Source organism: Alteromonas sp. PRIM-21, from assembly GCF_027563165.1.
GTDB lineage: Bacteria > Pseudomonadota > Gammaproteobacteria > Enterobacterales > Alteromonadaceae > Alteromonas > Alteromonas macleodii_A.
This window is the reverse complement of the sequence record NZ_JADOEK010000001.1, coordinates 922,745-980,415: the sequence shown is the minus strand read 5'-3', so window position 1 is coordinate 980,415 and position 57,671 is coordinate 922,745. Positions and strand designations below refer to the sequence as shown.

49 protein-coding genes, 1 other RNA gene and 1 pseudogene (2 of these 51 running past the window's edge) are annotated in these 57,671 nt (G+C 43.3%); 36 read left to right on the top strand and 15 right to left on the bottom strand.

Annotated features, from left to right (window positions below; translation table 11 throughout):
• Together sppA and IW644_RS04180 are read left to right on the top strand one after the other, a co-directional pair.
• On the top strand, window positions 1–1,507 hold the 3' portion of the coding sequence (gene sppA / locus IW644_RS04185) for a signal peptide peptidase SppA (RefSeq protein ID WP_269916514.1). 359 nt of this gene lie to the left of the window's left edge; only the last 1,507 of its 1,866 coding nucleotides appear in the window; the start codon falls outside the window, past its left edge; its stop codon occupies window positions 1,505–1,507.
• Between the two features lie 66 nt (window positions 1,508–1,573).
• Window positions 1,574–2,065, top strand: a complete 492-nt coding sequence (locus IW644_RS04180) for a SprT family zinc-dependent metalloprotease (protein WP_333473839.1) — start codon at window positions 1,574–1,576, stop codon at window positions 2,063–2,065.
• A 123-nt stretch (window positions 2,066–2,188) separates the two neighbouring features.
• Here IW644_RS04180 and yfbV read toward each other — a convergent pair whose 3' ends face one another.
• On the bottom strand, window positions 2,189–2,638 hold the full coding sequence (gene yfbV, locus IW644_RS04175) for a terminus macrodomain insulation protein YfbV (protein ID WP_269916513.1): 450 nt from the start codon (window positions 2,636–2,638) through the stop codon (window positions 2,189–2,191).
• 585 nt (window positions 2,639–3,223) lie between these two features.
• Between yfbV and trxB the strand changes: the two genes are divergently transcribed.
• From trxB to infA, 4 genes are all read left to right on the top strand, one after another.
• On the top strand, window positions 3,224–4,189 hold the full coding sequence (trxB, locus tag IW644_RS04170) for a thioredoxin-disulfide reductase (protein WP_118495102.1): 966 nt from the start codon (window positions 3,224–3,226) through the stop codon (window positions 4,187–4,189).
• Between the two features lie 51 nt (window positions 4,190–4,240).
• Complete coding sequence (gene aat, locus IW644_RS04165; protein ID WP_269916512.1) at window positions 4,241–4,987, top strand: leucyl/phenylalanyl-tRNA--protein transferase; 747 nt, start codon at window positions 4,241–4,243, stop codon at window positions 4,985–4,987.
• Window positions 4,984–5,706: an arginyltransferase gene (locus IW644_RS04160; RefSeq protein ID WP_179983303.1), complete on the top strand. Its 723-nt coding sequence runs from the start codon at window positions 4,984–4,986 to the stop codon at window positions 5,704–5,706. Before aat ends, IW644_RS04160 begins: the two co-directional genes overlap by 4 nt.
• A 75-nt stretch (window positions 5,707–5,781) precedes the next feature.
• Complete coding sequence (gene infA / locus IW644_RS04155) at window positions 5,782–6,000, top strand: translation initiation factor IF-1 (RefSeq protein ID WP_008844395.1); 219 nt, start codon at window positions 5,782–5,784, stop codon at window positions 5,998–6,000.
• Between the two features lie 162 nt (window positions 6,001–6,162).
• On the opposite strand, the gene clpA is transcribed toward infA, so the two are convergent.
• Both clpA and clpS read right to left on the bottom strand, forming a co-directional pair.
• On the bottom strand, window positions 6,163–8,439 hold the full coding sequence (gene clpA / locus IW644_RS04150; RefSeq protein WP_269916511.1) for an ATP-dependent Clp protease ATP-binding subunit ClpA: 2,277 nt from the start codon (window positions 8,437–8,439) through the stop codon (window positions 6,163–6,165).
• Between the two features lie 24 nt (window positions 8,440–8,463).
• Complete coding sequence (clpS, locus tag IW644_RS04145; protein WP_118495106.1) at window positions 8,464–8,784, bottom strand: ATP-dependent Clp protease adapter ClpS; 321 nt, start codon at window positions 8,782–8,784, stop codon at window positions 8,464–8,466.
• A gap of 245 nt (window positions 8,785–9,029) precedes the next feature.
• On the opposite strand from clpS, the gene cspD reads away from it, so the two are divergent.
• Window positions 9,030–9,248 (top strand): cold shock domain-containing protein CspD, encoded by a 219-nt coding sequence (cspD, locus tag IW644_RS04140; RefSeq protein WP_014949330.1) that lies wholly within the window; start codon window positions 9,030–9,032, stop codon window positions 9,246–9,248.
• 571 nt (window positions 9,249–9,819) lie between these two features.
• On the opposite strand, the gene IW644_RS04135 is transcribed toward cspD, so the two are convergent.
• Entirely contained in the window at window positions 9,820–12,039 is a 2,220-nt protein-coding gene (locus IW644_RS04135) for an NADP-dependent isocitrate dehydrogenase (RefSeq protein ID WP_269916510.1), read from the bottom strand.
• A gap of 514 nt (window positions 12,040–12,553) precedes the next feature.
• Between IW644_RS04135 and IW644_RS04130 the strand changes: the two genes are divergently transcribed.
• The 7 genes from IW644_RS04130 to IW644_RS04100 all read left to right on the top strand — a co-directional run bounded on the left by IW644_RS04130 (window position 12,554) and on the right by IW644_RS04100 (window position 19,538).
• Window positions 12,554–13,096, top strand: a complete 543-nt coding sequence (locus tag IW644_RS04130; protein WP_269916509.1) for a pseudouridine synthase — start codon at window positions 12,554–12,556, stop codon at window positions 13,094–13,096.
• Window positions 13,097–13,481: 385 nt separating this feature from the next.
• Window positions 13,482–14,609 (top strand): tRNA 2-thiouridine(34) synthase MnmA, encoded by a 1,128-nt coding sequence (mnmA, locus tag IW644_RS04125; RefSeq protein ID WP_179983299.1) that lies wholly within the window; start codon window positions 13,482–13,484, stop codon window positions 14,607–14,609.
• Window positions 14,609–15,235, top strand: coding sequence for a high frequency lysogenization protein HflD (gene hflD / locus IW644_RS04120; protein WP_179983298.1), 627 nt, complete (start codon window positions 14,609–14,611; stop codon window positions 15,233–15,235). The genes mnmA and hflD overlap by 1 nt, the downstream gene beginning before the upstream one ends.
• A 13-nt stretch (window positions 15,236–15,248) precedes the next feature.
• The gene (gene purB / locus IW644_RS04115) at window positions 15,249–16,616 is read left to right on the top strand and encodes an adenylosuccinate lyase (protein ID WP_179983297.1); all 1,368 of its coding nucleotides are present in this window, start codon (window positions 15,249–15,251) and stop codon (window positions 16,614–16,616) included.
• 104 nt (window positions 16,617–16,720) lie between these two features.
• Window positions 16,721–17,563 (top strand): adenylate/guanylate cyclase domain-containing protein, encoded by an 843-nt coding sequence (locus IW644_RS04110; protein WP_269916508.1) that lies wholly within the window; start codon window positions 16,721–16,723, stop codon window positions 17,561–17,563.
• Between the two features lie 340 nt (window positions 17,564–17,903).
• The gene (locus tag IW644_RS04105) at window positions 17,904–19,070 is read left to right on the top strand and encodes a cupin domain-containing protein (RefSeq protein WP_269916507.1); all 1,167 of its coding nucleotides are present in this window, start codon (window positions 17,904–17,906) and stop codon (window positions 19,068–19,070) included.
• Window positions 19,071–19,079: 9 nt separating this feature from the next.
• The gene (locus IW644_RS04100) at window positions 19,080–19,538 is read left to right on the top strand and encodes a GNAT family N-acetyltransferase (RefSeq protein ID WP_269916506.1); all 459 of its coding nucleotides are present in this window, start codon (window positions 19,080–19,082) and stop codon (window positions 19,536–19,538) included.
• Between the two features lie 46 nt (window positions 19,539–19,584).
• On the opposite strand, the gene IW644_RS04095 is transcribed toward IW644_RS04100, so the two are convergent.
• Complete coding sequence (locus IW644_RS04095) at window positions 19,585–20,001, bottom strand: DUF4826 family protein (protein WP_179983294.1); 417 nt, start codon at window positions 19,999–20,001, stop codon at window positions 19,585–19,587.
• 417 nt (window positions 20,002–20,418) lie between these two features.
• Here IW644_RS04095 and IW644_RS04090 point away from each other — a divergent pair, with 417 nt between their 5' ends.
• The 3 genes from IW644_RS04090 to IW644_RS04080 all read left to right on the top strand — a co-directional run bounded on the left by IW644_RS04090 (window position 20,419) and on the right by IW644_RS04080 (window position 23,753).
• Complete coding sequence (locus tag IW644_RS04090; protein ID WP_179983293.1) at window positions 20,419–20,634, top strand: PGPGW domain-containing protein; 216 nt, start codon at window positions 20,419–20,421, stop codon at window positions 20,632–20,634.
• Between the two features lie 354 nt (window positions 20,635–20,988).
• Window positions 20,989–21,495, top strand: a complete 507-nt coding sequence (locus IW644_RS04085; protein WP_179983292.1) for a (2Fe-2S)-binding protein — start codon at window positions 20,989–20,991, stop codon at window positions 21,493–21,495.
• Window positions 21,492–23,753, top strand: coding sequence for a molybdopterin cofactor-binding domain-containing protein (locus IW644_RS04080; RefSeq protein ID WP_269916505.1), 2,262 nt, complete (start codon window positions 21,492–21,494; stop codon window positions 23,751–23,753). Before IW644_RS04085 ends, IW644_RS04080 begins: the two co-directional genes overlap by 4 nt.
• A 412-nt stretch (window positions 23,754–24,165) precedes the next feature.
• Here IW644_RS04080 and IW644_RS04075 read toward each other — a convergent pair whose 3' ends face one another.
• Together IW644_RS04075 and ppsA are read right to left on the bottom strand one after the other, a co-directional pair.
• Window positions 24,166–24,315 carry a hypothetical protein gene (locus IW644_RS04075; RefSeq protein ID WP_179981858.1) on the bottom strand — a complete coding sequence of 50 codons (150 nt, stop codon included), beginning with the start codon at window positions 24,313–24,315 and terminating at the stop codon, window positions 24,166–24,168.
• Window positions 24,316–24,610: 295 nt separating this feature from the next.
• Window positions 24,611–26,983 carry a phosphoenolpyruvate synthase gene (ppsA, locus tag IW644_RS04070; RefSeq protein ID WP_269916504.1) on the bottom strand — a complete coding sequence of 791 codons (2,373 nt, stop codon included), beginning with the start codon at window positions 26,981–26,983 and terminating at the stop codon, window positions 24,611–24,613.
• 271 nt (window positions 26,984–27,254) lie between these two features.
• Here ppsA and ppsR point away from each other — a divergent pair, with 271 nt between their 5' ends.
• On the top strand, window positions 27,255–28,067 hold the full coding sequence (gene ppsR, locus IW644_RS04065) for a posphoenolpyruvate synthetase regulatory kinase/phosphorylase PpsR (protein ID WP_049586695.1): 813 nt from the start codon (window positions 27,255–27,257) through the stop codon (window positions 28,065–28,067).
• A 214-nt stretch (window positions 28,068–28,281) separates the two neighbouring features.
• On the opposite strand, the gene IW644_RS04060 is transcribed toward ppsR, so the two are convergent.
• Window positions 28,282–28,995, bottom strand: a complete 714-nt coding sequence (locus IW644_RS04060; RefSeq protein ID WP_269916503.1) for a diguanylate cyclase — start codon at window positions 28,993–28,995, stop codon at window positions 28,282–28,284.
• 301 nt (window positions 28,996–29,296) lie between these two features.
• On the opposite strand from IW644_RS04060, the gene IW644_RS04055 reads away from it, so the two are divergent.
• Window positions 29,297–29,761, top strand: a complete 465-nt coding sequence (locus tag IW644_RS04055) for a hypothetical protein (protein ID WP_156086370.1) — start codon at window positions 29,297–29,299, stop codon at window positions 29,759–29,761.
• A gap of 80 nt (window positions 29,762–29,841) precedes the next feature.
• Here the strand turns inward: IW644_RS04055 and IW644_RS04050 are convergent, their stop codons facing one another.
• Together IW644_RS04050 and IW644_RS04045 are read right to left on the bottom strand one after the other, a co-directional pair.
• Entirely contained in the window at window positions 29,842–31,821 is a 1,980-nt protein-coding gene (locus tag IW644_RS04050; RefSeq protein WP_269916502.1) for a tetratricopeptide repeat-containing sulfotransferase family protein, read from the bottom strand.
• Between the two features lie 224 nt (window positions 31,822–32,045).
• Entirely contained in the window at window positions 32,046–34,757 is a 2,712-nt protein-coding gene (locus IW644_RS04045; RefSeq protein WP_269916501.1) for a TonB-dependent receptor, read from the bottom strand.
• Window positions 34,758–35,080: 323 nt separating this feature from the next.
• Between IW644_RS04045 and IW644_RS04040 the strand changes: the two genes are divergently transcribed.
• Together IW644_RS04040 and IW644_RS04035 are read left to right on the top strand one after the other, a co-directional pair.
• Window positions 35,081–37,051: a BCCT family transporter gene (locus IW644_RS04040; RefSeq protein ID WP_269916500.1), complete on the top strand. Its 1,971-nt coding sequence runs from the start codon at window positions 35,081–35,083 to the stop codon at window positions 37,049–37,051.
• A 30-nt stretch (window positions 37,052–37,081) separates the two neighbouring features.
• Window positions 37,082–37,558, top strand: a complete 477-nt coding sequence (locus tag IW644_RS04035; protein WP_012518305.1) for a MarR family winged helix-turn-helix transcriptional regulator — start codon at window positions 37,082–37,084, stop codon at window positions 37,556–37,558.
• An 86-nt stretch (window positions 37,559–37,644) separates the two neighbouring features.
• Here IW644_RS04035 and IW644_RS04030 read toward each other — a convergent pair whose 3' ends face one another.
• Window positions 37,645–37,992: an RnfH family protein gene (locus IW644_RS04030; protein WP_179983285.1), complete on the bottom strand. Its 348-nt coding sequence runs from the start codon at window positions 37,990–37,992 to the stop codon at window positions 37,645–37,647.
• Entirely contained in the window at window positions 37,989–38,420 is a 432-nt protein-coding gene (locus tag IW644_RS04025; protein WP_179983284.1) for a type II toxin-antitoxin system RatA family toxin, read from the bottom strand. The genes IW644_RS04030 and IW644_RS04025 overlap by 4 nt, the downstream gene beginning before the upstream one ends.
• Before the next feature lie 145 nt (window positions 38,421–38,565).
• Between IW644_RS04025 and smpB the strand changes: the two genes are divergently transcribed.
• On the top strand, window positions 38,566–39,045 hold the full coding sequence (gene smpB / locus IW644_RS04020) for an SsrA-binding protein SmpB (RefSeq protein ID WP_269916499.1): 480 nt from the start codon (window positions 38,566–38,568) through the stop codon (window positions 39,043–39,045).
• A 99-nt stretch (window positions 39,046–39,144) separates the two neighbouring features.
• On the opposite strand, the gene IW644_RS04015 is transcribed toward smpB, so the two are convergent.
• Window positions 39,145–40,368, bottom strand: coding sequence for an NADH:flavin oxidoreductase/NADH oxidase family protein (locus IW644_RS04015; RefSeq protein ID WP_269916498.1), 1,224 nt, complete (start codon window positions 40,366–40,368; stop codon window positions 39,145–39,147).
• Between the two features lie 394 nt (window positions 40,369–40,762).
• Here IW644_RS04015 and ssrA point away from each other — a divergent pair.
• The 7 genes and pseudogenes from ssrA to IW644_RS03980 all read left to right on the top strand — a co-directional run bounded on the left by ssrA (window position 40,763) and on the right by IW644_RS03980 (window position 46,268).
• Window positions 40,763–41,122, top strand: a transfer-messenger RNA (tmRNA) gene (gene ssrA, locus IW644_RS04010).
• Window positions 41,123–41,349: 227 nt separating this feature from the next.
• Window positions 41,350–41,844: a hypothetical protein gene (locus IW644_RS04005; protein WP_269916497.1), complete on the top strand. Its 495-nt coding sequence runs from the start codon at window positions 41,350–41,352 to the stop codon at window positions 41,842–41,844.
• Window positions 41,813–42,943: pseudogene (locus IW644_RS04000) on the top strand (replication endonuclease). Before IW644_RS04005 ends, IW644_RS04000 begins: the two are co-directional and overlap by 32 nt.
• A 363-nt stretch (window positions 42,944–43,306) precedes the next feature.
• Window positions 43,307–44,263, top strand: coding sequence for a hypothetical protein (locus tag IW644_RS03995; protein ID WP_269916496.1), 957 nt, complete (start codon window positions 43,307–43,309; stop codon window positions 44,261–44,263).
• Window positions 44,264–44,265: 2 nt separating this feature from the next.
• Window positions 44,266–44,610: an STAS-like domain-containing protein gene (locus IW644_RS03990; protein WP_269916495.1), complete on the top strand. Its 345-nt coding sequence runs from the start codon at window positions 44,266–44,268 to the stop codon at window positions 44,608–44,610.
• Window positions 44,611–44,619: 9 nt separating this feature from the next.
• Window positions 44,620–45,201: a hypothetical protein gene (locus IW644_RS03985; protein WP_269916494.1), complete on the top strand. Its 582-nt coding sequence runs from the start codon at window positions 44,620–44,622 to the stop codon at window positions 45,199–45,201.
• Window positions 45,202–45,509: 308 nt separating this feature from the next.
• Entirely contained in the window at window positions 45,510–46,268 is a 759-nt protein-coding gene (locus IW644_RS03980) for a restriction endonuclease (protein ID WP_269916493.1), read from the top strand.
• A gap of 135 nt (window positions 46,269–46,403) precedes the next feature.
• Here IW644_RS03980 and IW644_RS03975 read toward each other — a convergent pair whose 3' ends face one another.
• Window positions 46,404–47,006 carry a thiamine biosynthesis protein ThiC gene (locus IW644_RS03975; RefSeq protein ID WP_269916492.1) on the bottom strand — a complete coding sequence of 201 codons (603 nt, stop codon included), beginning with the start codon at window positions 47,004–47,006 and terminating at the stop codon, window positions 46,404–46,406.
• A 313-nt stretch (window positions 47,007–47,319) separates the two neighbouring features.
• Between IW644_RS03975 and IW644_RS03970 the strand changes: the two genes are divergently transcribed.
• From IW644_RS03970 to IW644_RS03940, 7 genes are all read left to right on the top strand, one after another.
• Entirely contained in the window at window positions 47,320–48,042 is a 723-nt protein-coding gene (locus IW644_RS03970; RefSeq protein ID WP_269916491.1) for an ABC transporter ATP-binding protein, read from the top strand.
• The gene (locus IW644_RS03965) at window positions 48,039–49,481 is read left to right on the top strand and encodes an ABC transporter permease (protein WP_269916490.1); all 1,443 of its coding nucleotides are present in this window, start codon (window positions 48,039–48,041) and stop codon (window positions 49,479–49,481) included. The genes IW644_RS03970 and IW644_RS03965 overlap by 4 nt, the downstream gene beginning before the upstream one ends.
• A complete protein-coding gene (locus tag IW644_RS03960; protein WP_269916489.1) occupies window positions 49,478–50,794 on the top strand; it encodes a DUF3526 domain-containing protein in 1,317 nt (438 codons plus the stop codon). Before IW644_RS03965 ends, IW644_RS03960 begins: the two co-directional genes overlap by 4 nt.
• Window positions 50,791–52,986 (top strand): TonB-dependent siderophore receptor, encoded by a 2,196-nt coding sequence (locus IW644_RS03955; protein WP_269916488.1) that lies wholly within the window; start codon window positions 50,791–50,793, stop codon window positions 52,984–52,986. The genes IW644_RS03960 and IW644_RS03955 overlap by 4 nt, the downstream gene beginning before the upstream one ends.
• A gap of 296 nt (window positions 52,987–53,282) precedes the next feature.
• Complete coding sequence (locus tag IW644_RS03950) at window positions 53,283–54,248, top strand: hypothetical protein (protein WP_269916487.1); 966 nt, start codon at window positions 53,283–53,285, stop codon at window positions 54,246–54,248.
• A 9-nt stretch (window positions 54,249–54,257) separates the two neighbouring features.
• Window positions 54,258–54,764 carry a YfiR family protein gene (locus tag IW644_RS03945; protein WP_269916486.1) on the top strand — a complete coding sequence of 169 codons (507 nt, stop codon included), beginning with the start codon at window positions 54,258–54,260 and terminating at the stop codon, window positions 54,762–54,764.
• Window positions 54,764–56,809, top strand: a complete 2,046-nt coding sequence (locus tag IW644_RS03940; RefSeq protein WP_269916485.1) for a bifunctional diguanylate cyclase/phosphodiesterase — start codon at window positions 54,764–54,766, stop codon at window positions 56,807–56,809. The genes IW644_RS03945 and IW644_RS03940 overlap by 1 nt, the downstream gene beginning before the upstream one ends.
• 34 nt (window positions 56,810–56,843) lie before the next feature.
• On the opposite strand, the gene IW644_RS03935 is transcribed toward IW644_RS03940, so the two are convergent.
• Window positions 56,844–57,671: the 3' portion of a LysR family transcriptional regulator gene (locus IW644_RS03935; RefSeq protein ID WP_269916484.1), read on the bottom strand. 123 nt of this gene lie beyond the right edge of the window; 828 of the gene's 951 nt are visible here — the last part of the coding sequence; its start codon lies beyond the right edge, outside the window — the gene reads right to left on this strand; the stop codon is at window positions 56,844–56,846.

Genomic DNA, 57,671 nt, shown 5'->3' with positions numbered 1-57,671 from the left:
GTTAACCGGAGGCGGTTTAGATAAACTGCGCACTGTCGCGAACGCTATCGATGCATTTAAAGAATCAGGAAAACCCGTTTACGCCATTGGCGATTACTTCTCGCAAGACCAATACTACTTGGCAGCCCACGCAGACAACATCTACCTAAACCCAATGGGTGGATTAATGTTTGAAGGTTACGGGCGCTACGGCATGTACTTCAAAGACATGTTGGAAAAGCTGAAAGTAACAACCCATATCTTCCGTGTAGGAACGTATAAATCTGCCGTTGAGCCGATTATGCGAAATGATATGTCTGAGGAAGCTAAAGAAGCTGAAAAGCAATGGTTAGACGGCTATTGGGCACAGTATAAAGCTGACGTTGCAGCCGCTCGCGGTATTGATGAAGCAAATTTCGATGAAACACTTCAAGGCCTATTAGAAAAATTTGAAGCGGCCGGTGGTGACTTCGCCCAGTATGCGCTTGACAACAACTGGGTTGATGCGTTGAAAACTCGCGAGGAAGTAAGGCTAGAATTAACCGAATTAGTGGGCGAAGGTGATAACGAGCAGGGTGTAAACCTCACTACGTTTAAATCCTATCTGAAAGTGGTTAACCCACCTATGCCTGTCATTGAGTCAGACATGGATAAAGTGGCTATCGTCGTTGCTAAAGGCACTATCTTAGATGGTAATCAAAAAGCTGGCACTATAGGCGGAGACAGTACCGCTCGTCTATTGAGAAAAGCGCGCTTAGATGACAATGTTAAAGCGGTTGTCCTTCAAATAGACTCACCCGGTGGCAGTGCGTTTGCCTCTGAAATCATTCGCCAGGAAGTACTACAGCTTCAACAAGCAGGTAAGCCTGTTATTGCGTCTATGAGCACTTACGCAGCATCTGGTGGTTACTGGATAGCGGCAAGCACCGACAAGATTATTGCAAGCCCAAGCACTATTACAGGCTCTATCGGCGTGTTCGGCATGTTCATGACATACGAAAACTCACTGGATTATTTGGGCATTCACAGTGACGGTGTGGGCTCAACAGAACTTGCTGGTTTTTCTACTGTACGCCCTCTTGCACCAGAATTTGGTCAAATTCTTCAGCGTAACGTTGAAAATACATACGGTAACTTCTTATCGCTAGTGTCTAACGCTCGTGGCATGTCGATTGAAGAAGTGGATAGCGTTGCACAAGGTCGCGTATGGATTGGTGAAGATGCAATTGAGCTAGGTCTAGTTGACCAGTTAGGTACACTTGATGACGCTGTCGCTGCCGCCGCAGAGATTGCAGAACTTGAGAACTATGACACCTTCTATGTACAGCGCACATTAACCGCACAGGAAATTTTCTGGAAAGAGTTTTTCGGTCAAGCCATGACGTTCGTAGGAAAGTGGCAGTTTGCTCACGCCGACTCGTCACTCGTTAACGAGTTTAAGCGCGTACTTAAAGAGTTTAGTTTAGTTAATAAGCTGAACGACCCTAAAGGAACCTACGTGCTTTGTTTACCTTGTGATGTCGAGTAGCTAACAATAAATACAGTTAACATTAGATACAGTTAACTATGCAAAGACATAGAGTGAGGCAGGAACATCGCTTCAAATGATTTAAGTAATGAACAGCGTCGCGTAATTACCGACGCTGTTTTTTATTGTTTTGAACAAGCCGAGGGGTACTTCAATCGTGAATTTGAACGCCCTACCATTACGTTTAGACGTTCAGGTAGAAATGCCGGCACGGCATTCTTGCAGCAAAACCGCCTGAACTTTCACCCTATTCTCTTCAAAGAAAATGTCGACGCCTTTATAAATGACGTGATACCCCATGAAGTAAGTCATTTACTGGTATGGACGTTATTTGGAAAGGTTCAACCTCATGGCAGAGAATGGCAATCGATTATGCATAGTGTTTTTAACCGTACACCTGCAGCCACCCATCAATTTGATGTAAAACGGGTGACAAAAACCTTCCAATACGTTTGCGACTGCGACACCTACGCGTTATCTACGCGCAGACACAACAATATTTTGAAAGGCGCACAGTATAAGTGTCGAAAATGTCAGGCATTGCTAAGAGCCGCATAAACAGCTACGAGCCACATAAATAGCTAAGAGCCGCCTAAACGCTTTCCATTTATAGGTAAAAGTTGGCCTAGTAGCTAGACTACTATTAGTGGGCTACGAGAGTTTTGAAACAACAGGTGACTTTTAATTAAACCAGTGTTTGGTAAATGCGTTATCGAGATCGTTAAAAGCCGTTTTGAGTAGCTGAGCCAGCTCCTTATATTTAGGCTTAGATTTAGCATTACTGATATTCACTCCCTGCGTACGCATTTTAGAATGAATTTCCTGATACCAGCTTTTTAGCTGTGGTGGAAGATACTGATCTGAGCGATGTCCTAACCATAGCAAACCCTGCATAGGTAAGCTCAAGAAAAAAGCACCTATCGTAATAGTTTGAGGAAGATAGTCTGTGCCTAAGTTTTGGTATAAAAGTGCACACGACACCATCGCAACCGGCGGCATAGTTTTAATAGCAAACTTGGTGGCTGCTACTACTCTGCATTCTGGGAAAAAAGCATACAGTTCTTTCCTCACAGGCCATGTCTTCATGTACTGCTGACCGTTTTTCAACATTGTCATTACTGATTGAGACATGGTTCACCTCTTCGTTCTCAGATAGGTATAGTTAAATTGTAAACTGCTTTTTATCTATTACAATTTAGTTGCGTAATTTTTACTCGTTTTCTTTTTTACTTTCAATGCAGCGCCTCCTATGAGGAACACGCGACACAAAACATTTTATCAAATAAGATAACGATTTGGGTAATTAAGTTTTGTCGAAGCCGCTGTAAAGCGCTTCTGCGCACCCACTGTGCTCTAGTTACGTTCTAGCTTACTTTTTAGATGCCTTCGGCGCATTAATTCAGCGGTCATGCTTAAAAGGTACTACAAAGTTAAAAGCATCGTAATAATTAAAAGGTATAAATTGAACCTATCTTTAAGTGACATTTTTAGCACTTGAAGGCATCATATAGCGCTTTAGCCTGAACATAGTCTTGTATGGCTTAGTTGTTACTTTTGTTAACACAACTAACTGACGACCTGCAGATAATGCGCTGGCAGATTACTATAATAAAAGTAACTGGGTATTGAGCTTGATTTACGAATTTTCGCCCCTACCTAGCTTTCTAAGAGAATTTTATAAGTAACCCATAACGGGTGAATTATTTGGAGAGGAAAATGGCAGAAAGCAGACACGTCCGTCTACTTATCTTAGGTTCAGGCCCTGCGGGTTATTCTGCGGCGGTTTACGCTGCACGTGCAAACCTTGAACCTGTATTGTTAACTGGTATTCAACAAGGCGGACAGCTTACTACCACCACTGAAGTAGAAAACTGGCCGGGCGATCCAGAAGGACTTACAGGGCCTGATCTCATGGTTCGTATGCAAAAGCATGCAGAAAAGTTTGATACCGAAATTATTTTCGATCATATCAACAAAACTGACTTTTCAAAGCGCCCTTTCACTCTTTATGGTGACAGCGGTACGTATACCTGTGACGCATTAATTATTGCAACAGGTGCCTCTGCTAAATACCTAGGCCTAGAGTCAGAACAAGCCTTTATGGGTAAAGGTGTATCTGCCTGTGCAACCTGTGACGGTTTCTTCTACCGCAACCAAAAAGTAGCGGTTATCGGTGGTGGTAACACGGCTGTTGAAGAAGCACTTTACCTTTCGAACATTGCTTCAGAAGTACACGTTATTCATAGAAGAGACAGCTTTAGAAGCGAAAAAATTCTAGAGAAGCGTCTTCGCGAAAAAGCTGAGAATGGCAACGTGGTCCTTCACCTAAATCGTACCCTTGATGAAGTGCTTGGTGATGAGATGGGCGTAACCAAAGTTCGTATCAAAGATACCAACAGTGAGGCGACAGAAGAGATTGACGTAATGGGTCTTTTCGTGGCTATCGGCCACAAGCCAAACACTGATATCTTCGATGGCCAACTAGAAATGAAAGATGGCTATATCGTAGTGAATAGTGGAACTAACGGAAACGCAACTCAAACTAGCGTTGAAGGTGTATTTGCCGCGGGTGACGTAAGCGACCACATTTATCGTCAAGCTATTACATCAGCCGGAACTGGCTGTATGGCTGCGTTAGACGCAGAAAAGTACCTAGACGGTACCATGCCTGAGCAAGGTTAATACTCTATACCTAAGCCCTACAATTCTGTGGGGCTTTTTTCTGGCTGAATTATGATAGCGTTACACTACATAGAAGAAGGCGCTCCCTTCCCTTCTGTCGATACCGCATTGGAAGACCCCAACGGCCTGTTAGCGTTTGGTGGCGATCTCAGCCCAGCCCGTTTATTTTCAGCTTATTCGCAAGGAATATTCCCTTGGTTTAGCGACGACGAACCTTTGTTGTGGTGGTCACCTGACCCAAGAGCCATTATCGAACTCGACAACTTTGTTGCTTCGAAAAGTCTTAAGAAGCTCGCTCGTAAGAAAAAGTATCAAGTAACCTTAAATCATGCGTTCGACCGTGTGATAGAAGCTTGTTCATCAACACCTCGTAAGAACCCTAATACGGGTGAATTGAACAGCGAAACCTGGATTACCGACGACATGATTGGCGCCTATCGACAGCTTAATGGTTTGGGTTTAGCGCACTCGGTAGAAGTATGGAATGGAGATTCGCTAGTTGGTGGGCTATATGGCGTGGGCATTGGGAAAGTTTATTGCGGCGAGTCTATGTTCCATATTGAAAGCAATACATCTAAGCTTGCCATGTTGGCCCTGGTCGAACATATGAAATCTCAAAATATGGCGTTCATCGATTGCCAGCTTCCCACTGATCACTTGTCATCACTGGGCGCTACCGTGTTGCCTCGCGAAAACTTTATTGAAAAACTGGAAAATAGCAACCACACTTTAACTGAAGACGGTAGGCTGTCTGAAGACTACCTTAATCGTTGGAAGCCAAGAGTGATTACTCCGTGAAGTTTGGTATAACGCAATCATTTTCATGTAGCTATTTGCCTGATGAGCAAGAGCAGTTGTTAGTTTACGCCGAAAATAATGATTTTCAGGCGTGGCGATATTCGCAATTAATACAAGCGGGCTTTCGTAGAAGCGGCGAGCAAATTTATCGCCCCCACTGCCCTGCCTGCCACGCGTGTAAATCTGTGCGAATACCGGTTCACGATTTCGCACCTTCTCGTAGTCAGAAGCGACTACTTAAAAATAATAAAGGGTTTAGTGTAAAACTCGTTGATAAAACCAAATCGACTTACTACCCCCTATATGAGCGCTATATTACAGAGCGCCATGCAGATGGGAGTATGTACCCACCATCTAAAACACAGTTTGATAATTTCGTATTGTGTGAGTGGATGACAACCCATTATTTAGAGGCCTATGATGGCGACAAGCTTATTGCTGTAGCCGTCACTGATATCGTCGATGCCAACGAGCACATGGGGGCGCTTTCTGCGCTTTATACGTTTTTTGACCCCGACTATAGTTCAGCCTCTTTGGGCACCTGGATGATATTGATGCAAATTGAGCAAGCGAAGGATTTAGGCCATCGATATGTCTATCTGGGGTACTACGTAGATGGCTGTAAAAAAATGTCTTACAAACATAAATTTTTGCCATTTGAGCAGTTTAGTGACAATGAATGGCATCTATTTAGCAAAAATAGTAAAATAGACACTTAATTGCTTTACACCGAACCCAAGATTGGGTAAGGTCTGCGCGGCAAAAATTTTGAATTACTGAGGTAACTGCTTTACATGGCAAAAGAAGATTGTATTGAAATGGAAGGTACTGTGTTGGACACACTACCTAACACTATGTTCCGCGTTGAACTAGAAAACGGTCACGTAGTGACTGCACACATCTCTGGTAAAATGCGTAAGAACTATATCCGTATTCTTACTGGCGATAAGGTCACTGTTGAGATGACTCCTTATGATTTGACCAAAGGTCGTATCATTTATCGCGCAAGATAATGAGCCATTTAAGCGGTAACGCATAAAAAAAGCCCGATTAATATCGGGCTTTTTCGTATCTAGTGGTTACAGTGTCAAAAAGAAACTGTAGCGCTAAGTAAACAACGTCAGTTGTATTGCCTAACGCTACGCTAGGTCACTGCTCAGTATTAATGTGATGTTCTAGCTTGGTTCTGCTTCTTCAGACTTAGCATCAACGCCTGAGTATTCGAAGGTAAGCTTGTCTTCAACACAATCTACTTTCACATTTCCGCCTTTAGATAGTTCGCCGAATAACAATTCATTCGCCAGCTCTTTCTTAAGGTCGTCTTTAATAACCCGAGCCATAGGACGTGCGCCCATCGCTTTGTCATAGCCCTTCTCGGCCATGTAAGCCCGTGCAGCACTGGTTACCTCTAGCGACACACCTTTAACGTCAAGCTGTGCCTGAAGCTCGATAATGAATTTATCAACCACTTGTAGAATAATCTCTGGATCAAGGTGATTAAACCAAATAATCCCATCGAGACGGTTTCTAAACTCAGGGGTAAACACCTTGTTTATTTCAGACATGGCATCGTGGCTGTGGTCTTGCTGTTTAAAGCCGATAGACTTACGCACCGTTTCCTGCACACCTGCGTTAGTAGTCATTACCAACACAACATTTCTGAAGTCTACTTTACGGCCGTTGTTATCAGTCAACGTACCGTGATCCATGACTTGAAGAAGGATGTTGTATATATCGCTATGCGCTTTCTCAATCTCATCTAAAAGCACAACTGAGTACGGATTCTTTATTACCGCGTCTGTTAACAAACCACCTTGGTCAAAACCTACGTAGCCTGGAGGAGCACCAATAAGACGACTAACGGCATGGCGTTCCATGTACTCAGACATGTCAAAACGCACTAGCTCTACGCCCATGGTTTTCGCCAATTGTTGTGTTACCTCTGTTTTACCCACCCCGGTAGGGCCAGCAAACAAGAAACTACCAATAGGTTTTGCTTCATTGCCTAAACCTGAGCGCGATAACAAAATAGCGTCATTTAGCGTCTCTATGGCTTTATCCTGACCGAACACAACCATCTTAAGGTTACGACCTAGGTTCTTAAGAACTTCTTTGTCAGAAGCCGATACAGATTTCTCAGGAATACGCGCCATTTTTGCAATAATTTGCTCAATATCGCCTACATTAATTGTCTTCTTGCGTTTTGACGGTGGCAACAGACGCTGGCTCGCGCCGGCTTCGTCCATAACATCAATAGCTTTATCTGGAAGATGACGCTCATTAATGTACTTAGCTGACAGTTCAGCGGCCGCTTGAATCGCCTTTTGTGTAAAGCGCACATTGTGGTGCTCTTCATAGCGACTCTTAAGCCCAAGTAGTATTTTGGTAGTATCGCTCACACTTGGCTCTGTCACATCTACTTTTTGGAAACGACGAGCAAGGGCGCGATCTTTTTCAAAAATACCCTGGTACTCTTGATAAGTAGTCGAACCAATGCAGCGAAGTTCACCGCTAGATAGTTTAGGTTTAAGTAAGTTAGACGCGTCCATTACGCCACCTGAAGCCGCGCCGGCACCAATGATGGTATGTATTTCGTCAATGAACAAAATTGCGTGTTTGTCTTTGCCAAGCTCTTTCAAAATCGCTTTTAAACGTTTTTCAAAGTCACCACGATATTTGGTGCCAGCTAGCAGCCCGCCCAAATCAAGTGAATACACTGTACTTTCTGCGATAACTTCAGGCACGTCTTCGTTTACAATCCTATAAGCTAGGCCTTCCGCAATTGCAGTTTTACCTACACCTGCCTCACCCACAAGCAACGGATTGTTTTTGCGGCGACGACACAGAATTTGAATTGTGCGTTCTACTTCTGAATCGCGGCCGATGAGCGGGTCAATTTTGCCATCTTTAGCGTGACGATTTAAATCAGTAGCATACTTGCTTAATGCAGAACCGCCCTCTTCACCTGATTCACCTTCTTCAGCTGCTTCTGGGTTAACGGGCTCATCGTCGTCCGCCTTACTAACGCCGTGACTAATAAAATTCACAACGTCTAAGCGAGTAACATCAGATTTTTTAAGAATATAAACGGCTTGCGATTCTTGTTCGCTGAAAATAGCAACTAGTACATTGGCGCCGGTTACTTCGTCTTTACCTGACGACTGCACGTGAAATACCGCACGTTGTAGCACACGCTGGAAACCTAGTGTTGGCTGTGTTTCCCGTTCGTTTAACTGGTCATCTAAGATAAGTGGCGTGGTATCTTTAACAAACGATAGGAGTTCGCTTTTAATCGCCTCAATATCGGCACCACAAGCCTTAAGCGCATCGCGAGCAGCTGAGTTATCAAGCAATGCCAACAACAAGTGCTCAACCGTCATAAACTCGTGACGGTGCTCTCTGGCAAATACAAACGCATCGTTTAACGTTTGTTCTAATTCTTTATTTAACATATTGCTCGCCCTCTACAAAAAACCTTATGCTTGCTCCATCGTGCACATCAGCGGATGCTGATGCTTGCGTGCGTACTGATTAACCTGCATCACTTTTGTCTCTGCTATCTCAGCAGTAAAAATGCCACACACGGCTTTTCCTTGATAATGAACGGTCAGCATAAGTTGGTTGGCTTTCTCATCGTCCATATTGAAAAACTTTTTGAGTACCTCAATGACAAAATCCATCGGTGTATAGTCGTCATTGTTCAACAACACTTTATACATGGGAGGCGGCTGCGGCTTTTGTCGCTGCGCGTCTTTTTGTTTTTCCTTTTCGATACTAATAGCGTTGTCTTTACTCATAACTTAATAATAGTGGTATACCGGCACATATGTGTACAAACTTTTGTATAAATTTATTCACATTTGCCCTTGACATAATATGGTTAAAAAATCTACATTTTGTATAGTGGTTTTGAGTATTGCACGTTTGTCACTCTAAAGCAGTCACTTTAAAGTTTCTACAGTCAATACTCTTTCCACCGTGTCTCCGGATCTATAATGGGGGCAGATACTCGTGAGTTCAAGGATTAAGAGGAAGTCGAAGTATGGCGGTTGGCAAAGTTAAATGGTTTAACAACGCAAAGGGTTTTGGATTTATCGTGCCTGAGGATGGTGGTGAAGATATTTTCGCACATTACTCTACGATTCAAATGGAAGGCTATCGTTCGCTAAAAGCAGGTCAGGAAGTAACGTTCGAAGTTCAGCAGGGCCCTAAAGGTCTTCACGCTGAGAACATTGGCTTCAAAGAAGAACCAGAGCGTTAATAAAGAATTTAAAAAGCCTGACCTTTGCGTCGGGCTTTTGATTTTTTCGCTGTAAGTTTTTGCTACGTTAAAGTGATATGGGCGCTATTAGGTGTCAAGTGGTTTGTCGTCTTTAATTTTTCTAATGCAGTATTCTCAGACCTTTTGTTCCTAGAACCTACACCTCTCTTTTCTGTTTTATTATAAATTTTTAAGATTAACGATATGCCTAGAAGTAGTGTGTGCGAGTTAATGCTTAAAAATCGCTAACGTTGTCGTTTTTTGTTTAAGTGCTTTCATGTTTCTTTTTAATCGGCATCTCTTTCTCATTTCGCCGTTCAGCGTCTTTTTAATTTTACTGACTTAGCACTTCCTTATGCTGCTAATTTGGTATTTTCACTCTGCGCTTTGCTATACCGTACTTCTTGTACCCTACTTTTAATATCAGCCTTAACTTGTCAGCAGCATAAAAAAAGCCCCCTTAAATATATAAGCGGGCTTTCTAATGGTATTTAGATAACACTAACAGCTATCTAGGCAAGCTTACGCGGATGCAATAATACAGCCGCGTCTAAACGCTATGGTCAAGAATCTATGCGCCAAGAATCGCTTTTAAAGTCTGGCTAGGAGACATTGTTGCGAAAAGCTTGTCTTCGTCTGGGTAGTAGTAACCGCCAATTTCTTGCGCGCTACCTTGAGTCGCATCAATCTCAGCCAAGATGTCATCAATTTTCGCAGATAACTCTTCATACACTGGCTTAAACTGCGCTGCTAGGTCTGCATCTTCAGTTTGGTTTGCTACTTCTTCAGCCCAGTATAGACCTAGGTAAACATGGCTACCACGGTTATCAAGCTGACCTGCTTTACGAAGTGGCGACTTACCGTTGTTTAGTAGCTTCTCAGTTGCCTTATCTAAGGCAGAAGCAATTACTTTTGCTTTAGTGTTGCTGTGTTTAATCGCAACATCTTCTAGCGATACCGCTAGTGCAAGGAATTCACCTAGTGAGTCCCAACGCAAGTGACCTTCTTCAACAAACTGTTGTACGTGCTTAGGTGCACTACCACCCGCACCAGTCTCATAAAGACCGCCGCCTGCCATCAATGGAACAATAGATAGCATTTTAGCACTTGTACCCAGCTCTAGAATTGGGAATAAGTCAGTTAGGTAGTCACGAAGTACGTTACCTGTTACTGAAATAGTGTCTAAACCGCGAAGCGCACGTTCCATGCTGTAGCGAATAGCGCGTACAGGAGACATAATCTGAATGTCCAAACCGTTTGTATCATGGTCTTGAAGGTACTTTTCAACTTTCTTGATAAGCTGAGCATCGTGAGCACGCTCGTCATCTAGCCAGAATACTGCAGGCATACCCGATTGACGTGAACGAGTCACCGCTAGCTTAACCCAATCTTGAATAGGTGCATCTTTCACCTGACACATACGCCAGATATCGCCTTCTTCAACATCGTGAGAGATAAGAACGTTACCGTCTTGGTCTACGATTGATACCGTACCGTCTGCTTCTAGCTCAAACGTCTTATCGTGTGAACCGTACTCTTCTGCTTTTTGCGCCATTAGACCAACGTTAGGTACCGTACCCATTGTAGTTGGATCGAATGCACCATGTGTCTTACAGAAGTTGATAACTTCTTGGTAAATAGTGGCGTAAGTACTTTCAGGAATAACCGCTTTAGTGTCGTGCGCCTTTCCATCTGGTCCCCACATTTGACCAGAGTTACGGATCATTGCAGGCATAGACGCATCTACAATTACGTCACTTGGTACGTGTAGGTTAGAGATACCTTTGTCAGAGTTAACCATCGCAATTGGCGGACGGTCTGCATAACATGCGTTGATATCTTTTTGAATTTCAGAACGCTGACTTTCAGGTAGGCTCGCAATTTTGTCGTAAACGCTACCAAGACCATTGTTTGGATTAACACCAAGCTCTTCAAACAGGTCGCCCCACTTGTCGAATAAATCTTTGTAGAACACTTTTACACAGTGACCGAACACGATTGGGTGAGACACCTTCATCATGGTCGCTTTTACGTGTAGTGAGAATAGAACGCCAGTGTTCTTCGCATCTTCGATTTGCTCTTCGAAGAACTCGCAAAGCGCCTTTTTGCTCATGAACATGCCGTCGATAACTTCGCCAGCAAGCAAGTCTACGCGAGGCTTAAGTGTTTTCTTGCTACCATCTTTGCCAGTAAATTCAATGCTAACGTGACCGTCTTTTTCTACTGTCACTGATTTCTCACCAGAGTAGAAATCACCGCCGCGCATGTGCGCTACGTGTGAACGAGACGCTTGAGACCACTCACCCATTGAATGCGGGTGCTTGCGCGCATAATTTTTAACAGCAGTAGGCGCACGACGGTCAGAGTTACCTTCACGCAGTACCGGGTTAACCGCACTACCTAATACCTTGCCGTAGCGCTCACGAATCTCTTCTTCTTCAGCATTTTTAGGTGAATCAGGGAACGCTGGTACGTTGAAGCCTTTATCGTTTAATTCTTTGATCGTTGCACGAAGCTGAGGAATTGAGGCACTGATGTTTGGAAGCTTGATGATGTTAGCGTTCGGGTCTTGGGTCATCTCACCCAGTTCAGCTAACGCGTCTGGCACTTTTTGTTCTTCAGAAAGATACTCAGGGAAATTTGCCAATACACGCGCAGCTAATGAAATATCGCTTAGCTCAACGTCGATATCTGCAGCTGCTGCAAACTTCTGGATGATTGGAAGAAGTGAGTAAGTCGCCAGCATTGGCGCTTCATCAGTCTTCGTATAGATGATCTTAGACTTGGTCATTATATACCTCAATTTTTTCGACAGGGTACTGTCGTCTTTAGTCCATTAGGTCGCAACAACCCGTAACATGTTCAATGTTACGCCCACAGTCATTGCGAAACGTATTTGATGTTTTCCACCTTTTGCTTTTATTAAGCATTAGGTCACTTGCTGTTTTCTTCCCTGCATATTATTCAATTCCCTATGTTAGCAATAAGCCCCTCGTTGCCATGCGCTTAACTTAATAGTTACGCAAAGCGGCAAGGTCTAATGTACAAGCAAGCCCGCTTGTCACTGCTAAAACTGTCTAATAATTATGCAGATGCGCTCTCTTATAAAAATGGGAGCGACCATTAGTATAGGGTCGAAAGTTTGAGTTACAAGTCATACCATTGTCTTAGCACATAAGATCACCGAATTTATCGACAAACTACTGTGCAGAAACGTCTATTTGTGCTGAATTTTCTCAAGCGCGTTAATTTGATTTGAAGTAAAATCCCCACCGAAATCTCGACAATCAACAAGCGGAAGTAACATGTCTTCAAACGCCAAAGTGGTGCTGTTTAATAAGCCCTTTCAAGTTCTTTCTCAATTTACCGACGCGGACGGTAGAGAGACGCTAAAAGATTACATTGATATTCCCGATGTTTACGCAGCGGGACGCCTAGACCGAGACTCTGAAGGCCTCTTAGTACTCACTAATGATGGTAAGCTTCAACACAAACTGGCAAACCCCAAGGCCAAGACCAGCAAAACCTATTGGGTACAGGTTGAAGGTGTAATGGACGAAAAATCCATGCAGACGCTACGTGATGGTGTTGAATTAAAAGACGGCATGACCCGCCCAGCTAAAGTAAAAGCAATGAAGGAGCCCGATGTATGGCCAAGAAACCCACCTGTGCGTTTCAGACAATCTATCCCAACTAGCTGGGTGTCAATTACCATCACAGAAGGCAGAAACCGACAAGTAAGACGTATGACAGCGCACGTAGGTTTCCCTACCCTTCGCCTTATAAGATATCGAGTAGGCAGCTGGACCATAGATGGCATAGAGAATGGTAAGTACGTGAGCTTTTGATGATAAAAGCAAATCCGATACTTGAATTCACCTTTGACGACCACACTAATGTGGCACCAAGAGGCTGGAAATATATTAACCGATAGGCATAGCTGTACCTTGTGGTGCTTATTTATGCATAGAAACATTTATGCGTTAAGAACCGAGCATGTCCACGTACATATTTAATTACTTAATCAGATAAGGATTAAATGTGAATTACCGATCGGAATCTGATAAAATCCGCGACCTCGAAAACAGGCCTATTTGTTCTTGGTAACTTACGTTAAAGCTCACATAGCAGCTTGGTGGAATAGCCCACCAAATAAGTAACTGTATTGGCAAATTCATAAGTATGTTAATGCATGACCCCATTAGCAAATAAGGCTTCTTTTTTATTAATCAAATGAGTGTGCAATCTGTAGTGAGTGATATTGAATCTAACGCCAGCAAAAAAGTGATCGTCGGTATGTCCGGCGGTGTCGATTCGTCTGTTTCAGCCTACCTGCTTCAACAGCAGGGATACCAGGTTGAAGGTCTTTTCATGAAAAACTGGGAAGAAGATGATAACGATGAGTACTGCGCCGCTGCGGAAGATTTAAAAGATGCGCAAGCGGTTGCTGACAAGCTAGGCATAGAGCTGCACACCATCAACTTTGCTGCAGAATACTGGGATAACGTATTTGAGTATTTTTTAGAAGAATACAAAGCGGGCCGAACGCCTAATCCAGATATTATGTGCAACAAAGAAATTAAGTTTAAAGCGTTTCTTGAGTTCGCTGCAGAGGACCTTGGTGCAGACTATATAGCCACGGGACACTATGTTCGCCGCCGTGAAGTAGACGGCAAATGGCAGATGTTGCGCGGTCTCGACAACAACAAGGACCAAAGTTACTTCTTGTATACGCTAGGTGAAGAGCACGTTGCTAAAACCCTTTTCCCTGTGGGTGATATTGAAAAACCACTGGTGCGTAAAATTGCTGAAGAGCAAGGGCTGATTACCCACGATAAGAAAGATTCAACAGGGATCTGCTTTATCGGCGAACGCAAGTTTAAAGACTTCCTAGCCCGCTACCTTCCAGCGCAGCCTGGCGTTATCGAAACCGCAGAAGGTGAAGAAATTGGGCAACACGAAGGCTTGATGTATCACACTCTAGGTCAGCGTAAAGGCCTTCACATTGGCGGTTTAGCTAAATACGGTGATGACCCTTGGTATGTAGTAGATAAAGACGTTGCCCGCAATGTACTTATTGTAGGACAAGGTGCCGATCACCCTCGCCTTTATTCAAAAGGCTTGGTTGCCAAGCAGCTACATTGGGTAGACAGAAAAACATTAACTGAGCCTATGCGGGCGGTGGTTAAGACGCGTTATCGTCAGGCGGATATCCCTTGTACTATTACGCCAACTGAAAACGACACTATCGAAGTTGTGTTTGACGAACCACAAAAGGCGGTAACACCGGGCCAGTCGGCGGTATTTTACAGTGAAGAAGTCTGCCTTGGCGGCGGTATTATTGAGAGTTACATTCGCTGATGCTAGATACTGATATAGAGAATAATTTGGCCCTAGCTGGGGTATGTCAGGCTGCTGCGCTAGTGCAGCAGCTAGCCAGACGAGGCGCAGCTGACAACGAAGCCATCGAAGCAAGTTTATCAAGCATACTGGTTACCGACCCTGAAACTCCTCAACAGGTGTTTGGGCAATTGTCTAACTTAAAAACCGGTTACACCACCCTTGCTGCGCAGTTATCTGACAAGCAAGCAACAAAAGACACAGAGCTAACCCGCTATATCGCAAGTATCTTAGGCCTTGAAAGAAAGCTAGCCAGAAAGCCTAAAGCTATGCAGGAGCTCGGCGAACGCATTTCACACGTTCAGCGCCAGCTTGCCCACGTTGACTTTCAAAACCCGCAAATTGTGTCCTCATTAGCAAGTATTTACAGCGATATCATCAGTCCATTAGCTCCGCGTATTCAGGTGGCGGGCAACCCAGATTATTTGAGCCAACCTGCTAATCAGCACAAAGTGCGTGCCCTTTTACTTGCGGGCGTAAGGGCAGCGGTAATGTGGCGTCAGATGGGCGGTAAGCGAAGAAACATATTATTTAAACGCAAACACATTCTTAACAGTGCTGTTAAAGCACTACGATTAATAAACTAGTGAGGAGCTTAAGGTGGAACTGAGTCAGTTAACTGCAATTTCCCCTGTCGATGGTCGATATGCTGGCAAAAGCGTAGAATTACGCAGTATTTTCAGCGAATATGGCTTATTAAAATACCGTGTAGAAGTAGAAGTACGTTGGTTGCAAATGCTGTCTACTAACCCACAAATTGAAGAAGTTCCTGCCTTCTCAGACACGTCAAACGCGCTATTAGATCAAATAGTCGCTGAATTTAGCGTTGAAGATGCGATGCGTATCAAAGAAATTGAGCGCACAACAAATCACGACGTAAAAGCCGTTGAATACTTCCTTAAAGAGAAAGTAGCAGACAACAGTGAGCTTTCTGCGGTCAACGAGTTCATTCACTTTGCGTGTACGTCTGAAGACATTAACAACCTTTCTCACGGCCTAATGCTTCGTGAAGCCCGTGAAACTGTTATTCTTCCTTACTGTGACAAATTAATCGAAGCGCTAGTAGAACTTGCTAAGCGTTATCAGAATGTACCTATGATGGCCCGTACCCACGGTCAGCCAGCCTCTCCTACTACTATGGGTAAAGAGATGGCAAACGTGGCTATTCGCTTGAAGCGTCAGCGCAGTCAAATTGCAGGTGTTGAACTGCTTGGCAAAATCAACGGTGCTGTGGGCAACTACAATGCACACTTGTCTGCCTATAAAGATGTAGACTGGCACGGCGTTTCAGAAAAGTTCGTTACCTCACTTGGACTTACCTGGAACCCGTTCACTACGCAAATCGAACCTCACGATTATATCGCTGAAATGTTCGACGCTGTTGCCCGCTTTAACACCATTCTTATTGATTTCGATCGTGACGTTTGGGGTTACATTGCACTAGGTCACTTTAAGCAAAAAACTGTTGCTGGCGAAATTGGCTCATCCACTATGCCGCATAAAGTTAACCCTATCGATTTTGAAAATTCTGAAGGTAACTTGGGTTTAGCCAATGCTATCTTTGACCACCTTGCTGCCAAATTGCCAATCTCGCGCTGGCAACGCGACCTTACTGATTCAACGGTTCTTCGTAACCTTGGCGTAGGTGTGGGATATGCAGTTATTGCGTATCAAGCTACGTTAAAAGGTATTAGTAAGCTAGAAGTTAACGAGCAGAGCTTGCTTAACGAGCTAGACAATAACTGGGAACTATTAGCAGAGCCAATTCAAACGGTAATGCGTCGTTACGGTATTGAAAAGCCTTATGAGAAACTTAAAGAGTTAACTCGTGGTAAGAAAGTAAATGCTGAAGTTATCGCCGAGTTTATCGATAATTTAGACATGCCAGATGCCGCTAAAGCCGAGCTGAAAGCTTTATCGCCGGCAACTTACATTGGCGACGCAATCAGGCTGGTAGATCAGTTATAAGCCCCTACGCTTTCCACTACACTAAAAACGCGGTCAGAGTACCGCGTTTTTTTATACCTACTTTTTATTTAATCGTTAAACGGATATTAATTGGGAGCATGTAGATGGACTTACGCAATAATGACGATAAAGGCCGTGTCACGCCTAGTGACCAAAGCGGGCCGACTATAAAGCCCCTTCACCCGAATGCGTTAAAAAATGCTAAGCAAGTACAAAACGATGCCAATAAGGGTGTAAGCGTAAAACACGAAGTGCAATGCGCCGTTGTTATTTTCTGTGACCTATCGAATTATCAAGGTTTAGCAAAGCAATACGGCGATACAATGTGTACTGGTATTGTGGAAACGCTGTTTAGCCAGTTTGATAAAACAGCAAATGACCTAGCGCTTGTACCGCTTAAAACCAACGGCGACCAGTATATTGCCGTGGGGTTTTGCAGTGAATCTAGTTTTGCAAAATCTTGCCTCCACGTCGCTTATCAACATGAACCTTTTCGGGTACTTCAAGACGTAGCTCACTGCGCGATGGAGTTTGCCATCAAGGCTCGTGACCTTGTTAGCAGCCACACTTTATTAATGTCTTCGTCTTGTCAGCTACGCTCCGGTATTGCCGCCGGTGCTCTACTGGCAGGTTACTCTTCTCGCGTATCATCAGGCTTTGATATTTGGGGAACAACCGTGAACAAAGCAGCAATGTTAGAGCAAGCTACCGCCCCTAACACTATTGCGATTTGTGAAAAAACTTATCATGCGCTGCACACGGGTAGCGTTAAAAATGACTTACCAATAAGCAAAGATTCAGTTAAACCGTGTGAATCCGATAACTGTGCTTCTATTAGCGGCAACCAAAACTCAATTCGGATTTTAACTAATCAGGTGGGCCAACGAGCACTTTACAACACTCAAATTAAAGTCAAAGCGGCATTACTGAATGCTTACATTTGCTAGATAGTCATAAGGGCAAAAACACAATTTGAGCAACAAGCATTTATCTTTGTTTGATATGCCTTTTTCTTTTTGCACGCTCTGTACACACAGCCTATGTTTATCATCAACACCAACCAATATTCTCGCTAAGCTTTTCAGACAATAAGGTAGCAATCCCCTTTTCAATAATTGATAATGCCGGTTTTACACTATCACCTCGCCTTAGTTCTATTTTTACGCTTTCATCTATGCTTTGCGCTAACTTGTGCTTTATTCATATGTAAACCGCGCTTTGTGTAATTAGTTTCACTAAGCTTCGCGAGGGGACACCACTAATTTTGGCTTACAAAAAAGAGATGCGATGAGCACCAACGACAATACGTACTTTATTGATGCACAAACAGGTACAGGCTTTAATGCCGAAACTTTCTTAAAGCACTACTGGCAACAAAAGCCTGTGGTAATAAAGAATTTTTTTCCAAACTTTGCAGATCCTATAGATGAAAACGACTTGGCAGGGCTCGCACAAGAGTCAGATGTCGACGCTCGAATCATAAGCAATGACCAAGGAAACTGGCACGTTGAACAAGGGCCAATCAGCGACTTTGAAAAGGCATGCAAGGGTAAATGGACACTACTTGTTCAAGGCGTAGATAAGTATGTACCAGACGTTGCGCCAATCCTCGCACCTTTTTCTTTTGTTCCTAACTGGCGACTAGACGACCTGATGGTAAGCTTCGCTACAGATGGAGCTGGCGTTGGGGCTCACATCGACCAATACGATGTTTTCCTTGTACAAGGTAAAGGAAAAAGGCGCTGGCGTGTAGGTAAACCTGCAGACTATAAAGAAGTGTGCCCACACCCGAAACTAAGACAAATTGAAGGCTTTGAGCCTGTCATAGATGTTATTTGTGAACCTGGCGATGTGGTCTATGTGCCGCCGGGTTGGCCTCATGATGGCGCAACAGTTGAAGACAGCCTGACCTACTCAGTGGGCTATCGCGCACCAGACAATCTGCAATTGGCAGAAAGCTTGGCAATGATGCTGGATAAAGGTGCTGGAAATTACCGTTTTACCGATGCTGGCAGAACAATACAATCAAGCAGTGCACTAGTTAACGGCAGCGATGTTGCAGCGCTTAAACAGCAACTGATAGACGCTATTAATAGTGAAGATTTCACGTATTCCCTGCTAGAAGCGATGAGCGAACAAGGGGTTCCGGAATTCCCACTCGAAGATGAAGTCACCTTAGAGCAAATTTCAAATGAATTCGCAGCAGGCATTAGCTTTACTCCTGCGCCGGGTATTCGCGCGTTGATTTGTGATGGCAAACGTGGCTTACCGCGCGCTCTTTATGTAAACGGCAGTCAATTCACTTTTGCGAAAAGTGACCAAGAATGGTTTGAAGTGCTAGCATCGGGTGCCGTTTTGAACGCAACATGCTGCCAAGATGCGCCTTCTTTTACATTTTTAGAAACCTTAACTACACTTATTAATAATGGTTATTGGGAATGGGCCGAGGATTAACAGGAAAAGATGGCGTTTACTATACAAAACGTCGATTGGGAAAAGGATAAACATCGACTTAAAGCACTTAGGGAACATGTATTTGTTTTAGAGTGGCAAGTACCGGAAGCTAGCGAGTTCGACGAACACGATAGCTCGGCGTGCCATGTGCTGATAGTCAACGACCAAAACGAACCCATTGCCACGGGGCGCTTAACGAAAAAAGGTGAACTTGGCCGTATTGCCGTTAAGCGCTGTCACAGAACACTTCCTGTATACCGCGCTTTGTTTGGCGCTTTAATAGCAGCGGCTAAACAAAATAACCTTCCGATAATCAAAGTTATCTGTAATCTGGAAAGCGTGTCATATCACAAATCTATTGGGTTTAAACCGGACGGAAACGTGTTTATGGACGCGGGCGTTCCCAGACAAAGGCTTCAATGTCCGGCCGAGCGATTTCCTCTGCCAGATGTCACCCAACTGCACTAAGACACTTGTTACCTAGCGCGATATAAACTGATAAAAAGCCTTCTTGTTACACCCAAAGATCTGGCGTATTTTGCATCGCAAATAAGCTTTCAGCGCGATTCACTAAAAGCGCTCCAAACGCCTTTTGGCTTTCGTCTGCACCCTTAGCGTTAATCAAATTTTCTGCTTTGAGTTGCCAATGCATAGAAAAATGGCGCAATACTTCTTTCGCGTTTTTCGCATTATCTACTGTTGTGTAATCAGAAGGTAAGTCACCGCTTATTACCCAATAAAGCTTACCGTCCATTGCTTTAATCTTCCACACCGCTAGATACGGCATTAAGTAACGGCTATCTTCAGTGATAACGGTGTCAAACAAGATACCATTTTCTGCTAGAAACTTATTTGCTTTCTGAAACTGCTCTCTTACCCAATTCCCGTGTTCTTCTTCACTGATAGGTTGTCTTTCTTGTTGTTCAGCCATAATTGGTCTCTTCTTATATTTGTTTTTATTGCGCAAAACTTCGTTGCGTGAATTCCCAAGCAATACACGCGTTATAGTTTACGGTTTTACACCGCACTTCTTTCAAAGAACCATATAGGTATAGCGCTAATTACTACTTTGTCTGTGCCTCTTTGTACTGTATTTCTAGCACGCTTTCCAGTGCAATCAGCCCGTTCATCAAGCTTGGGCTTTTAAACGATTATTTATTCATCAATAGTGCGAGGCATACTTTGTGCCTGCACTTTAATAATAGCCCTTTAATATTATCTTCTAATATTCAAACAGGCTTCCTCCTCATATTAGACAGGCACAAACATTTACATATTTGTTATTGGCAAACCGTTAAACATGAGCGAAACTGTAAATACACCAAACTTATAAGACGAGTGCAGGCAAATGCGTATACTAAGACTTACTCTGGGAGCAATTTTATTTGTTGGCGGAATTGTTTTGACACTACTTCCTGGCTCTATCCTTTTTGTCGTAGCAGGTTTAGTACTGTTAAGTTACGACTGGCCAAGAGCACGTGGCTGGCTTAAGTATAGCCAGCGAACAATGACAATGAGCGCACGCAAAATAGACCGCTTTCTTCTTATGCGAAAGCTTCGATAGCGCTTATCGAAGCTTTTACCCTCTTCATATACACCCCTTGCCCAAAACGACACTATATTCCTTTTACTGCATAAAAATTTCTTTCGCGGTTCTTACGTTATTTTATCGCAGACACCTAACATTTAATCTTATGTAAATGCGTAACGATGCAATGCGTGTTAACGTAATTTAAATAAACAATTGCGAAGCCTTTAATAATAAAAGTAGTGGCATTTATCTTTGCATGCTCAGCATCTTAGATAGTTCGTATCATCAGGCAATGTAACCGTATAAGTATGAATTCTGTAGTGTGTTCAAATAACGCAGTACTGCTTGGGTAGTTCATATTTATCGCTTACCTATGGAGACAAGACCATGATCACGTTTACCGTTAATGGTAACAAACACGAATTCTCTGGTGACCCTTCAACACCAGTGTTGTGGTACCTTCGTGACGAATTAAACCTTACAGGACCTAAGTTTGGCTGTGGTATGGCGCAATGTGGCGCGTGTACTGTTCACATTGACGGTATGGCACAACGCTCTTGCGTATTACCTGTTTCAGCCGTTCAAGGCAAAAAAATTACCACCATTGAAGGGCTAAGCGACAATGGCGATCACCCTGTCCAAAAAGCGTGGGTAGAACACAAAGTACCACAATGTGGTTTCTGCCAGTGCGGTCAAATCATGCAAGCTGCCAGTCTGTTATCAACCAACCCAACACCAAGTGACGAAGAGATTGTTCAGAATATGTCGGGCAACATATGTCGTTGCGGCACCTACCCTCGCATTCACAAAGCTATAAAGTCCGCATCGAAATCAATGAGCGGCAATGCGGGTGTTAGCTACTTTGACCCAAGCAAAACGGGAGAAGAAGCATGAGTCAGAATACCTATTTTGATATGAATCGTCGCAGCTTTTTAAAGTCGACCGCTGCAGCAGGTGCATTGGTACTAGGTACCTATTTTATGGGCAGCGCTCCTCGCGCTATGGCTGGCGTTCTGGCTAAACCCGCCGATAATGCAAAGCGAGCAAACTTGTTTATTGCACTTCGTCCAGACGGAATGGTTGAAGTTACCTGCCACCGTAGTGAAATGGGTCAGCAAATTCGTACCGCAATTGCTCAAATTGTGGCAGACGAAATGGAAGCGGCTTGGGATAAGGTTGTTGTTATTCAAGGTAAAGGCGACCCTAAATACGGTGACCAAAACACCGATGGCTCGCGTAGTATCCGCTTCAATATGCAGCGTCTTCGAGAAATGGGCGCCAGCGTACGCTATATGATGCAACATGCTGCAGCCAAGCGTTGGGGTGTTGAGCCTAGTAGCTGTGTTGCCGAGCAACATATGGTAACTCACACTTCGGGTAAGACTCTTGCATATAAAGACTTAATTGATGATGCACTGACTATTACGCCGCCAGAAGCAGATAAGCTTACCCTTAAAGATAGGAAAGAATGGCGTTACATCAATACTGGTATGGCGCACATTGACCTTCAGGATATCGTTACCGGTAAAGCCACTTTTGCCGCCGACGTACGCGAACCCAAAGCACTTGTAGCGATAATCGAACGCCCCCCTGTAGTCGGTGGAAGAGTAAAAAGCTTTAACGCAGATAAGGCGAAAGCGGTAAAAGGTGTGGTTGACGTTATTGAAATACCTGCGCCTAAAGGCGCACCGCAATTTCAACCGAAAGGTGGTCTAGCAATTATTGCGAACAACACATGGGCAGCGTGGCAAGGTCGCAAAGCGCTTGAAGTCACTTGGGATGATGGAGCAAACGGCGACTACAATTCACAGAGCTTTAAAGAACAGTTACTTAACACCGTAAATGCACCGCAAGCCCTTGTTAGAGAAAAAGGTGATGCGGTGAGCGTTTTAGAAAAGGCCAGCGACAAGCTAATTGCCGACTACTACGTGCCGCATTTAGCACAAGCCCCCATGGAGCCCCCATGCGCGACGGCCATGTACCACAAAGATCGCGTTGACGTATGGGCTGCAACACAAAACCCGCAGGCTGATATGGAAACTGTGGGCGCTATGGTTGGTATGGACAAAGAAAAAATTAATGTCCACGTTACCATGCTAGGCGGCGCATTTGGTCGTAAGTCTAAGCCTGATTTTTCTGCTGAGGCAGCATACCTTTCAATGAAGACGGGCAAACCAATTCGCGTTCAGTGGACACGTGAGGACGACATTCAGCACGGTTTCTATCATGCTGTGTCGGCCCAGCATGTCGAAGCGGCTTTAGATGAAAACGGTAAGATTGACGCATATCTTCACAGAACCGCGTTTTCTCCTATTGCTTCAACCTTCCAAGAAGGTGCAAACGCACCGTTTAGCTTTGAGTTAGATTTGGGCTTTACTGACAACCCTATTCTAACGCCAAACATGAAGCTAGAGCGCGGTGAAGCACCGGCAAAAGCACGTATTGGATGGATGCGTTCTGTATCAAATATCTTTCACGCCTTTGCTGTTCAGTCGTTTATCAATGAAGCAGCACACAAGGCAGGTAAAGATGCAAAAGATTACCTATTAGAAGTTATCGGCCCTGATAGAGTTATCGATGTTACCGAACAAAAAGCCGAGTACAACAACTATTGGGGGGATAAATCAGTCTACCCACTGGATACAGGCCGCCTGCGCAATGTTATCGAAAGAGTATCAGATATGGCAGGCTGGGGGCGAGAGATGCCTAAAGGCCGCGGGCTGGGTATTGCTGCGCACCGCAGTTTCTTAACTTATGTAGCTACCGTGGTTGAAGTTGAAGTGTCTGATGCTGGCGATCTCAACGTGATCAAGTCTTGGGTAGCCATTGATGCAGGTACTGTAGTTAACACCGATACGGTTAAGAACCAAACGCAAGGTGGCTCAGTCTACGGTATTACCACCGCGATAAGCGATGGTATTACCTTTGATAAAGGTCGCGTACAACAAAGTAACTTCCACAACTACCGCGTACCGCGTATGAGCGATTCACCGCTAGAAGTAGACGTAGAAGTGATTAAAAGCGATGCGCCACCAGCGGGTGTGGGCGAACCAGCAACGCCGGTATATGCGCCAGCACTGTGTAACGCGATATTTGCTGCGTGCGGTAAACGTATTCGACAGTTGCCTATAGGTGACCAGCTGAAAGCTTAATGCGCTTGGGTGGTTCAATCTAATAAATAAAGGGTAAACACATAGGGTGTTTACCCTTTTTTATACGTTTATATCGAATTTCTGTATGTATCAATAAAAGCGTGAAAAAAGCGATTTATGGGTAAGAGAAGAGGCTGTAAATGTTGTAAATACTAAGACAAAAACTAGCTATCGATATAACAACGCAGGCAATAAAAAGGTGGATAAAGATACCATAACTTGTGTAAGCAAATACCGCGCATATCAGACCAATCGTAAATTCGACTAGCGCTGCTTCACAAAATGTCCTGACATTGCTGATAACAGGCTGCGCAAAAAACTCAAAATGAAAGTGAACCTGTAAACTTTCACAAATCGAAGCCCACTTTCAAATGAAACCAGCAAATGCTCACCTTATTATTATAGGTAATGTTTACTCGTAATTGCGTTCCATCCACATTAGCTGCATTTTAAGTTCGTTAATTTCCTTCTGGGCCTGCGCCAGCTGCTCTACTACAGAGCCTGACTGCATAACATTTTCTTCGGATTGTTTTACTGAAACTGCGCTGTCATTATGTGCCATAAGAGTTCAACCAATTTAATTGTTAATGTAAATCTCAAAGTGTAAGTAACTTTGTAATATTACAATTTTAGTTACACGAAGTCATGTAAACAATGACCAAAAGCGCATACTTTTACGAAATAACCATAGTTTTTTTGAGGAATGTAACGCTGGCATAAATCTTAGTAAAAACGACACAAGGTTTTAAGAATTTCCTTAAACAAAAAAAGAGACCAAAAGGTCTCTTCTTTACTCGTATCCACCTAGGGCTACATTGGCAAGTCACCTTGCAAATGCAGAACACTGCGCCTGCATATTAGCCATGCTTTTCAGCAAGGTATAGCCATGTCTCAACGACAGTATCAGGGTTAAGCGATACCGAATCGATACCCTCTTCGACTAACCAGGCGGCGAAATCTTCGTGATCAGATGGGCCTTGGCCACAAATGCCCACGTATTTACCGCGTTTCTTCGCAGCTTGGATTGCCATTGAGAGCAGTGCTTTCACCGCTTCGTCACGCTCGTCAAACAAGTGTGCAATAAGGCCGCTGTCGCGATCTAGTCCCAGCGTTAGCTGCGTTAAGTCATTAGAGCCGATTGAGAAGCCATCGAAGATATCCAGGAACTTATCAGCCAGCAATGCGTTCGATGGTAGTTCACACATCATGATAACGCGAAGGCCATTTTCGCCTTTCTTAAGGCCCTGCTCTTCAAGAAGTTCGATAACCTGACGGCCTTCTTCTAGCGTGCGAACAAACGGGATCATGATCTCAACGTTGGTCAATCCCATTTTATTTCGAACGCGTTTAATCGCTTCACATTCAAGGGCAAAACAATCGCGGAAGTCTTCAGATATATAGCGGCTCGCACCACGGAAACCTAACATTGGGTTTTCTTCATCTGGCTCGTATTGATAACCACCCACTAGGTTGAAGTATTCGTTCGATTTGAAATCTGACATACGAACGATAGCTTTCTCTGGTGAGAAAGCTGCGCCGATGGTTGAAATACCTTCTACCAATTTCTCGATGTAGTATTCCGTAGGCGATTCGTAGCCTGCGATCATGTCGCTTATTTCTTCTTTCAACTCTTCTGGTTGGCTGTCGAAATTAAGCAACGCTTTAGGATGCACACCAATCATACGGTTAATAATGAACTCAAGGCGAGCAAGACCAACACCTGCGTTTGGCAAGCGAGCAAAGTCGAATGCACGGTCTGGGTTACCCACGTTCATCATGACTTTAAGCGGTAGCTCTGGCATAGCATCAATGCGTGAGGTCACAACGTCGAACTCTAGTTCGTCGCCATAAATGAAGCCGGTGTCACCTTCAGCGCAAGACACAGTAATCTTGTCGCCATTTTTAATACTGTCAGTTGCGTTACCACAACCTACTACCGCTGGAATACCTAACTCACGAGCAATGATTGCCGCGTGACAGGTACGGCCACCACGATTCGTAACAATCGCAGAGGCCTTCTTCATGATAGGCTCCCAGTCAGGGTCTGTCATGTCAGTTACCAGAACATCACCCGCTTGGATTTTGTCCATCTCTTCAATTGAATCAAGTACTTTCGCTACACCAGCACCAATTTTGTGACCAATTGCACGGCCTTCACAAACAATGTTGCTTTGACCTTTTAACTGGAAGCGCTCAATGCTCTGTGAGTCTTCACGGCTGCGTACTGTTTCTGGGCGAGCCTGAACAATGTAAAGTTTGCCGTCTGCGCCATCTTTAGCCCATTCAATGTCCATTGGGCGCTTGTAGTGCTGTTCAATAATTTGTGCCTGCTTAGCAAGCTCCATTACTTCATCGTCGGTTAATGAGAAAGTTTTGCTGTCGGCAGCATCAATATCAACAATAGACACCTGCTTACCGTGAGCTTCATCGTCTGAATACACCATCTTAGTAAGCTTACTGCCTAGATTACGACGAACGATTGCAGGTAAGCCTTTGTCTAGCGTTGGTTTGTGAACATAGAATTCATCAGGGTTAACCGCACCCTGTACCACCATTTCGCCTAAACCGAATGAACTGGTGATAAATACAACGTCTTCAAAACCAGACTCTGTATCGATAGTAAACATAACGCCTGATGAAGCGATATCACTGCGCACCATGCGCTGAATACCTGCAGATAACGCCACCCCTTTATGGTCGTAACCTTGGTGCACGCGATAAGAAATAGCGCGGTCGTTAAACAGTGATGCGAACACGTGCTTAATTGCTACAAGCACGGCTTCATAACCTTTAACGTTTAGGAAAGTCTCTTGTTGCCCTGCGAATGACGCGTCAGGCATATCTTCTGCGGTAGCAGAAGAACGCACTGCAAATGATGCTTCTTCACCTGCATCACCCTGAAGTGTAACAAAGGCAGTTTTGATTTCTTCTTCTAACTTGCCTTGAAATGGCGTGTCGATAATCCACTGACGAATGTTTTTACCTGCTTCGGTAAGTGCATTCACATCGTCTACGTCTAGCGAGTCTAAGACTTCGTGGATACGCGCTTCTAGGCCGCTTTGCTCTAGAAACTCATTAAATGCTTCGGCGGTGGTAGCAAAACCACCCGGCACCTGCACACCGGCGTTCGCCAGGTTTGAGATCATCTCGCCTAATGATGCATTTTTGCCGCCTACGCGACCCACATCATGCATGCCCAGTTCTTGATACCAAAGTACGTATTCTTGCACAGCCCAAGCCTCCAGCTTTTTTATGTGTAGGGTATGAGGTTAATTTCAGGTTTGTGCTTTTTATCACCTGAAACTCATCAAATTGTTGTCGATATGTGGTGAAAACCACTGTTAACGCTGTCCATTACGTTTGACAGCAAACCTTTGAAATTTGTTGTCATTCACAAGAACCGTGTAGCTTTTCGACGAAATCATCTTAGAATGGGGAAATTCAGAAAGTAAACCCTTTATTACTTTTGTAATTAAATTACACCAATGTTAAGGATATGTTGTGCGCACAGCTTTTTATATTTCGGATGGTACAGCCATCACTGCAGAGGTCTTTGGCCACGCCCTGCTTTCTCTGTTTCCCGTTTCTTTCAACCACAACACCATTCCTTTCGTTGAAACTGAGGAACAAGCTCACAAAGTTTTGCAGCAAATTTCTGAAAGTTTTCAAGACACCGGAGAAAGGCCGCTCGTTTTTTATACAATTGTGAATGTAGATATTCGCAAGATAATCTCTAAATCTGTAGGTATTAACTATAATTTTCTGGATCAATTTGTCGCGCCGTTAGAAAAAGTATTGGGTGTTCCTTCAAAACCAGAAAAACATCGTACACATAGTATTCATGAAACTACCTACGACATTAGAATTGAAGCCGTGAACTACGCGTTGGCCAATGATGATGGTTCTAACCTAAAAGACTACGACGAAGCCGATATCATACTTACCGGTGTATCCCGGTCTGGTAAAACCCCCACAAGCCTTTATTTAGCGCTTCAATACGGAATAAAAGCAGCAAACTACCCTTTTACAGAGGAAGACATGGGCGACATGCTAAAGCTCCCTCCTGCTTTGCGTAGATTTAAACATAAGCTTTTTGGGCTAACGATTGCAGCGGATAGACTCCATCAAATACGTTCAGAGCGCCGTGCAAACAGCAAATATGCATCGCTGCCACAATGTCGAATGGAACTGCGTGAAGTAGAAAACTTGTATAGAAAGGAAAAAATCCCGTTTTTAAATAGCACTAAGTACTCGATTGAAGAGATCTCAGCAAAAATATTGGCAGAGACGGGGCTCAAACGTCGTAAATACTAAGCGGGCTTTTAAGTATTCAGTAACTTTGCACGACGCTGCCATATTTACCCGCTGTATTTTATACAACACTTTTTATTTCGCGGTGGTGCCTTTAACTTTGTAAAGCGACAAGGCACCACATTACCTAGATTCTGGTCTAGTTTAGGCTAACTAGGCGAGAGTAGCTCTAGTATTTGCGGTCTTGCTTGCCCTTTTATTATTTACTATTGAAGCGTCACTTCTTGTTGCTTTCTACCCATTCTTCAAGCGCTACACCTGGGTCTTCTTCACCTGCAACAGATGATGCATAAGGGCTCGCAGCTTCTGCATCCTGATGTGAAACGTCTGCTTTACTACTGGATTGTTTTTCTTCATCTGAAGACAGCGTCATCTTTTCCTGTGAACTTTTTTCTTTTGCTTTCATACCTCTAATCAACTCCTCTACATAAGGTAAAAATTCTAGAACGGTAGCAACGGCGATAACTGATAGTAAATACCATGTTGGAAGGGGCTCTTGCTTAAACCGCAGACCAAAATCAGCAGGACTTTCGCCCAGTCCGAATAACGCTATAAAATGAGACCAATGTCTGGCAATTACCAAAATTAATGCGAGCAGCGGTATCATTTCCAAAAAGCTGTGCACATGTTGCTCAATAGGCCCCACTCTTCTTTTAGATACCGCATAGCTAACGTCCCACAGTGCTGTTAATTCATGTAAGAAGAAAAACAGAATACCTGCAGCAATAATTAAACTATTCACTTCAAAGAGGAGAACCATAAAAAGAGGAATTCCTACCTCTAGAAACATCAATAGATGAATTAAGGACTCCTTCGGCCCCGCGGTAGCAGCAATATTACTGCTGCGGTGGCAAAACCAGTCGACTATCCCTGCTGTGAACCACAGCGGTATGATGAAATACATCAATATTAGCTGTGTAACGTCATTCATGACTAAACCTTCTACATTAAGTCTAAGCATTACAGATGTAAGAGCTTGTAAACTCGACATCAGATAACGTTGTAACGTTGAAAACAGAAGATTAGATTAAGAATGATTAACATTTTTTAATGTCTAATAGGTAACAGGTTTTCTTATTGGAAAAGTTGAAGTTATGCAATCGACAGTTCTTAGCGCTTGCTGATAGAAAATAACTATCACGGATAAACAGTTACAATTCATTAATTTATCGATATTGTAAACAAATCAAATGATACAATATAACATTGCACATTATCTTAGGAGAAATAACATGTTCACAGAAGAAATGGTTCATACCGCACTACAAACTTGGTGCGACAATGTAGTAGCGGTAGGTAAAGTGCACGCTGAAGGTGGCGATGTAAAAGCATTCGCTTCACAAGTGCTGTCAGATAACTACGACTACGATAATGGAAAAGTACTCTTTAAACCTACGCTTACTTTTGGCTCTCAAACATTTCGCCCAACAAAAGAAGGCGCTTTATCTTATTTCGTAGGCGGTAATAGCGACTATCCAAACGACAATGGCTTTAAATTAAAGCCATGGGTGAAGGTTTGGTATAGCAAAGAAGACTTTATCTTAAACGGTGAGCTTGCCATTGTTCAGTGTAACGTACACTTTATCGGCGAAGACGACAGCCATATTTTTGTAAACAAGAGCTTTGTTTTCAAACAATGTGAAGACGGAAAAATTCGTATTATCCTTCATCAATCTTCGCTTCCGTATCAGCCTTAAAAGGTAGTTGATACGTTTTAACTAATTAAAAAAGAGTCATGACTTAAAGACAGCCATGACTCTTCATTTTTGGCTATCTATTAATTATCTGTCTTCGACGTGTCTCTGCCTAGTGCTTGTTTAAGCTCAGCTAAATAGTTTTCGAAAGGCTTCCACTGCCCCATCCCTGTTTTGTATATAGGTTGGCGAACCTGTTCAGAGCTTGGCGTCTTTATCACCCGTTTGGTTTGGTGAAATGCTAAGCATGCTTCTTCAAAATCTAACCCACAAAAATCTAGAATGCGTTTAACCTGCCCTTTCAAATCATCCAGAACATCTTCGTGCTGTACAGTAAGAATTTCCCCAGGCAACACACTATGCCAATGATCCATAAGCTGTTCATAAGCATTATAGTAACGGCCAATATCGTCAAGTGAATAGCTAAACTCTTGCCCCTCACCAAATAACTGCTTAAAGCCACTAAAACAGCAGTCCATTGGGTTTCTGCGTGCATCAATTATTTTGGCGTTAGGCAGTATTCTTTTAATTAAGCCTACGTGAATGAAGTTATTGGGCATTTTATCAATGAAAAATGCCGCGCCTTGTCGGTAAGCTTTAGTCTGCTCAATATAACGGGCACCAAGCTTTTCGAGGGTTGCACTATCTAGTTCGCTCACGTTAAACGGATAAGGTGTTTTTTGATGACTTAATGATGAAGCAATACCTAATATATCGTGTAGCTCCATGGTGCCGTCTACCTGCGAATGTGACGCGAGGATTTGTTCTAATAATGTCGAACCAGCGCGAGGCAAGCCCACAATAAAAATAGGATCGGGGGCCTGGCAGCCCTGTTTTGAACTGAAAGAGTCCGCCGTGAAAGCCTGCTGCTGAGCGTCTAAGGCCTTCTCTGTTCTACTAATATCAAATTGAAGCGTACTGTGTTTAAGTTTATTGCCTTGGTCATAGTAGGCAAACGCTTTATCTGCCTGGCCTTTGTCTTCAAACCCTTTACCTAACGCAAAACAGATGTGAATTTTATCGTCTAACTTTATCGAGCTAGCTTCCACTTGCTTGCACATTTGCGACAGCATGTTGTCGCTAAATTTGTAGGTTTTTGTATTCGCTAAACTCCAATAAGCGTCGCCGTAATCATTCGCGTATTCAACCGCTTTTTCATAGGCGTTAACGGCATCCGTAGTATCGCCTTTTGCTTTTAACGCATGCCCCAATGAAACCCACACTTTAGGCCTATCAGCATTTTGTGACAGCACTTCTTTGTATAGGCTTATTGCCTCATCTAACTGACCGACGCCAACAAGTGCATGGGCCAAGCTTGTTTTAATAGCAAAGCTTTCTGGGTTCAGCGCTAATCGCGCCTTCGCTACCTTCACCGCAGCCGGGAACTTTCCTAGTTTAGATAAAACATTTTGATAGGCTAATGCGGCACGCTCATTGTCTGGATAAAGCTCAACGCAGCTTTCTAAAAGAAATTCAGCATCGCTATATACCTTAAGCTGCATACCTATTTCAGCAAGTAACATCATTGCCTCTGGGTGATGCTTATGCTTAGTTAAAAACTGTCGGCATACTTGCTCAGCTGCTGAAAACTGCTTTTCATACATTAAATCGTAAGCACCGAGTACCGGTGCAGGAAGTGACTGCAAATGTTCGATTTGCTGGGTCGCCATTGATACTGCAGGTACGTCGTTATGGCTTTTATAAATGGTAAGGAGCTTTTTCCAACTGCTAATTAGCGCGGGGTTAAAATGCGTAGCTTTAAAAAATGCGTTAGCCGCTGCTTGATGGTTGCCGGTGGCTTCATGGCAATAAGCTAATTCTTGATACCCTCTGCCATAATCTGGCTTAAGGCCAAGTAACGCATCAATATGGTTAAACGCTTCGTTATATTGTTTAGACAGCCTTTGAATAACCGCTGCTAAATAGTGCGTTTCTGCCTTCTGTTGCTCGCTCAACGATGCAGAAAAAAGCATTTGAATGCTTTCCATTGCAATTGAAAATTGCCCACGCTGCAGCGCCTGCTTTACAGCGCGTACTTGTTGTTGAAATTCTTCTGGTGTCATAGCCTACTTTATTATTCTATTTGCGAGATATAGCGCGCTTTTATGAGCCTAATTAATTACATAAATACGAGCGTTTCAAAACAGCTGCTATTTTATTATACGCGTTGGTTACTAAATATAGATACTACCGAAATTTTTAGCTTTAGTAATGAAAACGGCAGACTTATGTCTGCCGTTTGATAACGCTATTGCGTAGTTAACGTTACATTAACCACTGATAACTATTAATAATAGTCGTAAGAGAAGCGTAAGCCGATGGTACGTGGACGGTTTGTCACGACTTTAGGCGTGTACTGTTGCGTGTCGATGTTCAAAATCGCCGACTTGTCGAAAACATTATCGATGAATGCTTCAATTTTCCAGCTCTCGTACGACATACCTACAGACACATTACCTATAACGTAACTTTCCTGAATGTAGCGTCCACCACGAATAACTTCGCCGTCAGCACCTGGATAAGTTGCACCGTTAAATACCTCGCCCTCGTCTTTGATTTTTAGACCAGAGCCCGTGCCGTAGATTAGGCGTGTGGCGTCTTCCATAGCGTAGGCATTCATAACCATGCCAGCAAGACGGTCGCCGGTATAAGTCAGTGATGCGTTCACAAAACCTTCTTTACCACCTTCCAACTCGAAGAAATAGCGCGCGCTAATATTACCCGAGAAGTCAGCTGAGTATGGCAGTTCACTTCCCACACCAGCAGCAATACCTTCAAGCTCAGGGTTAATACTAACAAGCTCAGTATCTAAAACACTAAACGCTGCATTAATCACTAGGTTATCGGTAGCAAGCCATGAGATGTCGGCATCAATACCTTTAACTTCCGCATCACCTACATTGTCGGTAAATACTAGGAAGCTAATATTAGCTGGGTCAAAACGTGACGTTTGTAAATCAGTAATTTCTGAGTAATAACCAGTCGCATTAACACGCAATATACCGTCTAAGAAGTCACCTTTTAGACCAATCTCGTAGTTGTCCAAAGTATCTGTTGTTGAATAAACCGGAACACGAAAGTCAGCAAAGGCGCCTGTATCATTTGCTGCTGCGTCACCACCTAAACGGTTAGTTACCGGTGGGCGGAAACCTTCTGAATAGTTCGCGAATAACAATACGTTTTCGTTTACCTTCCAGTCTAGGCCGAATTTAAAGATAGTGTCATCTACCGTTAATACGCCGTCATCGCCTAATAGGCTGATATCAAGTGAACCGTCTTGAATAGCATCCACAACGCCCTGGCCGTCTAAACCTAAACCATCGTAAACAGCTGGGTCTAATACACCTTGACCGTAGGCTTCTAAACGGCTTGTTACGTCACGAGTTGACGTAGCGCCGCGGTAAATGTCGTCAATTTGATACCAGCGGGCACCAAAAGTAGCGGTTACCGTGTCAGTAATTTCATAACCTAGCTGACCAAACACCGCGATTTGCTCGATTGTATGTGTTACATCGTTTACAAAGCTAATTTCAGGTGAGAAAGGGCCACCGTCACTGTTAATACCGCGATCACCCGCTAAAGCATTCCATGAGCTAGCTAGGTTCTCGAAGATTTCAGGGCTGGCAATTTTAAACTGGCCTATTGAACCCACTTCTTGCTCGTCATAAAACACACCAGCGGTTAGCTGCCATGGTGTGTCCATCGTTGTGCTAAAGCGTAGCTCGTGAGTTAAGCGAGTACTTGTTGTGTCTTCTTTATAGTATTTAGTTGGGTCAAGACAACGTGCATCGTCTGGATTATCTGGCGTTTCATAGTGTGTACACACATAATATGCTGAGAACAAACCACCGTTTGTATAACCCGTGTAGTCAGTTAGCGTGTCTATTTCACGGTCTAGGTAACCACCGGTATAAACCACGTCTAGTTTTTCAAGACGGCCATTTAAGGTCCATGTGGTTAAACCAAACTCATCAGAGTTTTCATCGCTTTGGAAGCGAATCGCTGAACTTTCATCTTCAACCGTTGGATCGTAAGCAAATACACCTTCGGTATCTAGTGTTTGCTCGGTATGCTGAACAACTACATCCCAATTGTCATCAATAATGTATGACAAGCCAAAACGAGCGCCAGAGTAAACCGCATCGTTAAAGTTATCTTCAACGTGTTCACTGTTTCTAGGCGTAACGACAGCTGCTTCACTGCGAGCGAAGCCATTGATTTCGCGACGCGCATCCATGTCAGCAGGGTCAATACCTTTCTTCTGAAGCGCATTGTCAGAAATGCGGTCTATTACGACTGCACTTCCAATGTAGCCACCATTGCTAGGATCGTTTTCAATGTTGTCGATCCAACCGCCTTGGCTATCGTTGTATGCCGCTACGCGCAAGGCTAAATTGTCAGTTGGCGTCACGTTAAAGTAGGCTTCAACTGTGTTGCTCATATCACCGCCTTTGGTGGTAGAGATACTGGTATCAAAGCCTGCAGCAAAACCCGAGTGATCAGGCTTGTTTGTAATTAGTCGAACGGTACCTGCCTGTGAACTTGCACCGAATAGTGTACCTTGCGGCCCAGGAAGTACTTCTACACGCTCTACGTCAGTAGCGAAAATATCCAAGTTTCTTCCTGCCATTGAAACTGGCATTTCATCTAGATAGAAAGCAACAGAAGGCTGAAGCGCCTGAACCGAAGAAAGTGTGATGCTTGATTGCGTGGTAGCGGCACCGCGGATATAAATTTCGTTTTGCCCAGGCCCTGTACCCTGGAAAACTACGTTAGGTAAGAATTCTACGTAGTCTTGAAAGTTATCAATACCAAGGTTCTCTAACGCCTTACCGTCTAAAGCAGAGACGGCGACAGGTACATCTTGGATTGATTCACTTCTTTTGGTGGCGGTAACTTCAATGGTTTCAAGTTTAGCAGGCGCGTCTGATTCTTGCGCAGCCAAAGAGGTAGATGCCAATGCAGCGATGATGGCACAGCTAAGCTGAGTTTTTCGCATTTGTGTGTGTTTCCTTCAGTTGTTTTTTTATTTTTCGAACTGTGTTTACTTTCTACACATATCAAAAAGATCATATATTACAATACAACAACTATAATTAATTACTACACTAACGATTAATATTTAACCAAAACGTAGTAAATAATAGCAGAAAGTTAAATATTTCGACGTTATTTAGAAGGCCCCACGCGAGCGACACTGAGCGAAATTTTAAAATACATATAAATCGAATTATTTCATCTGATATTTATTAAAAGTGCTCCATGCTGTATATTTCGCCGTAATAACCTAAGTTGACATAAAAGGTGAAAGGAAATTACTGCGTGATTGAGAACGAAAAAAAATCTCCACTCAATAAGCCGGTGTTTATAACGTCTTCTGCGTTAATCATCTGCTTACTAATCTTCGCTGCGGGTACGCCCGAACTTGCAGACTCTGTCTTCCAAAAATTGCAAAGTGTAATTGTTTCAAACGGCAGTTGGTTTTACGTTCTAACCGTTACTATCATTGTCCTAGCAGTGGTGTATTTAGGAATGTCTCGCTATGGCGAAATTAAGTTAGGGCCTGACCACGCCACACCAGAGTTTAGTTTCGGTACTTGGCTCAGTATGCTGTTTGCTGCAGGTATGGGCATTGGGTTAATGTTTTTCGGTGTAGCTGAACCATTAATGCACTTTATGTCTCCCCCCACGGCGCAGGCAGAAAGTATAGACGCCGTACGCGAAGCAATGAAAACGACCTTCTTCCATTGGGGTATACACGCGTGGGCTATTTACGCGGTGGTCGCACTCATACTCGGTTATTTTGCCTACCGTCAAAACTTACCCTTAACCCTTCGTTCTGCACTCTACCCACTTATCGGCGACCGTATTTACGGTTGGCCTGGTCACGTGGTAGATATATTTGCAGTAACCTCAACGGTATTCGGCATTTCAACCTCTCTCGGTTTTGGCGCATCGCAAGTTAATGCGGGCTTTAACTACCTGTTCGGTTTGCCCTCTAATACCGGTGTTCAAATTGCTATTATGGCAGGCGTGGTTGGCCTAGCAGTTATTTCGGTAACAACTGGTCTAGACAAAGGTATTCGTCGCCTTTCAGAAACCAACATGGTGCTGGCTATTATTTTGCTGCTAATTGTATTGTCGTTAGGTCCAACGGTATTTTTACTACAGGCCTTTATGCAAAACACTGGCGCATACTTGTCTGACATAGTGCGAAACACTTTTAATCTGTACACCTATGAAAAAACAGACTGGATTGGTGGCTGGACCATCTTCTATTGGGGCTGGTGGTTAGCATGGGCGCCTTTCGTAGGTCTATTTATAGCGCGTATCTCGTTCGGCCGAACTATTCGCGAATTCGTTATGGGCGTTCTACTTATCCCTTCTGCGTTTACGCTATTTTGGATGACCGTATTCGGTAACGGTGCTATCGACCAAGTTTTGGTGCAAGGAAAAGACGTACTGGCACAAATGGTTAACGACGATACCTCCGTTGCGTTGTTTGTATTCTTAGAGCAATTTCCATTTGCTTCAGTTCTTAGTTTTATTGCTGTACTTATGGTAATCATATTCTTTGTAACCTCGTGTGATTCTGGCGCAATGGTCGTTGATATGCTTTGTTCCCACGGTGAAAACGACACGCCGTTGTGGCAACGCGTGTACTGGGCGCTTGGTGTAGGTATTGTAAGTTCAATACTTCTTTATGCTGGCGGGCTAGGTGCACTCCAAACAATGACAATTGCAGCTGCTCTGCCTTTTGCTATCGTGCTGCTTATCGCTATTTCCGGTTTGTTAAAAGCACTGAGGATTGAGTCTTACAAACGAGAAAGTCTGCAGGTAATGGCTGGTACGCCTTTACATAACGATTCAGATAAAAACTGGAAAGACCGATTAGAAAACATCGTGACCTTCCCAGATGAAAATGCTGTTCGCCGATATGTAAATAAAGTGGTTATGCCAGCTTTCACCGAAGTAGGTGAAGAATTTAAGTCTCAGCAGTTTGAGATAAATATCGAAGACACTGAAGAAGCACTTATTCTAACCGTTGATATGGGTAACGACCCCGAATTTATTTATGCGGTATACCTAGTGCCGACAGAACAGCCGGAATTTGGTCCAAGTGACACACCAACACTGGACGAAAACAAAAAGGCAACGTACTATCGCGCCGAGGTTCACCTGAGTGAAGGTGGTCAGAACTATGACATTATGGGTTGGTCGAAAATTTCAGTTATTAATGATGTAATCGATCATTACCATAAGCACCAACATTTTATTCATTTGCTTAAGTAACCACGTGGTTACGCATTTGTTGGAAGTAACATGCGAAAAGAAGAAGAACTATTAGTGGCACTACGGCGCGTTATTCGCGCCGTAGACCTACGCAGCAAGCAGCTAAGTAAACACGTGGGTTTGACAGGCCCACAATTGTTAGTAATGCAAAATATTGAAGAGCGCCCCGGCATTATGGTGCGCGAAATTGCAGAAAATATTAATTTAAGCCCTGCAACTATCACCAATATTTTGGACAGACTAGAGTCTAGAGACTTAGCTACGCGCATAAGAAGTACGCAAGACAAACGAAAAGTGGGTGTGTTCTTAACCGAACGCGGAAAAGAAGCAGTGGTAGACGCCCCGCGTCCGCTTCAAGAGCACTTTGTTGAACGTTTTTCTCAGCTAAAAGAATGGGAGCAAAGCCAAATGGTAGCTACCGTTCAGCGTATTGCTAGCATGATGGACGCTGAAGATATTGATGCCTCACCTTTCTTGGAACTAGGCAGCATTTCAGAAAAAAGCTAATAGCTTCTGTTTTCTCTAAAAAAAATGGCCTTCAATATGAAGGCCATTTTTGTATTTGTTATAAAGGTAAAACGAACTGTACGAAACTAAGACTTCGCTTTCAGCGGGTTTACTTTTCCGCCAGTAATTTTGTCTGCCCTTCCCTCTTCTTTGGCTTTTTCAGCACGACGTTTTCGAATCTCTTTAGGGTCAGCTATCAGCGGGCGATAAATTTCTATCCGATCACCGTCGTTAAGCGTATCTCGCAATTTAACAACACGACTCCAAATACCTACTTTTGTGGCTTTCAAGTCAATTTCGGGAAACTGCTCAAGCACATTTGACGCATTAATCGCCTCCTCTACTGTCGCATTTTCATGAATAGCAACATCAATGATGGTTTGCTTGGTGGGCAATGCGTAGGCAACCTCAATATTGATGAGCTTATTACTCATGCGTACACACTCCGCGCTCTGTCGGTGAAAGCTGAAACCATACTAGTAGCCAAACTGTTAAACACTTTTCCGAATGCCATTTCTGCTAGCTTATTACTGAATTCAAATTCAAGATTAAGCTCTATCTTACACGCTTCATCAGAGAGCGCTGAAAATGTCCAGCCGCCGGTTAACGAACGAAACGGCCCGTCTACTAGCTGCATTTGAATACTTTTACCTGGCTCTAGTACGTTATGTGTTGTAAACCACTGTTTGATACCGGCTTTTGCAACTAGCAAAGATGCTTTCATGCTTTGCGCTGAAGTGTCGAGGATTTTACTATCGGTACAGCCTGGCAAAAACTCAGGGTAGGAAGCTACATCGTTGACTAAGTTAAACATGGCTTCTGCGCTATGAGCTACAAGCGCGCTTCTATGAATACTTGGCATTGATCCCACTACAATTAAAACTCTTGGCGGCATTGTATCACAGAAATTTTGTATCGCTTGTATTCGGTTTTGAACCAAAAGCCCCAATATAAGATAACAATGACAACTAAAGACATTCCTTTGAACAATCAGTATAATAGCCAGCATGAAAAAGAATAAAGCCAACAAAAACACCTCAGGAAATATCGCGCAGAACAAAAAGGCGCGTCATGACTATTTCCTAGAAGACAAGTTCGAAGCCGGGCTTGAGCTTCAAGGGTGGGAAATTAAAAGTATTCGTGCCGGTAAAGTAAACATTACCGACGCGTACATCATTATTCAAAATGCCGAAGCATATTTGGTAGGTTGTAGAATCAGCCCGCTAAATCAGGCATCTACCCACGTAGTTGCTGCGCCTGAACGCGCGCGCAAACTGTTGCTTAAAAAGCGTGAGATAGACCGCTTGATGGGCGCACGTGACCGCCAAGGTTATTCAATCGTGGCAACGTCTATGTATTGGAAAAAGTGTTGGGTGAAACTAGAAATTCACCTAGCGAAAGGTAAGCACGCTCACGACAAGCGCGACACTTTGAAAGATAAAGACTGGCAACTCCAAAAAGAAAGAATGATGAAACACAGCGTTTAACGCTGTGTTTTTATTTGTGACGCTATAAAAGAAGCGTGATTTTGGCTGCGTTTTAATAAAGCAGCCTTTTGAAAGAACCTTATCTAAAGGACATTGGCGTTAGCCCACATCTCGCTTGGTCATCTTCTTTCGATGCAGCATATCAAGAATAAGACTCCAAAGCGGTGACGGGTTTCTTAGCGTGGTTAGATTATTTCCTAACCGCCTAAGCTGTCGTCGCACCATCGCCATATTCGCAAGGCTTGCTAGCGACTTATCTTTCCAACCACAGTGTGGAATAATGCCTGAGTAAGACCATTCTTGCTGCCACTTTTTAGCTAGGTCGGGCGTAATGGCAAGTGCACTGGCTAAGCCTACCATAGCACAACCCTGCTCTATCACTTCTTCTGCCACTTCGGCCCTTTTAATGCCGCCTGTGGTCATAAGTGGAATATCGGTTTTACTCACCAAGGCCTGTGCAAATTCTAGAAAGTATGCCTCTCTGGCAAGGGTGGTATCGTCCCGTGTTTGCCCTTGCATAGCAGGCGCCTCATAACTACCGCCAGACAGTTCAACCACATCTACACCCAAGGCTTCTAAACGGTTTACTACTTCACAAGCATCATCAAAAGAAAATCCGTTCTTTTGAAAATCAGCAGAGTTCAGCTTTACCATAACAATGAAGTTTTTAGCGCAAACCGCTCTAACCTGGCTGACTATATTTATCAATAAACGTGCGCGGTTAATAATAGAACCGCCCCACTCGTCTTGGCGCTGATTAGTAAGCGGAGATAAAAACTGTGTAAGGAGGTAGCCGTGAGCGGCGTGAATCTCAACGCCGTCAAAGCCAGCTTTTTCAGCTTGCTTAGCCGTTTCGACAAAGCGCTTGCATACATCATGGATGTCTTGACAGGTCATCTCTCGGGGCTGGGCAAATAGCTTAGAGTGTTTACCCATATCCAGCGGTACAGCAGAAGGCGCGATAGCTTTGCCCTGCATGGCTTTAAATACTTGGCGACCGGGGTGATTAATTTGCATTATGGCTAATGCGCCATTCGACTTAATGATCTTGGCCCACTTTTGAAACGGCGCAATATCGGTATCTTTTTCTAGTACAACACCACCTGGCCCTGTCATAGCTGCTTTATCAACCATAACGTTGCCCGTAATTACCATGCCTAAATTACCATGGGCCCAGTATCGATAAAGTGAATATAAAGACTCACCGGGAATGTTTCCCATGCTCGACATATTTTCTTCCATTGCGGCTTTAACAAGACGGTTTCGCGCTGTTACGCCACACGGCAGGGTATAAGGAGAATACAATATGGAATCTGAAGACATTTACACTACAAGCCTTTTAATTATGCTGACGTACTTTAATAGTTCTTGCCGCTAAATGCATCCTTACATAGGTACTTATTCCTTAAAAATTTTCTAAAAAATTATTAAACGTATAGCTCTCTTAATTAAAACAGAAAGCTATCTTTAAGCTTTCTTATCTCTATATTAGTGCAGGCCCTTGAAAACTAATGTTGCTAGCCACATATCAAGGTTAAGTCGATAATATACTTGCTGTTATGAAGGTAACTTTGTTTTCTTAGCTCGCATAGTAAGCTTTTGAAAACATAAGCGTTATTTTTGGTTGTTTTATAGCCAAACCCTTAAAATTTAAAGCGTTTTCTAAAAGAAAGCATTTAATGACGTAACATTTGTGCTATTATTGAAAATCACACTCGGGGCTGATTAGGATTCGACAGGATCTAGGAAGCCGGAGGTGCATGCAGAGGAGCGGTTGGCCTCTTAAAAAAGCCGCATTTAAATAGTCGCAAACGACGAAACTTACGCACTAGCCGCTTAATAACCGGTATAGGCCCTTCCACCCTAGTCTCTTCCTGCTAGCGGGGATTCGGAAGGTCATCCAAGTAGGATAGCGAGGGAACCTTGTCTAAGGGTGAACCGCGAAACAGTATTAGGCCAGCTGCAAGGAAATCCTGTTTGTCGGAGTTCCAAGCAGTTAAATAAATGACAAACTAAGCATGTAGTACCAAAGGTAGACATTTTCTGGACGCGGGTTCAAATCCCGCCAGCTCCACCAATTCCAGAAGCGGTCTAGACCAATCTAGACCGCTTCACCCCTTTAAATTCGCCTTCTCTGGCGATACCACTCAAAACCAACCACAGGTCTCTAACGGTCTTAATAGGGCTGTAAAGTGTCGCGAATCTGTACTTGAATGTCGCGAGACTGTCACTTCTCCCGAACAAATCACTTATGGTTTAGGTACGCGGGAATGTCATAAATTTCGTGCTGAATTATTCAGTACAATGCCCTCAATAGCCTATGACGCTGCGCACAAATACGTAAAAATTTCAAAACAAGCAAGTTATGTTAAAGCAAACCTGTTTCTCTCAAACCGTAGCAAAGAGCTTCAAATAGCTGACTTGAATCTTTCAAAAGATATTCGTGAACTCAAGCTTTCTGCCAAGCAGAAAGCCAACCAATGCTTGAGGAATAGCGCTCACCTAACTACTGAACAAGATTTTGACTACTGCTTATACAAATTAGAAAAATACGGTTTCTCTATTCCATGTGATATGACGCATGTGGAAGCCCTCAAACTGTTTAGAACTGAAAAGTTTTGGTTTAACAAATTCAAAACGCTGGCTACGCAAAAAATGGAATCAATCAGACGCCAGCTTGATTTAGTAAATCAGTCGACAAGCGCTTATTGCAGCGACGAAAGACTCAGACAACACCAGTGGGAAAAAAGCGCTAACAGAAGAATACATGCAAAACAAAAGGTTTTGCAGCGCAGATGATGAATATGTCTCCATGCTTGATGTATACAATTCTAACGTATCGAACCCAAAAGTAAGACGCGCTGAATTAATGGTGAGGATCAAAGGCACTGAGGAATACTCACAACTGCAAAAGCATTAGAGTTGGTTTTACACGCTTACTACACCCTCCAAGTATCATTCTCATTATCCGTCAGGTAAAGCCAACCCTAAATACAAAGCATACTCGGTAAAAGACGCTAATGATTACCTTAACGGGCAATGGCAAAAGGCACGCGCTCAGTTTGACAGAGAAAACATCACAGTTTACGGGATACGCGTTGTTGAGCCACACCATGATGAAACACCACATTGGCATTTGATGCTATTTATGCCACCACATCAGTCAGCCAGAGTTACAGAAATACTCCACCAGTATGCTTTAGAGCAAGATACAAATGAACGAGGTGCGACAAAGAATCGTTTTAAGGCTGAGAAAATAACAAGCGATAAAGGCTCTGCACAAGCGTACATCGCTAAATATATTTGTAAAAACATAGATGGTGAATTTCTAGATACTGACACCTACGGAAACGATGCAAAAGTATCAGCAACAAAAATTACTGCATGGGCTTCGCTTTACAATATCAGGCAGTTTCAATTCTTTGGATTACCTTCTGTTTCATTGTGGCGGCAGCTTAGAAAAATAAACCATACCATCGACGATATTGAATTGAACAAGCTAAGACAAGCCTCTGATGCATCTGATTGGCTAGCCTACTTATTGATGATGGGTGGCACTAATATTCGCAAATCTGAACGCCCTTTCGCCAAGGAATATGAAAAGCAGTTAAAAGAACTATATGAGCATATAGAGCCTGAAAGCTTGTCTAAACATGCAGATAACAATGTTCCCAAAACAATCTTGTCTGTTTCCGCTAGATACCCCATCGAAAACAAACAATGGCTGCTTTTGGAATCACCCCTGAACGAGTTGACAGTCCGTCCTTCCCTTGGGAAGGACGGACTGTTGACGAAGTCTCAGGGGGTAGCCGAAGGCAGTTGGGAGGGCCTCCGCCCTGAGGAGAGGGGCCCAAAAGCCGAAGGCGTCTTGGACTTGGACTTGGACTTGTGTAAATAACTGTACTGAAACTAAACCACCATATAAAGAGAATAGAAAATGAAAGACCTGAAACAGCCGGCAGTATAAGAACTGTCGAGTTAAATGATTTTGCTTGCAAGGCTCTTCTAGGCTTAAAAGGCACTAAATTCTTTGATTCTCATAGGGTTTTTGTTGACCCAAGAACAATGAAAGAGTACAAATACGCCGATGGGCTGAGGAAATACATCTGAAAACCTACACTTGATAGATTAAAAATACCGTATAGATACCCCTATCAATGTCGCCACACATATGCATCAATGATGTTATCAGCAGGGAAAAATCCAATGTGGGTTGCTAGGTAGATGGGTCACGCTGACTGGGGGATGATAAGGAAAGTTTATGGTCGTTGGATTCAAGAATAAAAGGAAGTTAAATCCTAAAACAGGGTTAGTTCAAGTTACTTTGGATGCTCCTGAAAATATTTGCTTGTATGACGAATATTTTAACGAAACAGTTTTGTTTTTGGCCAAACTAGACAAAATAGAAAGAGACCCCAGAATCCAGGTCATCTTGGAAATGCGAGATGTAATTTTCATATCTGCTGGCGCAATTACAAAATTATTTAATGCCGTTGCTGAGCGACAACTTCAAGTATCACCTAGTCACGTAGTCGTTAACCTTCCGGTTGATAAAAATATAAGAGAGTTGCTTAGAACAAATGGCTTTATAAAAGCAGTAATGCAAGGTGGTAAAGGAAAATTAGATGCGCTTTGGGAGTCTTCAAATTTTGTATGTGGTAGTCAAAGAGATATAACTAAGTTCTTGCAAAAAATAAGGGCACTAGCGAAAAGAGATACACTGCCCAACCACCTCGGTGTTGCTATTAAAGAATCCCTTATAAATGTGAATCACCATGCTTACGTCGCAAATTCTAAGCCTGAAACGACATGGTGGAGTTACATTTATGTTGGGAGCGAAGGCAATAGGCAATATTTAGCAACCGTCATAGTAGATAACGGTAAAGGTATAGCTAATAGTATCCGCCCACATGTCTATGAACTTACTAAAGTGAAAGATAATCGATGGGTACATGGAGACGGCTACTGTATAAAGACAGCGATGCAGGAATCAGTTACAAGCACACATGAGCCAGGACGAGGGAAAGGTTCGGAAGATATTAAACGCCCAGTATTAGTAAAATCTGTGCTAGGTCAACATCATTTACTGGTGTTAAGCGGCTCAGGTAAATATACTTATGAGATAGATGAGAACGGAGAGGTTCAAGAGCAGTTCGAAGAGCTCGAACACAGATGCACTGGCACGCTTATTGAGTGGTTTCTCTATTTCGAGGAGTAAATATGAGTAAATGTACTTTGAATGTATCTGAGTTTACTAAAGATGCATTTAATCGTTTTATTGAAGATGGGGATGGCAGTGGTGAAGAGTTTAGAATTAAAGTTCTGTCACCAGCTTTAAAGCAAAATGATAGCGTAACAGTTAATCTTGATGGCATTCATGATGAATATGGTTCATCTTTTCTTGTCGAGGCATTCGCCAACTTAATCCGTAAAAGTGGCTTCAGTTACGATGAGCTAAAACAGAAGTTAGAGCTCACGAGTGAGAACGCGCGATGGCAGAGAGAGATTTGGCGATACATAGACGAAGCAAAGAAAGATTCAGAAGGGTCAATATTAAGAAGGTAAGTTAAAACGATGCAGGAAGCGTCTTTATTAAATTATGATATAGCCTTTAAGGTTGTGACTTTTATAATTACGATTTTGACATGGTTTGTTGTTTATAACGGCGCAACTCACTTGGCAACAAGAAATGAATCGAAAGAGCTGTTGGCAGACTTACACAAACTGTTAAAAGACAAACTTGACGACTCTGTTGAACATTGGATTAGGATAATAAAAAGTGATGGCGAAGGGAGAATAGAACGCAGTTTGTTTTTACAGCATTCACTGATTCATATTTCTCATTTAAGACACATTAAAGAGCTCTTTACTGTATATGAATTGAGCCCCATTACTGAAAATGACATAGATGAGCTTAAGCGATTACTTACTGAATCCCCAGACAAAGCAACACGAGCCGACACTATTGCACTTGCAGCCTTCTACAACGATAAAATAGCGCAACTAAGTCGTAAATCCTATACATTGATACGAGATTCCAAAGAAGCGTACAATATGAGATTCAAGCCAAACAACATTTCTATACATTCGCAATTGAAGCGAGGTTTTAGATATGTATTTTGGGTTATTATACTCGCTCTGGTTTTAACTTTATAAGCGTCTATGTCCTTACACAATTAGACTCAAGGCATTGTATTTAAAGAAATAATTAATATTTCAAATCCCGCCAGCTCCACCAACTCTATAAATTAAGACGTCCTATGACGTCTTTTTTTATGCCTACAGCAACTCAAAATCAATAACTTAGCGTATTACAACGTTCAATAGCTTCCTTCAACCTCTTTGATTTTTAAGCTGAATACGCAAAGTTGCCTATCTCTCTTATATACTTATCGTTAGACAATAATACCGAAGGTTTTCAATTGGCCGTGTATAATGAGTGTCGCAGAACAAGGAAGTAATATATGCCAAGAAACAAAACTAATTTTATCGATTTACTTGTTGAATTACCTTGGTGGGTGTCGGTAATATTTTCGGCAGCCACCTATGTAACGTTGGCGCATGGATTACCAAATGTGCAAACCGATAACCCTATGCTTGCCATGGTGTTTAACGCGTTTGCAATCCCCGCCCCGTTCATTGCCACAATAATTTTACTAGTTGCACCGTTTGCGTACTTCCATTCACGCCGCAAAGCTAAACAATTAGATACGCAACGTAGTTTAGATACTATTAGCGATCTGCATTGGCGTAACTTTGAAGAGCTTGTGGCTGAAGCCTATCGTCGCCAAGGATACAGAGTTACGGAGGGAGGTTATGGTGCAGACGGTGGCATTGATTTGGTATTAAAAAAAGGGGATGAGATAATACTTGTTCAATGTAAACAGTGGAAAGCACAAAAAGTTGGTGTGAGTGTGGTACGTGAGATGTTTGGTGTGCTCACTGCAAGCAATGCTAGCCGTGTTTTCATTATCTGTTCTGGTAAATTCACACAACAGGCAATCGACTTCGCGTCAAGCAAGCCTATTTCCCTATTGGGCGCAGATGAGCTTCTTTCCCTCATTCAAAGTGTGCAATCCCAAACTAAGTTAGAAACAGCTAAACCAGTAGTCTGTCCAAGGTGCGGAAGCGCGCTTGTAGAGCGTCAGGCAAAACGCGGGGCTAACGCAGGTAACAGCTTTTTAGGTTGCTCTAGCTTTCCTACATGTCGTTACACCGAATAATGTACCTATACGGGCGAAGTTGTTAGCGGCGAGCTCGATGCACTAAGCAGCATATCGCTGTTCATGCCCCCACCAACCACTAACACTTTCCGATGTTTTACTTGATAAAGTATCTTATTCAAAAGTTACTAAGCTCTAGTCAGCCCTGCGGTTTAGGCTTATCAAACAGATAGCCAACAACAAGGTTGCAATCATACCTGAAGCGCCAGCTACGCCTGATGGTAGAAAGCCATCACGACCAAATATGATTAATATGGCATTGGCAAACATAGCGACCATGCCTACTATAGCGGTAAGACCACCAATCGTTTTACCACCCTTTACTACGAAGAATAGGCCGAAAACGACGGCTGCTAGTCCTAATAGCAATTTAGCAGCGTAGTAAATCATGAAAGACAAAGACACTACGCCGCCAATTAAAGGTTTAGCGCCTTCTACTGCACCAGCAACCTGACCAAAGGTTGAAAATAACGTTAGACCAATGCTTACCTGCACAATATTTAGAACGGCGCTAAAAGTAATAGCCGACCACCCTAGCTGCGCGTTTTTCGCTTTCACCATGGCGGTACTAGCAAAAGCCACTAGCACGGTAAAAATTACGGCTTCAAATCCCCAAGCATACTGCCTCGAAAAACTAATTCCGCTGCTATAAAGCGCAGTGAAAACAGCCTGTGTTATTGCTAATAGAAGTAATAATGATGCAGTCGCTTGGATGGTGCGCTTATGAGTAAATTCCATTATGGCTCTCTTTTTTTAGATATGTAAGTAGCATTTATTGATGTTGCTATAAGACAGATAAAACAAATTAATAATTTCACTAAATTAGGTAAAAATGGCAAATCATCTATAAAGAGGGGAAATTTAAACTACTGGGATAATTTACTACCAATCGGCAAGTATTTTTCGTTCATATCTTCAGCAATTTTCTATTCAAGCACCGCTTTTCCTTTTCGATTGGTCATTCCACTCTCACTTAATAGTAAAACGTATTCCCATCCATTTAGTTATAATATAACATTGCGCACAAATTTCTGTTACAGCACGTTATACAATGCAAACAAATTCAGTAATATGCGCAGATGCGCTTACCGTGCGCGTTGAAAACCGCACGCTTTTAGACAATTTAAACTTCAATGTTGGTAAAGGTGAAGTTTTCGCGCTTTTAGGCGGTAACGGTGCCGGTAAATCAACTACGCTTAAAACCTTTTTAGGTTTGATGAAAGCAAGCAGTGGTAGCGCTACTGTGCTGGGCCACAACGCCACTACTCATCCTAACGATGTTCAAAAGTCTGTTGCTTATTTACCTGAATCTGTAACCCTTTATGGTCACCTTTCTGGTCTGGAAAATATCCGCTACTTTCTTTCAGTAGCTGGTGTAGAAAAATCAGACGAAGACATTTTCGCGGCACTTCGCAAAGTGGCTCTTCAAGAAGATTCATGGAATAAGGCGTTATCAAACTACTCGAAAGGTATGCGTCAGAAAACCGCAATTGCGCTTGCTTTGTTGCGTAATGCCCCAGTGCTGTTTTTAGATGAGCCTACCTCAGGCTTAGACCCTGCCGCTATTGACGAGTTTAATGCGTTGGTTTCTGAACTAGCGGCCAACGGCGCTACCATTTTTATGGTAACCCACGACGTGTATGGTGCTTGCCAAGTCGCTCACCGCATTGTGCTTTTAAGTAACGGTAAGCTAACCGGCTCTTTCGAGCGTGTTGGCGATACGCCTATTGATACTGAAGCGGTACACGCAGCATTTGCAGGGCGCAAAGCATGATATTTAGTGTAGCAAAAACCATTTGTGCAGATCAGTGGCGCTATTGGCTGCGCACGAAAGTCGCCGCTACGGTACTGTTGCTAGGGGCCATACTGACACTGGCTGCCCTAACTGTAAATGCGTTTCACATTGAGGAAGCCGCGCACGCTAGAGACCACCTTCAAACTGAAGCAGAAGAACGCTTTAAAGCGCAGCCTGATAAGCACCCTCACCGAATGGTGCATTACGGTCACTATGTTTTTCGTGCCCCTACTCCATTAAGCGTGATTGAACCTGGAGTCGACACCTACACAGGTAACGCTATTTTTTTAGAAGGGCACCGACAAAATAGCGCCATGTTTGCAGAGCAGCGGCAATCGGCCGGGCTTACGCGTTTTAGTAGCTTAACCCCTAGCTTCCTTGCGTTAGTACTCGCGCCACTGTTTATTATTCTTATCGGTTACGGCAGTGTATCGCGTGAGCGCGAGGCCGGAACACTTACTTTGTTATTGTCGCAAGGTACTACGCGCTGGCAGCTAATGATAGGAAAACTGTTAGCGCTAATTACAGCTAGTGGGTTGCTCTTACTCCCTTTGCTTCTGGCCTGCTTATATGTCGCTTTTTCAACCGAAAGCCCGCTTGTAGTGCTGCTATTTTGCTTAAGTTACGCCGTTTACTTCTTGTTATGGGCTACTGTTGTAACCGCGTGTTCAGCGTTATTTGAAAAAAGTAGCGTTAGTTTCACCGTACTTATTGTTATTTGGATGGCTGCGTGTGTGTTACTTCCTCGCCTAGGGAGCAGCGTCGCAACGAATGCAGCCCCCTCAATGGGCAAGCTTGAAGCGGACTTTAAAGTAGAAGAAAAGCTTAGAAGTTTGGGCGACGGTCACGACGTTGACGACCCTGCATTTAAAAAGCTAAAAGAAGATTTATTAGCAAAATACAATGTGGATTCCGTAGACGACCTTCCTGTTAATTTCCGCGGTGTTGTTGCTCAGTACTCAGAAGGCAGACAGGCAAAAGTGCTTAATGAATTTGCCGAAAACAGAATGGGTGAAGAATTAGAACAAGCCCATATTGCACGTCAATTTGGTTGGCTATCGCCTACCGTTGCCGTTCGCGCAATCTCTACAATATTAGCGGGTACCAGCCTTGAAACCCATCATCGTTTTTTACGGGAAGCAGAAGCTCTTCGCCTCGAATTTGTGCAAGGGCTAAATAAAGTACATGTTGAAAAGCTCGATTACAAACTCGACATGAACCGCAACGCAAGCGAAGAAGCGGCGGATAAAGCTGTTGTGGGTGCAGACAATTGGGCATTGCTTTCGGAGTTTAATTTCAAACCTGAAGCAGCAAACACACGCATTTCAAACGCGCTTATCTATTTTCTACAACTGTTAGTTTGGGTGTGCATTTCCGCCTTGCTTTTAAAAGCGGCTGTTAGGAGGTTAAACCCATGATGCGTTTTGCCGATCTTAAACGTGAAGCTAATTTTGTTTTTGGTCACCGCCAAATAAAACTTACGTTATTAGTTGTATTTCTTCTAAGCGCAGTGTCTTTGTGGTCAGGTCATGCAGAAATGCAAGAACAACAAGCCACTATTGAACGTTTATTAGAAAAAGACCAAGTAGAGCGTGAAGCCGTTATCACTCACCAGTCTAACTTCGGCATGGTGGCTTATTACGCGTTTCACCTGACTTATGCCCCCCCTTCCCCACTGGCTTTTGCTGCCGTAGGCGAAAGAGATGTATTTCCTTGGAAGCACCGTATACGCATGCTTGCATTAGAAGGGCAAATTTATGAAAGCGATACAGATAACCCAGAGCTTGCGTTTTTAGGGCGTTTCGATTTTGCCTTTGTGACCAGCGTATTGCTGCCATTATTTATTATATTGCTACTTTACGATTTAAAAGCAAAAGAACGGGAAGCCCGCCGCTTCGATTTACTCAATGTAACAGCCCGCAATGCCCATGCGATATGGACATCACGAGTATTAGTCACCTTAGTGCCTTTAGCACTTGTGACGCTTACTCCGTTCGTTGTATTTGGGTTAATTAACGGTACATCTTTACTCTCCATATTAACCGTTTGCGCGATAGTAATAGGTAACATTGCGTTATGGAGTGCCATTGTTCTTGTTATTGGCGCAGCAAAACGTTTTGCAAACTTCAGTGCGACTCATCTTGCCTCTATAATGCTAGGCGTTTGGCTTGTTACCACTGTTATTGTGCCGGTGACTGCACACACGGTAATTAATACCGTGGTTGAAACACCTGAAGGCGGCGATATTGTGCTTACCCAACGTGAAGCGGTAAATAGTGCGTGGGATAAGCCTGTTGAAGACACATGGCGTGCATTCATTGCCACTCACCCGCAGTGGGCCGACTACACAGAGTTTGACCCTGAACGAGACAGCTCATTTAATTGGAAATGGTACTACGCATTTCAACAAGTGGGCGACCAAACGGCTAGTGAGCTATCAAAAGGCTACCAGGCAGCCACGCTTCAAAAAGACACCGTTGCAAGCTACATAGCCTTGCTTTCTCCTTCCTTACTTACGCAACGTTTATTATCAAGCGCTGCTGATACTAGTGTAAGCGCGATGGTGGGCTATGAAAATGATGTACGCGCTTTTCATAAGGCGCTACGAAAATTCTATTATTACCACCTTTTCAAAGACCCTGAATTTTCTCAGGAGAGCTTTGAAGCACTACCACAATTTACACCAAACACTAAAGGCTCACACGAGAACCGCACAGGAAAAGAAGAATGAAAACGAGTTGGGTTAAATCATCACTTGCAGCCACTATATCAGCTTTATTAAGCACGTCGGTTTTAGCACAAAGCGATAACAGCCAAAATGAAGCTGATGTTGAAAAAATAACCGTGCACGGTATGCACCGAGCGTATCAAGGGGCTTTTGAATACAAAGAGGTACCTGCAGCTGCTCAAGATATAGACTTAGGCTTACTTAGCGATGCTGGTGCCATTAACTTGAATGACGCACTAGACCTGTCAGCATCTGTAGCACGTCAAAACAACTTTGGCGGTCTTTGGAATAGCTTTGCAATTCGTGGCTTTTCTGGTGACGAAAACTTACCCAGTGGCTTTCTGGTAAACGGCTTTAATGCAGGTCGTGGTTTTGGTGGCCCTCGTGACCTATCTGGTATCGATCATGTTGAAGTATTGAAAGGCCCGAAAGCTGCCCTTTTTGGCCGTGGTGAACCAGGTGGCGCAATTAACCTGGTAACTAAACGTCCTCAGTTTCGTGAAGGTGGTGAAGTTAAAGCCACTTATGGAAGCTGGGAGCAAATGCGTGTTGAAGCTGATGTACAAACCGTTGCAGGCGCGTCTGAGAATGTCGGTGTACGCCTAGTTGGTTTTTATGAAGACGCGGAAAGTTTCCGCGATACAGTAGAAACAGAGCGCTTTGGGTTTTATCCATCGGTAACCTGGGAAGCGTCGGCAGATACTACCGTGACTTACGAACTAGAATACACAGAACAAAAGATTCCTTTTGATCGCGGTGTAGTGGCTATTGACGGCGAATTAGGCCATCAACCCATTGAAACCTTTACTGGCGATCCGAATGGCGACACAATCGATACCCAAGTTGTAGGTCATCAAATTGAAGTTTCTCACAAGCTTGCTGACGACTGGAACTTATTGTTAGGTGCAGGTCTGCGTGATACCACATTTGAAGGCAATGCATTAGAGAACAATTTTGGCGGCCGTCAAACGCTATTTATCGACCCTAATCAAGCATTGTTATCGCGCTTTAAGCGTTATCGTAATTTTGAAACTGATTATCTTGTATTACGAGGCGAAATTGCGGGTGAATTTGAAACAGGCTCACTGACTCATCGCGTTATTATTGGTGCTGACTACGACAAATTTGAAAACGATCAGGTGATTCTGCGCTATCGCCCGCCCTTTTTCTCAGGCGATACCGACATTAACGATTTAGACTTAGATCAGTACCTTGTGGTCGATATATTCAACCCCGATTATTCACCCCTTCCCGATGTTGAGCTTTCTGACAATCTAGATCGCCTAGAAGTACAAAAAGCTTGGGGCGTTTACTTTCAAGACCAAATTAACCTTACCGACAACCTACAAATTCGTTTAGGGGGCCGCTTCGATAAGTTCGAGCAGGAAATTGATAATCGCTTAGCAAGCCCGGTAAGCACTACGTCGCAAGATGATACCCGTTTCTCGCCGCAAGTGGGCGCCGTTTATGTGTTTAACGACAGCACCAGCGTTTATGCCACCTACGGCGAAGGCTTCCGTCAGTTAACGGGTTCTGATTTTGCAGGTAACCCATTCGAGCCGAACGAATCAGAATCTGCTGAAATTGGCCTTAAAACCGATTTAACGTCTATGTTCGATAACGTGCGAGGCGATATCACGCTTTCACTATTTAATATCGAGCAAAGCAATATTCTGGTGTTTGATGACAGTGAAGAAGCATCAGACGGCTTTTTCTTAACTCCAGCAGGCGAAGCGCGAAGCCGCGGTATAGAGCTAGACATAAATGCCGAATTTGAAAATGATATTTCGCTATGGGTGTCTTACACTTTTGTGGATGCAGAAAGTACAAATGATGCGGCAGATGCTAACTTCGTTGCCACAATTGAGTCTGGCGACCCGCTAATTAACGTTCCAAAAAACCAGTTAAGTATTCAACTAAGTAAAGATCTTACTTTAGCTGATATGCCAGTGCGTATTGGTTCTGGGCTATTGTATGTAGACGAACGTTTAGGTCAAACCGCCACAGACTTCTACTTACCAAGCTACACTACAGTACGTGCGTTTGCTGAGATAGAGCCTGTCGAAAATCTATTGGTTAAAGTAGCAGTAGACAACCTATTTGATAGAGAATTTTATACTAACTCTTTCGCAGATGTGTGGGTTGAGCCCGGTGCACCGCAGCGTTTTAGACTAACGGCTGCCTATCGTTTCTAATTGTTAGAAACATAGAATTTATAAGAGAAATTAAAAAGGGGCCGGTATTGAATAGGCCTCTTTTTTATTGCCAATTAAACTGTAATTTTTCTTTATTAATCAAACTACTAAAAATATAAAGAATACTAAAGACTAATAAGTAAGATTCCTCAACTCCCTTATAATAATCTATACTAAAGCAGTCATCTCTTTTTCAGTGGTTTTTTTACATGTTGCTTCGCTATTTAGTTCCTTGCGCTCTTCTCTTTTCCAGCGGTTTCGCTTACTCACAAAGCACGCCCTCAGAATTTGCTGAGATGAGCTTTCAAGATTTACTCAACGTCAATGTCAATGACAATATTGATAGCGTTGAACAAAGAAAGTGGTCGCTATCTTTGCAGTTTAAAGCCGCCGAGTTTGACGGTTACATGATTGATGATAGTGATATCTCACTGGATGAGGTTTTATTCAGCCCGGGGGAAGAAAGCCGAACCGAGGAAAACTTCCCGGTTGTCCCCACCGTTATTAATCAATACGTTAAAGTTGTACAAATAGGCTATCAAGTTAGAAGCGACGTCAAAATTGGTGTTCAGATACCACTTATTCGGCAAGAAACTGATCATATTAGTGTAGTGCCCGGGTATGACGAGTTTTTGATTTCATCTGAAGGTTTAGGTGATGTTGTCGTAACTGGCCATTATGAATTTGCATCAAATGAAAACTACAGCATTTGGTTAAGTGGCGGAATTAGCTTGCCCACAGGGTCGATAGACGAAGAGGGAGACACACCGCGCGCTGCGGGTGACCAACAACTCCCCTATACTATGCAACTCGGCTCTGGCACCTATGATTTCCCTTTCGAAATAGGCTATCAAAATAAGGGGCGTTATCCGTTTTCTATTATGTTTTCAGCAAGAGTTCGCACCGGTGATAACGATAGAAACTATCGTTTAGGCAATAACTATGAACTTAACGGCAAATACAACTTTGTTATCTCGCAAGAAACAACCCTATTTGCGGGGGCAGAATTAAGCTATGCCGATTCAATACACGGACGAGACGAAGAAATAACGGTGGATGGTGATTTTCCCTACCCTGCGGGTATAACTAACCCAGAATTATATGGCGGGAGCAAAGTGAGATTGTTCGGGGGTGTAAATTACTTCGCTACAGATTGGCTGCAACTGCAACTTAGTGGCAGTAAGCCGGTATACCAAAATCTAAATGGCCCTCAACCTAAAGAATTGTGGCGATTAGGCTTTCAATTGTCGACTCTCTTTTAAGTAAACCGTGTGATAAAACTACCGAACGCTTACACCGTCAAGATAGCATGCATAACAGTCGTATATTGCTTACTCTGTTCTCAAGCGTTTGCCGAGCTACCTAAAATCGATAAGCTTAAAGCCGCTTACATGTATAACTTCACCAAGTTTATTACATGGCAGAGCAATGAGTCTGTTCCTATCGTTTTTTGTATACACAAAAATGATGAGCTTTTGTCGTTCTTTGATGCGTTAGTAAAAACCCGGGAAAAAGACAAAATAAGCCTTGTAGTATCAGATAGTAAACATGCAAGCTACTGTCATATGACTTATTTATCGGCAAGTGATGAACTAGCCGACAGCCAATTACGCAACAGTGTTTTGATCACTGAAAACAACGAGATAATAGGCGTTGCGCCCGTTTTCCGTTTTTATACTGAAAACCAAAAACTCAGGTTTGAAATCGACGTAGCACGTGCGGACGAATTAAACGTTAAAATTAGCGCTAAGCTCTTACAAGTGGCGAGGGTTAAGTGATGTTTCGACGCTCCTCGTTCTTTACTAAACAACTGCTAGCCGTCCTAGCCGTTAATTTCTTCTCCTTGTGTTTGGTGGCGGGTCTGCTTTACAACAACTTTGTTGCCGATTACAAAAGTAACTTGGTAGATGTACTAGACAACCAATCTACCCTTCTTGCGTCTGCAGCAAGTACATCAGTTCTATTTAGCGATGTCGAAACCACACAAGAATTGCTTGATGCCGCGTCTAAACTCCCCGCGATAAAGAGTGCAAAAGTGTATGACGACGCATATACGGTCATTGCAAGCTACGCCATGGATGACTTTGAGGAAGATACATCTCCTTCAACAGTTAAAGAAGGCGCAACTTTCGGTAAACGCCTAATCCATTACCTGAAACCTATAGAATTTAACGATGAAGTGATTGGTTATCTCATACTTACTGCAAGCACCACTTCGCTAGAAGAACAACAGCAGCATGCTATGTACGTCGTATTAGGTGTACTCATAGTCAGCATGCTGTTTACTTACCTCTTTCACTGGCGGCTTCAGAGTTTTCTATCAAAACCCATTCAACAGCTTATTTCACTTGTTAAGTTTGTAGGAAGCAAACGTGAGTACTCTAAACGTCTCCCTGACAAAAGAGATGATGAACTCGGTGAACTTTTTGAAGGCGTTAACCACATACTAGCCACAGTAGAAAGTCACCAAGCTCAGCTAAAAGCCCAAAACACAGAGTTAGAGCGAGTAGTTGAACTGCGCACTAGGCAGCTATATCAAAAAGCGAACTACGATGCCCTTACCCAGCTTCCAAACAGACATTTGTTTGTAGAAAAGTTAGATGAAGCCGTAAACAAAGCTAATGCCCAAAACTCTGCCCTTTCTATTTTATTTCTCGACCTAGACAGGTTTAAACTGATTAACGACACGCTAGGCCATGATATTGGCGATGAAGTCCTAATTATTGTGGCCAAAAAACTAGCAGCAATAGTTACCGAAGAAGATTGCGTTTGTCGCTGGGGTGGTGATGAATTTGTAATCATGCTAGAGGGTGTTGCCGAACATGATGAGCTTGTTGCTTTATCTTCTGAAATTATCGAAAGCCTTAGCCAGCCAATGGCAATAGGTAGCAACCAGCTTCACATTTCAACCAGTATTGGCATTGCACTCCATCAAAGAAATCTAGAAACGGGAATAGAAATATTAAAGCACGCTGATACAAGCATGTATCACGCTAAAGAAAAAGGCCCTGGGCACTTTAGCTTTTTTAATATTGAAATGCTTGAAGAGTCTTTGGTACGTCTATCTCTAGAAAGTAGAATTCGACAAGCTATTAAACTAGAAGGTGCTTTCTCACTAGTGTATCAGCCTCAGATCAGTATACGCAGCGATAAAATTATCGGTCTAGAGTCGCTGATACGCTGGAATGATGAAGGAACTGATATCGCGCCGTCACAGTTTATTCCAGTTGCTGAGGAAGCAGGTTTAATTAACCCTCTTACTACCTGGGTACTTGAAAATGTATGCCAGCAAATTCGAAAGTGGCTAGATGAAGGGCTAAATTTAGTGCCGGTGGCAGTCAATTTGCCTGCAAGCTTTTTGATACAACTAGACTGTGCAGAACAAATCGAAGAAGTATTAAGTAAGTATCAGGTCCCACCACATTTACTGGAAGTTGAGTTAACCGAAAACACCTTTATTAGCTCTACAGATTTTGCATTAACTTCTCTTAAAAAACTGAAAAAAATTGGTCTCAACATTTCCATCGATGACTTTGGCACTGGCTACTCTTGCCTTAGCTACATAGGCACACTTCCTATCAACAAGCTTAAAATTGATGGCAGTTTCGTTTCTCAATTAGGGCAATCAAGTTCTAACGACGGTATTGTTAACACCATTATAATGCTTGCGAAGAGTTTAGAGTTGACCACTTTGGGCGAGTGCGTAGAAACTAAAGAGCAGCAGCAGGCCCTTGCTGAAATGGGCTGTGATTCTATCCAAGGATATTTGCACCATAAACCGCTTAAAAGCAGTGAGGTAGCGCCCTTGATGTCTCGGCATTGAGATAGTGAATCGAGACCAAGCCGCTATCAGCCTGTTAAGAGCACGGCCATTCATTTTCATTAAGTAAGCCTTTTTCTATAAGCTTGTGTCGACGTTCCTCAATGGCCAATTTCAATTCATCTCTAACTAATCTTACTGCTGGGGTGATCAGATGTCGGCTGGGTAACATTATCCACATTTCAGTTAATGGTACCTGAAACTGATGTAACACCCGCTTTAATTTACCGCTCAATAACTCTTCAGCCACGTCAATGGCTGACTTCTTGGCAATACCCATACCGTCAATGCACCATCGTCTAACAATGTCTCCGTCATTAACGGCGCGATTGCTGCGCACTTTTACCTTAATTTTTTCGTTCTCTTTCACCAATTCCCATGTGTTATGAGTTTGATCGTAAAGTTTATAAAGTAAGGCATTGTGCTGAATCAGGTCGTTTGTTGTTAGTGGTTCACCGTACTTTTCAATGTATGCGGGGGATGCACAGATAACATGTGGAATATTGCACACTCTAAAACCATACATTTGTGACTCTTTTACTGCTTCTTTAGTCATTGCACGAAGAGCAACATCAACACCGTCGCGATAAAAGTCCACTCGGCTATCGCTTACATGTAGTCGCAACGAGAGTTCGGGGTTTTTACCTTGTACTTTATTAAGCAGTTCGCGCATTAGATTCCGTCCCATCTCCGATGACATCGCCATGCGAAGCTCACCATTAACACTTTGCCTTTCCTCCGTAATGAGAGATAAACCTTGCTGGAGTGTATTTAGCGCCTGTTGAGCCATAGGTAAGTATTGTTCCCCTTCATGGGACAGCCTAATTTTGCGTGTACTTCTCACAAAAAGCGCTACGCCAAGCTG

Coding starts and splice junctions, on each gene's coding strand:
- yfbV (WP_269916513.1), bottom strand. CDS start 2,638: ATGTCTCAATCAGTAATGACAATGTTGAAAAACGGTCAGCAGTACATG.
- trxB (WP_118495102.1), top strand. CDS start 3,224: ATGGCAGAAAGCAGACACGTCCGTCTACTTATCTTAGGTTCAGGCCCT.
- aat (WP_269916512.1), top strand. CDS start 4,241: ATGATAGCGTTACACTACATAGAAGAAGGCGCTCCCTTCCCTTCTGTC.
- infA (WP_008844395.1), top strand. CDS start 5,782: ATGGCAAAAGAAGATTGTATTGAAATGGAAGGTACTGTGTTGGACACA.
- clpA (WP_269916511.1), bottom strand. CDS start 8,439: ATGTTAAATAAAGAATTAGAACAAACGTTAAACGATGCGTTTGTATTT.
- clpS (WP_118495106.1), bottom strand. CDS start 8,784: ATGAGTAAAGACAACGCTATTAGTATCGAAAAGGAAAAACAAAAAGAC.
- cspD (WP_014949330.1), top strand. CDS start 9,030: ATGGCGGTTGGCAAAGTTAAATGGTTTAACAACGCAAAGGGTTTTGGA.
- IW644_RS04135 (WP_269916510.1), bottom strand. CDS start 12,039: ATGACCAAGTCTAAGATCATCTATACGAAGACTGATGAAGCGCCAATG.
- IW644_RS04130 (WP_269916509.1), top strand. CDS start 12,554: ATGTCTTCAAACGCCAAAGTGGTGCTGTTTAATAAGCCCTTTCAAGTT.
- mnmA (WP_179983299.1), top strand. CDS start 13,482: ATGAGTGTGCAATCTGTAGTGAGTGATATTGAATCTAACGCCAGCAAA.
- hflD (WP_179983298.1), top strand. CDS start 14,609: ATGCTAGATACTGATATAGAGAATAATTTGGCCCTAGCTGGGGTATGT.
- IW644_RS04110 (WP_269916508.1), top strand. CDS start 16,721: ATGGACTTACGCAATAATGACGATAAAGGCCGTGTCACGCCTAGTGAC.
- IW644_RS04105 (WP_269916507.1), top strand. CDS start 17,904: ATGAGCACCAACGACAATACGTACTTTATTGATGCACAAACAGGTACA.
- IW644_RS04100 (WP_269916506.1), top strand. CDS start 19,080: ATGGCGTTTACTATACAAAACGTCGATTGGGAAAAGGATAAACATCGA.
- IW644_RS04095 (WP_179983294.1), bottom strand. CDS start 20,001: ATGGCTGAACAACAAGAAAGACAACCTATCAGTGAAGAAGAACACGGG.
- IW644_RS04090 (WP_179983293.1), top strand. CDS start 20,419: ATGCGTATACTAAGACTTACTCTGGGAGCAATTTTATTTGTTGGCGGA.
- IW644_RS04085 (WP_179983292.1), top strand. CDS start 20,989: ATGATCACGTTTACCGTTAATGGTAACAAACACGAATTCTCTGGTGAC.
- IW644_RS04080 (WP_269916505.1), top strand. CDS start 21,492: ATGAGTCAGAATACCTATTTTGATATGAATCGTCGCAGCTTTTTAAAG.
- IW644_RS04075 (WP_179981858.1), bottom strand. CDS start 24,315: ATGGCACATAATGACAGCGCAGTTTCAGTAAAACAATCCGAAGAAAAT.
- IW644_RS04060 (WP_269916503.1), bottom strand. CDS start 28,995: ATGAATGACGTTACACAGCTAATATTGATGTATTTCATCATACCGCTG.
- IW644_RS04055 (WP_156086370.1), top strand. CDS start 29,297: ATGTTCACAGAAGAAATGGTTCATACCGCACTACAAACTTGGTGCGAC.
- IW644_RS04050 (WP_269916502.1), bottom strand. CDS start 31,821: ATGACACCAGAAGAATTTCAACAACAAGTACGCGCTGTAAAGCAGGCG.
- IW644_RS04045 (WP_269916501.1), bottom strand. CDS start 34,757: ATGCGAAAAACTCAGCTTAGCTGTGCCATCATCGCTGCATTGGCATCT.
- IW644_RS04035 (WP_012518305.1), top strand. CDS start 37,082: ATGCGAAAAGAAGAAGAACTATTAGTGGCACTACGGCGCGTTATTCGC.
- IW644_RS04030 (WP_179983285.1), bottom strand. CDS start 37,992: ATGAGTAATAAGCTCATCAATATTGAGGTTGCCTACGCATTGCCCACC.
- IW644_RS04025 (WP_179983284.1), bottom strand. CDS start 38,420: ATGCCAAGTATTCATAGAAGCGCGCTTGTAGCTCATAGCGCAGAAGCC.
- smpB (WP_269916499.1), top strand. CDS start 38,566: ATGAAAAAGAATAAAGCCAACAAAAACACCTCAGGAAATATCGCGCAG.
- IW644_RS04015 (WP_269916498.1), bottom strand. CDS start 40,368: ATGTCTTCAGATTCCATATTGTATTCTCCTTATACCCTGCCGTGTGGC.
- IW644_RS04005 (WP_269916497.1), top strand. CDS start 41,350: ATGCCCTCAATAGCCTATGACGCTGCGCACAAATACGTAAAAATTTCA.
- IW644_RS03995 (WP_269916496.1), top strand. CDS start 43,307: ATGGTCGTTGGATTCAAGAATAAAAGGAAGTTAAATCCTAAAACAGGG.
- IW644_RS03990 (WP_269916495.1), top strand. CDS start 44,266: ATGAGTAAATGTACTTTGAATGTATCTGAGTTTACTAAAGATGCATTT.
- IW644_RS03985 (WP_269916494.1), top strand. CDS start 44,620: ATGCAGGAAGCGTCTTTATTAAATTATGATATAGCCTTTAAGGTTGTG.
- IW644_RS03980 (WP_269916493.1), top strand. CDS start 45,510: ATGCCAAGAAACAAAACTAATTTTATCGATTTACTTGTTGAATTACCT.
- IW644_RS03975 (WP_269916492.1), bottom strand. CDS start 47,006: ATGGAATTTACTCATAAGCGCACCATCCAAGCGACTGCATCATTATTA.
- IW644_RS03970 (WP_269916491.1), top strand. CDS start 47,320: ATGCAAACAAATTCAGTAATATGCGCAGATGCGCTTACCGTGCGCGTT.
- IW644_RS03965 (WP_269916490.1), top strand. CDS start 48,039: ATGATATTTAGTGTAGCAAAAACCATTTGTGCAGATCAGTGGCGCTAT.
- IW644_RS03960 (WP_269916489.1), top strand. CDS start 49,478: ATGATGCGTTTTGCCGATCTTAAACGTGAAGCTAATTTTGTTTTTGGT.
- IW644_RS03955 (WP_269916488.1), top strand. CDS start 50,791: ATGAAAACGAGTTGGGTTAAATCATCACTTGCAGCCACTATATCAGCT.
- IW644_RS03950 (WP_269916487.1), top strand. CDS start 53,283: ATGAGCTTTCAAGATTTACTCAACGTCAATGTCAATGACAATATTGAT.
- IW644_RS03940 (WP_269916485.1), top strand. CDS start 54,764: ATGTTTCGACGCTCCTCGTTCTTTACTAAACAACTGCTAGCCGTCCTA.